Consider the following 57,671-nt stretch of genomic DNA (forward strand, 5'->3'; position numbering starts at 1 on the left):
GCCTGTGGCAGCCCGGCACCGACCGCACGAACGTCGCTGAGGTGGCGGCGGTGGTTCAGGCCGGGGAGTTGGCCGTCGCGCGGCTTGACGGGGCCGTCGTCGGGGTCGTGCGGGTGCAGCGGCTGCCCGGCGGTGAGGGCGAGTTCGGGATGCTCGTCGCCAGCCCGGAACAGCGCGGCGTCGGCATCGGGCGGGAGCTGGTGGCGTTCGCCGAAGGGTGGGCGCGGGCGGCGGGCCTGAGAGTCATGCAGCTCGAACTGCTCGTGCCGCGCGGCTGGACGCATCCGGTCAAGGAGTTCCTGCGGGAGTGGTACACCCGGCTCGGCTATCGCGAAGTCCGCCGCGACCCGTTCGAGCTGGCGTACCCGGCGCTCCAACCCCAACTGGCCACGGACTGCGACTTCGTGGTCTACCACAAACCCCTTTAAGGCCCGAGGCGGCGCACGAGCGGCAGGGTGGATGCGACGACCCGTTCGCGGTCGTAGCAGACACCGGCCTCGAAGCCGTCGGCGTGCTCGCGCGCGAACACACCGCTCGCGTAGTGGCTGCCGATGAACAGCACGGTGCGCTCGTGCACCAGCGGGTCGTCCGCCGCCAGCGGCACGCCGCGTGCCCGGCCCGCGGGCGTGGGGTCCATGCCGTGGCCGAGCAGGTACACCTCGATGCCCCTGGTCGTGATGTAGCCGTACCGCAGCCGCGCCTCGTCGTCGAGGTTCGCGGCGTCGGCCAGGTTGACCACCAGGATGGCCGCGTCGGAGGTGTGCAGTGCCTGGTTCTCGATGTGCCCCGTCATCGCCGCCAGCAGCGGCGCGGTCGTGAGGTGCACCGCGTCGGTGCGGGAGAGCATCTCGAAGGGTGTCTGCTCCGGAACCTGCCGAGGTGTCACCCGGGCCAGCTCCAACGTGGAGCGGTTCGCCACGGCCGGCAGCGGCCCGGGCCGGCCGAACAGGTAGCCCTGCGCCAGGGTCGCGCCGAGCGAACGGGCCACCTCGAGGTTGCCCTCGTCCTCGATGCCCTCGGCGAGGATCTGCGCGCCGCTCCGGGCGGCCTCGTGCAGCACCGCGTTGACCACGTGCGACACCGCCCAGGTGGACGAGTGCGCCTGCACCACGCTTCGATCGATCTTGATGATGTCGGGGTTGACGAGCGGCATCGCGGCCAGGCTCGACGGTTCGACGCCCACGTCGTCGAGCGCCACTCGGGCGGAGAGCCGCCGCGCCTGGATGACGGCGTCCATCAGGGCCGGCGGATCCTGTGTCACCGCGCGCTCGGTGATCTCGATGATCACCTGCCGCTCCCGCATCAGGTCGGCGAACACGCCGAGCAGCCGATCCCGGAACGGGCCACGCAGCGTGAGCGGGTCGAAGTTGACGAACAGCGCGAAGTCGGTGAATTCGGAGGCGAGGAAGTGCTCGCCGGCCACCCCCGCGCAGAGCCAGTTGAGGTCGGCCGAGCGGCCGAGCCGGGTCGCCACCTCGAAGAGCGCCGGCGCGGTCTCGTAGCGGCCCGCCGGTCCCCGGGCCAGCGCCTCGAATCCGACAACTGTTTGGTCGACGATCGAGACAACCGGCTGGAAAACCGGATAAATCGTGCGGTCACGCAGAATCGACTCGAACTCGTCGTCCCGTGGCTGTTCGGCAGCCATCGCGCCCAGGCCTCCCTTGCGCCGGTGAAGACCTCCGCCATGGGCGAACCTAACAAGCACCGAGCCGCCTGACCTGGTTTCCGCTAGCCCGGTGACCCGCCGCCCAGCGCCCGGGTCAACTGGGCCCGGTTGCGCACTCCGTGCCGCCGGTAGAGCCGGGTCAGCTTCGCCTCGATCGCCTTCACCGACAGGTGGGTGGTCCGGGCGATCTCCCGGTTGGTCGCGCCGGACAGCACCAGGTCGACGATCCGCCGCTCGGTCTCGGACAGCCCCGGACCCTGCCCGCCGTCGAGCCGGGACAGCTCGGCCTCCGCCGCGGCCAGCCACGGCGCCGCGCCGACCGTGGCGTATCCGGCGACCGCCTGGACCAGCGCGGACCGGGACGCGCCGCGTCGGTGCGCGCGCCGCTCCAGCGTGGCGAGGGTGTGCCAGGCCTTGGCGACCTCCAGCGGGTACGGGTGGTCGCCCGCCTCGGCCAGCGCCTCGGCGAGCTCGATCGCCGCCTCCCGAGGCTCGCCCTCGGCGGCCCGAACGAGCGCGCCGGCCCGGGACAGTCCGAGTTGGACGACGTCGCGGCCGAGCGCGGCGGCCACCGAGCGGGTCTCGGTCAGCACCTCCACCGCCTCGGCGAGCTGGCCGGTCGCGGCCAGGGCCTCGACGAAGTCGGCATGCCACAGGAAGATCGCCGGGTCGTTGCGGCCGTGGCGGCGTTCTAGCTCCTGCGCCTTGCGGAACTCGATCACCGCCGCCTCGGGCGCGCCCTGGAAGAGCAGCACCTGGCCGTACGCCGCGCGGGCCAGGCGCAGCCAGTCTTCGTCGCCGGCCGCGGAGCAGGCCTCGATCGCCTGCACGAGCAGCCCGGCCGCGACCGTGGGCGAGCCGGCCAGGGTCTCGCCGATCGCGCCGGCCACCAGCCCGTGGCCCGTGGTCGCCTCCATGTCGAGGATCAGCCGCATGCTCTCGCGCCCGGCACGCAGGGCGTCGGCGCCCCGGCCCGAACGGAAGTAGATCGACGCGGACGCGAGCAGCACGCTGGACAGGTCGCGCAGCGTGCCTGACCGCAGCACCGCGTCGCGCTGCGCCTCGATCACGCGGGTCGCCTCGGCCATGTCCCCGGCGTACGCCCGGCCGCGCGCGTAGATGGCCGCCGCGTGCACGCTCTCGGTGCTCGGCGGCAGGTCGGCGGCGAGCGACGCGACGTGGCTGAGCAGCCGGGCGCTCTCCGGGTCGTGCGCGCCGCGGATCAGGGACCGGCTGGCCAGCAACGAGACGAGCTGCTCGGTCGCGCCGGCCTCGCGGGCCTCCTCCTCGCCCCGCTTGAGCTCCGCGTCGGCGAACTCGATGTCGGCGTCGTAGTAGGCCTTCAGCGCCCGGTAGTGCCGCACCCGGCAGAGCAGCCCCGGGTCGTCGCCGGCGTCGGCGAACGCGGCGTCGAGCACCGGACCTACGGCCGACTGGTCCTGGCCGGCGAGGTCGACGATGAGCAGCCGCGCGCCGACGCGTACCGCCGGGTCGTCGGCGGCCGCGAGCGCCGCGGAGGCCAGCCGGTGCGCGTCGGCGGTGAGGCCGGCGGCGTCGGCATACCCGGCGGCCGCGTAACGGCGCGCGGCGGCGACCCCGCGCAGCGAGTCGGGCGTCCGTTCGGCGGCGCGTTCGGCGAGGTCGGCGGCGACCGCGGGGGCGCCGCGCATGCGGGCGGTGGTGGCCGCCTCGACGAGCTGCGCGGCCAGGTCCTCGTCGGCGTGCGGCCGGGCCAGCGCCAGGTGCCGGGCCCGCTCGACCGAGTCGTCGGTGCGTCCGGCGATGTGCTCGTGCGCGGCCGCCCGGGCGCTCGGGGCGGCGTCGGCGTAGACGAGCTCACGCAGCAGGGGATGGGCGAACCGGACCGTGTCGTCGGGACCGACCGTGGCCACCCCGGCCTCCACCGCGGCGTCCAGCCCGTCCTTGGCGTCGCCGTCGCCGCCGATCAGGGCGACCGTCGGCCGGGCGGCCGCAGCGGCCCGCAGCAGCACCGGCCCGCTGTGTGCGGGCAGGCTGGCCACCCGCTGGGCGAGCAGCGGGCGGAGCCGCTCTGGCACCGGGAGCGGCTGGTCGACCCCGATCGGGCCGCTCCGGGCGACCAGGGTGCGGCTCAGCTCGACGGCGAGCAGCGGGTTGCCCTGGCTGGCCTCGTGCACCCGGGCGATCGTCGACAGCGACAGCACCGGGCCGAACCGGACCCGCAGGAGGTCGGCGGTGTCGTATTCCGTCAGCGGCGGGAGCAGGAGCTCGGAGACCGGCGCTGGGCACAGGTCGGTGTGCCGTGGGCCGGCCGACTCGACCCGTTCGGCGCCGAGCAGCCGGACCCGGGCGGCGCCCAGCCGGCGGGCGACGAAACGCAGCACGCCGGCGCTGTGCGGGTCGACCCACTGGAGGTCGTCGACGAGCAGGAGCACGGTGCGGTTGGCGGCGAGCCGGCGGAGCACCTCGAGCGTGGCGAGCCGGACCGCGAGCTGGTCCTGCGCGGTGACCGGCGCGGCACCGCGCAGCAACGCGCCGTCGAACGCGGCCCGCAAATGGCGGGGCAGGCCGTCGCCGCTGATCCCGTCGAACAGGTCGACCAGGGTCAGGTAGGGCAGGCCGGACTCGACCTCGGCGGCGTTGGCGCGCAGCACGATCGGGTCGCCGGCGAGCGCCGGGTAGGCGGCGAGCACGGTGGACTTGCCGATGCCGGCGGGTCCGTGGACGACCACGCTCTCGCCGGCGGTGAGCCGGGCGTGCAGCTGGTCGAGCACGTCGGACCGGCCGACCGGCGCCGTGTCGCGGTTGACTACCACGCAAGCGAGTCTGCCTTGCGTTCTGTGTGTTGTCGGTCGCCGATCCGGCCTTTTTGCGAAAGCGAAACGCTATTTGCTAGCGACGGTCCTGGATGGTTACGCAGTTGCCCGTTTCGTATCCGCCCTCTTGGTCCTTGACCAGGAGGTCGGCGGCGTCGGAGATGCGCGCGCAGACCTTCGGATTGGTGCCGATGACATCGCGGTAGTTGCCCTGTTCGATCGAGCGCACCGACGGCTGCTTGTCCTCCAGGTAGAACCGGCCGGGCTGGTCGGACTGGAAGCCCATCCGCGCCGCCGGCGGGTTCGTGCCGTCACCACCGTAGATGTGCAGGTGGAAGCCACCGACGTTCTGCGGGGTCGCGCCGCCCCACTCGACGTCGTACTCGACGACGAACTTCGTGTTGTCGACGAAGGCCGCGGTGATGCAGACCCAACGGGCGTTGCTCTGGATGGCCTCGGTGCACTGCTCTTCCGGTGGCAGCACCACCGCGCTCGCGGCTCCCGTGTTGCCCGGCGTCGGGGTCGGGTCGGCGCCGCCGAACCCGAGGTTGTCGCGGTTGACCCAGATCGCCGCTCCGGCCAGTGCCAGGACCGCCACGACGACACCCGCGACCAGAGCGGTCCGGTTGCGGCCCGGCCTGGTCGGCGCGGGTGCGGGCGGGGCGGAGGGGTAGGCGTACTCGATCCGGTGCGGGCGGGGGTCGACAGTCGGCGCGGGTCCCGAGCCGGCGCGGCCCTGGGCGAACGCCTGGGTCCGCGGGGTGGCCTCGGCCGGTTGGGGCGTGCGCGGCCGGGTCATGCCTGACAGTGGCTGCGGTACGGGTGCGCCGGAGGTTGGCCGCGGTGCGGGGGAGATCGGCCGGGCGGGGGAGATCGGGCGAGCCGGGGAGACCGGGCGGGCCGGCATCGGAGGCGAGCTGACGGGCGCGCCGGGCATCGGGGCGCTGGGCATCGGTGGTGCGCTCACCGGGGCCGAGCCGGTGGCCCGGGTCGGTGGGTGGTGGATGACCACCGTGGCGGAGCCGCGCGCCGAGCCCGCGTCCGGTGCCTGCGTGGTGCCGCCCAACGGAGCGCCGGCCAGCCGGGCCGCGCCGAGGGCCACCGCGTGCTTGGGGTGCGCGTCGACCGCGACCGGCCGGTTGAGCTCCGCCGCCACGAGCTGGGCGACGATCGGCATCCGCGACGAGCCGCCGACCAGCAGCACCGAGTGCAGTTGCTCGGCCTCGACACCGGCCGAGCGCAGCGCCCGCCGCAACGACTCGATCGAGCCGTAGAGGGCCGGCCGGACCATGCCCTCCAGCTCGCCCCGCGTCAGCCGGACCTCGGTGGACAGGTTGGGCAGCAGCACCGGGATGGACGCGTCGGTGTCGGCGGACAGTGCCTCCTTGGCCGCCACGCACTCCTCGCGCAGCCGGGCCACCGCGGCGATCGCGGCCGGGTCGTCCTCGTCGAGCTCGGCCAGCTTGCCGCCGAGTGCCTGGGTGACGTGGTGGAAGACCGCCGCGTCGAAGTCGATGCCGCCGAGTCGCTCGATGCCCTCCGGCTGGCCGAGGATCTCGAAGCCCTGTGCGGTCTTGCGCAGCACGGCCGCGTCGAACGTCCCGCCGCCGAGGTCGTAGACCGCGACCACGGCGCCGGTGTCGATCCGCTGCTGGCTCGCGTAGAACACCGCGGCCGCCTCGGGCTCGGTGATGAACGAGACGGGCTCCTCGACGCCGGAGAGCCGCACGGCCTGGCGTAGCAGGTCCGTCTTGTACGGACCCCAGTTGGCCGGGTGCGACACGGTGATCGCCCGGGGCGCACCGCCCTCCCGGCTGGACACCTCGTCGATGGTCCAGCGCAGCAGCCGGCCCATCAGCGCCTCGGCCGAGTACGGCACGCCGCCGAGCAGGATCGGCGTGGTGTCACCGAACCGGCGCTTGAACTCCCGCGCGACCCGGTGCGGCTCGCTCAGCCCGCGCCGGTTGGCCGGCTCACCGGTCAGGAACGTCTCGTCCTCCCGCAGCAGCACCACCGACGGCACGGCGGCCGCCCGGCTGCCCAGCGAGGCGATCTCCGCGTGACCCGCACGCCAGGTCGCGGCCGCGGTGAAGGTGGTGCCGAGGTCAACGCCGAGTGCGTACATCGCGGTCGCTCCGGTGGTCGTGGGCAGTTGCTGGATCGAGTGTTCTTGATGGCAGGACGGCGGTCCGGATGCTGTCGGGAGTCCGACCCCGGCCGGGCGAGGGGGGTGCGGGAGGGGGATGTCCCCGACGCCGGGCACCGCCCGCCGCCCTAGGGTTGGGCACATGGACGCGCGACCGCTGAAGGACGTTTTCACCGACCTCGTCGGTGACCCGTCGGCGAACGCTGCGGCGCTGGCCGGAGCGGGCCACGACCTGCCGCCGGACCTGGTGGCGGAAGCGGTCGTCAGCTTCGCAGGCAGCGCACCCGCGGAGGTCGCCGAGCACCTCGCGCCGTTCGTCACCGCGCACAGCGGCGTCCCGGTGGAGTCCGAGCTCGAGGAGCCGGCCGGCTGGGCCGAGCTGCTGGCCACCGCGCCCGAGCCCGGCACCGAGCTCGACGACGACGTGCCGCTCGACGTGCCGCAGGGTGACCACCCCGGCGTCGGCGAGCTGGCCTTCGGTTCTGGCGACACCTCCGGGCAGACCCCGGACCTCGACCTCGACACGGACCCCGGCGGCGACCTGGACGACGAGCCGGTCGCCGTCGGCGGGGGTCCCTCGGAGTACCCCGACGACCTCGCCGACGACACCGAGGGCTTCACCGACCTCGACGCGGCGGACAACTCCGACGACGGGGACGACGCGGACGAGCCGGACGAGCTCGACGGCTGAGCGGCGGAGCATGGTCAGCGGGCCCGACCGTTGAGGTCGGCCAGCAGCCCCTCACAGGAGCGCACCGCCACCCGGGCGGCGACGGCCATCTCGTGTGCGGTCATCGGGTTCTCCGCGCGTCGCTGCCAGCGCACCAGTGCCTCGGCCGCCGACGAGCGGATCTGGCCCGCGGCGGCGTCCGGCGGCAGGTCGAGGCGGACGTGCGGCGCGGTGCCGGTGCCGCCGATGACCCGTTCCAGCTCGTCCACCACGGCCGGCTTGCCACCTAGCCAGCCGGCGCGCAGGGTGGCCAGCACCCGCAGCTCGTTGAACGGGTGCGCGGACGCGACGATCTCCTCCACCTCGGCCGCCACGGCCGGGCTGCCGGGTCGGGGCTTGGTGCGGGCCAGCGAGTCGAGGGCGAGCAGCGCCGAGCGGGCCTTGAGCACGTCGCGGCGCTCGAAGAACAGCGAGCCGAGCACCTCCTGCAGGTCGGTCAGCCCGCTGCGCTCGGTCAACTGGCGGGCCAGCCCGGTTGCGGTGATCTGCGCGTCCTGGCGCAGCAGCGTGCTGGCCAGCCGGACGCCGTAGAGCCCGAAACGGGCCAGCAGCGCCTCGCGCTCGATCGAGGTCAGCCCCAGTTCGGGCAGCGCGTTGACGAACCGGTCGGCGGTGAGCAGCAGCTCCTCGGCCGGCTTGACCTCGAGCGCCGCGACCGCCCGCAGGTGCCGCACCTCGGACTCGGTCAGCGTCGCCGCCGTTTCCGCGAGCAGGCCGGCCACGGGTACGACGGTCTGCACCACCCGCCGCACGTTGGCGTCGCCGGCCAGCCGGTTGGCGATCCGCCGGGCGGAGGCCATCGCGTCGAGCCGCCCGACACCGATCTCGTCAGCCCGGGACAGCACACCGATCGCGTTGACCGGGTTGGGCCGGGACACCTCGGTGTCGTGGAAGGCGTGCAGGAACTCCAGGTCGTTGGCGTGCAGGTGGCGCATCAGGTAGAGCACCGCGTCGGCCGGCGTCTCCTCGTCGTCGGGCGCGAGCAGCTCCCACGCCCGCCGGGTGACCCGCTCGGAGAGCGAGCCGATGCCGGGCGTGTCGATCAGCGTGGCCCGGCGCAGGGCCTGCGTGGGCCAGGTGATGTCGAGCGAGTGCACGTCCTCCGGCGCGGTGCCGCCCAGGTCGACCTCGATCGCGCCGTCGTCGCGAGTGAACCGGAGCTGGCGCGCGTCGCCCGTGTGCGGGTGGAGGGTGACCCGGTAGGTGTGCCCGTCGCGGTACCAGGTGACGATCCGCGTGCACTCGCCCGCGTCGGTCGGCGCGAGCCGGTCGGCCACCAGCGCGTTGAGCAAAGTGGACTTGCCGGACTTGACCCGGCCGGCGATCGCCACCCGCAGCGGTTCGTCGAGCCGCTCACGGACCTCGGCGATCCGCCCGTCGAAGCCACTGCCCCGATAGACCCCCGCGGCCCGGGTCAACGCCGCCCGCGTCCGTTCGACGAGCGTCATGCCGCACTCAGCTTGAGGGCGCGCTCGCGGAGTTGGCCCAGGCGGGTCAGTTCGGCGTCGAGGTCCTTGAGTCGCTTCTGGCGCTCGGCCTGCGAGCGCTTGGCGTTGTTGGTGGCACCGGCCACCGCGGCCGCCGTGGACCGGTTGAGCTCGTCGGCCAGCCGGGTGTAGTGGTCGCGGAGCTGGCGCTGCACGCGGCGCACGGTGTCCCGGCTGTCCTTCCCGCTCACGAAGCTGATCTCGTCGCAGTATCGGCGCATCGCGTTCTTGCCCTGGGCGCGGCGCTTCTCCAACTGCCGCTTCTTCTCGTCCTTGAGGCCGCGATGGCCCATCACCACGCCGATGCCGATGCCGATCGGCCCCAGCGCGACGCCCATCAGGCTGCCCAGCATGGTGAACATCAGGGCGCCGCCGTACGCGCTCTTGAGTGCCACCATCACCTGCTTGCCGGCGGTCATCCGGGCCAGCTCGATGCGGTGCTCGACCGCGCGCTCCTCGACCAAGGGGGTCGGGTTGTAGACCTTGAGCATGCCGATCGCTTCGCCGGACGCCTCCTGGAAGTGGCCGGCCACCACCTCGCTGAGCTCGGTGGCCCGGCGGCGCAGGTAGGTGTAGTTGCCGAGCAGGTCGTACGAGATGCGGGCGCGCAGCCACTCTTCCATCTCGGGCCACATGTCGGCCGGGTCGACCTCGTCGATCGCGTCGTCGGCCTCCGACGTGATCTTGCGGATCCGGTCGCGCAGGTCGAAGTCGACATCGGCGGTCAGGTCGGCGGTGCCGTCGTTGAGGGTCACGCTCCACCGCGCGGCGGCGGTCTTCAACTCCTCGACCCGGCGCTTGGCGGTGTTGAGGTCGTCGACGATCTGCTGCGCGTTGGCCGGGTCGGCCAGCGCGCCACGCTCCGCGGTGAACTGGCCGGTGAGCTGGTCGCAGACCGCGAGCACCTCGGCCGCCGCGTCGGCGGAACGGCGGGCCGCGGCGCCGCCGCCGACCCGCTCCTGCACGAACTTGACCAGGTCGGGGAACCCGGACTCGACGTTGAGCGGCTGGTCGTTGGCGCGCACCGCGCGGGTGCGCAGCGGCGAGGAGACCGGCAGCAACTGCAGGTCGCCGACCATCCGCAGGTGGCCCGCGTTCAGGTCGCGGATCCGTCGCCAGGCCGGGTAGAAGTCAATCTTGGTCAGTACGCAGACCACCGTCTGGCACAGCTCACGCGCCTGGCGGAGGAACTCGACCTCGCTGCGGGTGAGCTCCTGCGAGGCGTCGGTGACGAACAGGACGGCGTCGGCGACCGAGATCGCGGCCAGGCCGGCCGCCGCGTGCGCGGAACCGAGCCCGCCGACGCCCGGGGTGTCGACCAGGACCAGCCCGCCGTTGAGGATCTTGCGAGGCACGGTCACGTCGACCCGCGCCGGCCGGCGCCCCTCGTCGCCCTCGACGACGTGCCGGCGCAGGTCGGCGAAGTCGACCTGCGTGCGGCGCGGCGGGTCGCCGTCGTGCACCACGGTCGCGGTCTTCTCCTCGCCGTGCCGCACGAAGGTGGGCACCGCGGTCGCCACGTCGTCGTCGACCGGGCACACCGCGATGCCCAGCAACGCGTTGATCAGCGAGCTCTTGCCCTGCTTGAACTCGCCCGCCACCACGATGTGCACCGCCGGGTCGTCGAGCCCGGCCCGGGTCCGGCCGAGCCGCGCGGCGAGATCCTCCCGCCCGTACGCCGTGCAGGCCTTGACGCCGAGGTCAACCAGGGCGGTGGCTGGCTGGGTCATCGCTGCGATCCCTTCGGTGTACGGCGCAGCGGCCGGCCGGACCTTCCGGTCCGACCGCCCGCTGCGGTGCAGTGGTTATGGAGTTGGCTGGATCAGGCCGGGGCGTCCTCGTGGTCCTGCGCGTCGCGCAGCGACGGCTCGTCGGCCTCCTCGAGCGTCCGTACCGGCGGCAGGCTGACGTCCACGTCGAAGTCCTGGTCGAACTCGGCGTCCTGGTCGCCAGGGCCCTGCTCAGTGTTGACCACCGAGTCGTCGGCGTCGATGGTCGTGGTCTCGGTGTTGGTGGTGTCGTTGTCCTCGTTGGTGACGTCGCCGTCGCCCAGGCCGATCGCGGAGTCGTCGTTGTCGGCGATGTTGGTGCCCGAGCCGACGTTGGAGTTGTCGAGCGTCGAGTCGTTGACGTTGTTCACGTCGCCGTCGCCGAAGTTGATGACGCCGTCGTTGTCTCCGTCGACGTCCACGTCGTTGGCCTGCTGCTCGTTGTTGTTGCCGATGATCGCCCGGTCGACGTCGCCGTCGGCCACGATGCCGGTGTTGACGCCGGTCACGACGGGCGCCTCGAGGTCACCGTCGACGCTGACCGCGCCGTCGCTGTTGAACAGGTTGTCGCCCTCGATGTCGCCGTCGACGACCTGGGAGTTGGCCCCGGTCGCGGCGTTCACCTCGTCGGCCTCGCCGACGGCCACGGCGCCGGCGCCGGACGCGTTGGCGGCGTTGCTGTCGACGTCGATGTCGCCGTCGAAGTCGTCGCCGACCTCGACGTTGGTGCTCTGGTCGAGGATCTCGGTGATCACGTCGTTGTCGTTGTTGGTGACCTGCGTGACGTAGGTCAGGTGCTGCACGACCTGCTCCATCGACTGCGGCCCGGAGGTCACGTGGTGTGCGGGCGGGGAGTAGCCGCCGCCACCGCCACCGCTGCCGCCGCTGGTGTAGCTCTGCAGCGCGCCGCGGGCGTCGGCCGGGAAGCCGGGGTCGCCGCAGGCCTGCTGCACGATCGCGGGCATGTCCAGACCGGACAGGTCGTGCTCGGTGATGCCCGAGGCGACAAGCTCGCCCTCGGGGTTCTGGGCGAACTGCAGTGCCTTGCCCGGGTCGCTCGCCAGCTGCTTGACGAAGTTGACCAGGAGGTTGGTGAGCTCGACGTTCTGCATTTCCGGTTCCTCCTTCAGAGGATCTCTCGCGCTCCCGGCCTGTCTGGCGGGTATGGATACAGCGTCGCCGCCGGGCCACCCCCCGGACATCGGGAAGTCCCCCCTGGCTGGGGGGAGGGGTTAGGGGGATCGGCCGGTACACAGCAGACCGCGAAATCGACCTCTGATGACGCGGAGTGTCAGGAATCCGCCTGACCAGTGTTGAGCAGGGATTTCAAGGCGGCCACGAACTCGGCTCGGTCGGTCGCGCCAACCTTCACCCGGATCCGTGCCACGTGGTGTTCGACGGTCTTCGGCGAGATGTAGAGCTGTGCCCCGATCTCCTTGTGGGTGCGGCCATCCAGCACCAACCGAGCCACCTCTACCTCGCGTTCGGACAGCCCGGCCGTGTTGCTCTCGCCGGCCCCGGAGCGGTCTTGCTCCACACCGGACAGTTCGCGGGCCACCTCCAGCAGCCGGCGGGCGGCGGCCGGGTCGGCGGTACGGATCGCGGCGTGCCCGGCGAGCCGGGAGGCCTCCCAGGGCAGCTCGGCCGCGGCCAGCCCGTCGACGGCGGCGACCACGGCCGCGACGTCGACCGTCCCGGCCATCGAGCGTGACCACACCACCGCGGCGGCCGCCTGGGCGCGCTGGCGTTGGTGTGCGGGATCGGCGGCGGCGATCGCGTCGGCGGCCGTGGCGACCACGGCCGCGTCGTCGGCCGCGACCCCGAGCTGGAGCCGGATCCACGCGATGGCCACCGTCCAGGCCGCCGGGCTGCCCAGGCCGGTGACCGCGGCGTCGAGCGTGGCCAGCACCGGCGCGATCCGCTGGGGCCGGCGCAGCCGGGTCGCCGCCACCGCGAGCTCCTCGACCTGCTCCACCTGGAACAGGTCGACGGCCTGCCGGGCCAGCACGGGCTCGACGCTGGCCCACGCCTCGCGCAGCTTCGCGATGTCACCGGAGCGCCGGGCCAGCCCGGCGCGCAGCGAGGCCGCCAGCAGCACCTCGCGGCCCGGCAGGCCGCTGCCCAGCCGCCGCAGCTCCGCGGCCGCGGTGTCGTAGCGGCCGGTGCGCAGCCGCACCCAGGCCAGCAGCAGCCGGTGCCGCTGTGTGCCGACCGGCCCGCCGACGCCGCGTTCGAGGGCGCGGCCCAGCAGATGCTCGGCGGTGGCGGCGTCGCCGGCGGTCACCGCGACGACCGCTCCCCACGCGTGCGGCGTATCGGGCAGGACCACGGCCGGCGGGGTCCGCTCGGCCGCCTCGGCGGCCTCGATCAGCAGGGGTACGGCGGCCGCCGGATCCCCACCCGCCGCCAGCACCGCCTCAGCCAAGAGAAGCAAGGGCCCCTTGTTAACGCTTTCCGCATAGGAAGGGTCCCTTGCTAACAGCTCGCGGGCCGTGGCCGCTCGGCCCAGGGCGACCAAAGGTGGCACCGCCAGCAGCGGGCCGGGTGGTGCGGCGGCGGCCAGCACCTCGGCCGCGCGGGCCGGCCGGCCGTCGTGCGTCGCGACAGCGCCGGCCACCAGGGCAAGGCGGTGGGGGTCGCCGGCCGGGCCGGGGTCGACCGGGAGTCCGACCAGCGCCGCCGCCTCGGCCTGCCCGGCCGCGACCAGGGCCGGCTCGGCGCCCGCGTCCACCGCGTCGGCGTACCAACCGATCGCGGCGGCCGGGTCGGTGAAGCGCAGGCGGTCGCCGGCGGCGCGGAACACGTCGGCGCCGGTGCGGATCCGGGCGGCCCGCAACTGGGTCGCGGCCGCGACCGGGTCGGCGCCCGAGGCGGCCAGGGCGGCGGCCACCCGGGCGTGCACCCGGCGGCGCTCGGCCGGCGCGAGGTCGTCGAGCAGCGCGGTCGCGACGGCGGGCACCGGCCGCTCCGCGCCGGGCACCAGGAAACCCAGGTCGCGCAGCGTGCGCAGGGCGTCGGCGAGGGCGTCCGGACGTTGGCCGGTGGCTTCGGCAAGCACGTCGTCGGTCAGGTCGAGGCCGAGCGCGAGCGTCCGCGCGACCTCGGCAACGCCCGGAGACACGGTGGTGAGCCGCCGCTGCACGCGGGGGAGCAAGCCGCCGGTGGCGAGCAGGGCCGCGATCGCCGGCCAGCCCGCCGACGGGGTGTGCAGGTCGGTGCGCCCGGTCAGGGCCGCGACACCGGCGGCGTCGAGCGGACCTAGCTGCACGACGCCGTCACGTGCGGCGAGCTCGTCGAGCTCGGCCAGCGCCGGCCGGTCCAGGGTCGGGCGGCGGCCGAGCAGCACCGGCACCTGGCGGCGGGCCACATCGGACAGCGCGCGCAGGGTCGGCTCGTCGAGCCGGTGCGGATCGTCGACCACCACAGCCGCCGCGGACGGCGGGACAGCGGGCCGGTCGGGGGTCACCCAGACGGCGTCGGGCGGGGCGAGCGTGCGCAGCCGGTGCGTACGACCGGCTCCATCCACCCCGACCACGACCGTCACAAAACGTCAGCCTGCCAGAGATTCCGACATTCCCGCGCTGACGGATTCCTGACCTACGCTTGGACCGCGGCCTCGCCGGTGCGGCGCAGCTTGTGCCAGCGCAGTCGGCCGCCGGTCAGGGCGGTGACCAACGACTGGATCAGGACCAGATACATGAGCTGCCGGTACGCGAACTGTTGCAGCGGCAGCGTCCAGAGTGGCGTGAGCCGCTCCTTGTCGAGCTTGAACGCGACCACGCCGGTCACCACCTGCATGCCGAGCATCGCGAGCCAGGCCAACACGGTCTCCAGGCGGCCGGCGAACAGCACGCCGTAGACGGCCAGCAGGTCGATCACCGGTGCGAGCAGCGGCAGCGCGATGCTGAACAGCGCCAGGAACGGCAGGCCGCGCCGGCCGAACCGGCCCGACGGCCCGTCGTCGACCAGCGACCGGCGGTGCTTCCACATCGCCTGCATGGTGCCGTAGCTCCACCGGTAGCGCTGCCGCCAGAGCTGGCTCAGCGAAGCGGGTGCCTCGGTCCAGGCGCGGGCGCGGCCCTCGTACACGACCTTCCAACCGGCGCGGCAGAACGCGATCGTGACGTCGGTGTCCTCGGCGAGCGTGTCGTCGCTCATCCCGCCGATGGCCAGCAGCGCGTCCTTGCGCCAGGCGCCGATCGCTCCCGGGACCGTCGGCATGCAGCGCAGCGACTCGTACAGCCGGCGGTCGAGGTTGAAGCCGATCACGTACTCGATGTGCTGCCAGCGGGCGACCAGGGTGGCCCGGTTGCCGACCTTGACGTTGCCGGCGACCGCGCCCACCTCCGGGTCGGCGAACGGCTGCACGAGCTGGCGCACCGAGTCGCTCTCGAAGACCGTGTCCCCGTCGACCATCACGATGATGTCGGTGGTGGCCGCGGCGACGCCGGTGTTCAGCGCGCTCGACTTGCCGCCGTTCGGCTTGCGGATCACCCGTACGTTGGGCAATCCGAGCGACTCGGCGATGTCGGCGGTGTCGTCGGTCGAGCCGTCGTCGACGACGATCACGTCGATGCCGCCAGGGTGGTCGCCACTGGCCAGCGACCGGACGGCCGACTCGATGCCCTCCCGCTCGTTGTAGGCGGGCACGATCACCGTGACCCGCTCGGTCACCGGCGGACCCCACGACCAGTTGCCGCGGCGGCGCCTGGCCTGCGTTCCGGAGAGCACGAAGAGCAGCAGCGTACGGATCAGCGTCAGGGCACCGACGACCAGGAAGAGCACCGCGAAGAAGTCCAGCGACCAGTCGGCGATCCGGATCGCGGTCGCGAGGGCCAGGCCGCGCTGCTGGTCGGCGGCCGCGGCGGGCGGGTTGGGCAGCACCGTCGGCGCGGCGCCGGTCTCCGGGTCGGTCAGGGAGCGCCGCAGGCCGTCGGAGACCGTGACGAAGCTGTACCCCTGAGCCTGCATCATCGGGATGAACCGGTCGAGCGCCTGCACGGTCTGCTGGCGGTCACCACCGGCGTCGTGCAGCAGGATCACGGCGCCGGCGTCGCCCTCGGGCAGCATGCTGGCGACGATCTTGTCGACGCCCGGGCGTTCCCAGTCGCGGCTGTCCAGGTCGTTGACCACGGTGACATAGCCCATCCGGCCGGCCTTGGTGACCAGGTCCCAGGCGGAGTCGTCGATCGCGTCGGCCCGGGACGAGTACGGGAACCGCAGCAGCGAGCTGCGCACCCCGGCCGCTTCGGCCAGCGCGAGCTGGGTCTGCGAGTACTCCATCCGCCGGCGCCACTCGGGGAGCGTCGCGATGTCCGGGTGGGTGAAGGTGTGCACGCCGAGCTCGTGGCCCTTGCCGACCAGGTCCCGGGCCAGCTCGGGATAGCGGACCACCTGGGAGCCGATCACGAAGAACGTCCCGTTGGCGTGGTAGCGGTCCAGCGTGGCCATCACCTGCGGCGTCCACCGGGGGTCGGGGCCGTCGTCGAAGGTGAGCGCGATGGTCTTGGGGGGCAGCCGGTAGGAGCGCGCGTCCTCACCCGGCCGCGCGTTGATGATCGGTCCGCCGCTGAGGATCTCCTCGGGTACGACGGTGGTGTCGCCCTGCTCGGTCTGGTGGTCGGGGGTGAAGCGGGCGTTCGCGTACGCCTCGACCAGCAACAGGCTCACGAAGACGAAGACCAGGACCGCGGCGACGACCCACTTGGGCTTGGGCACGACCCGGCGGGCGGTCCGCTTGGGTGGCGGTGGATCCGCGTGTACGACCGGGGGTGCGCTGGCCGGTGGTGGCGGCGGCGCCAGCATCACGGCGGTCGACGCCTCGTCGGGTCGGGTGCGGGTGCGCTGGCTCGGCAGCACGCGGGTCGCCACGTTGAGGTTGAGCGGCCAGCGCGGGGGCGGGTTGTCGGGCACGGTGGCGCGGCCGGTCGCGGGTGGCTGGGGGATCGGGATCGGCTGCGTGTCTTCGTCCGGGTCGGGGAGCTCGTCCAGCGGCGGGTACTCCGCGCGTTGCGGGCCGATCTTGATGCCGGCCGGGACGCTGGCCTTCCCGCGGACGGGCTCGCCGGCGATGCCGGCGAGCCCGTCCGCGGGGTCACGGGTCGGTGCGCTCATGCGGCGCTGACGGTCGCGGTGGGTGCCGGCTCGGCCGTGGCGGTGACCGCCTCGGTGGTCCGGGTGGCTTCGGTGGTCCGGGTCGCCTCGGGGGCGCTGTCGCCGCCGGAGTCGGAGCCGCCGATCGGGTCGCCGGTGCCGTCGTTGCCGGTGCCGATCGCGGTGCCGGTGTCGGAGCCACCACCGTTCTCGGGGCCGCTGCCGGTGCCACCGCCAGATCCGCTGCCGGATCCGCTGCCGTTCTCGGGGGCGCTACCGGTGCCGCCACCGCCGGTGCTGCCGCCGTTGCCGGTGTCGGAGCCGTTGCTGGTGTCGGGGCCGCTGCCGGTGCCGCCGCCGGATCCGCCGCCGGTCTCAGACCCGCCGCCGTTCCCGCCGCCTCCGGAGCCGCTGCCGGCGTCGCCGCCCCCGGCACCGTTGCCGCCCGGGTCGGGCGTCGGTGGCGTGGTCGGCACCTGTGGCGTGGGATCCGACGGAGGGAGGGTGCCTTCCGGCGGACGGGTCGGCTCGCTGGTGACCGGGGGTGGTGAGACCGGCGCCGTGCCCTTGGCGGGGCTCGGCGTCGGCCGGGCGGCCACCGGGATGGTCGAGGTGCGCACGCTGCCGGGGCCGCCCGGGGCGGTCGGCGGCGGAAGCGGCGCCACGAACGGGCCGGGGTTCGGCGGCCGGAAGGCGGTGCGTAGGGAGGTTTCGGCCGGGGTCCCAGCCCGATCGGGTTGTTGCACGCGGTCGGGGAACGGCATCAACGCGTGCGGCAGCGCGGGCCCGCCGGCGATGCTGACCCCGACCAGCGCGGTGTAGCCGAGGCAGACGGCGCCGATGCCGTACGCCGCCCAGCGCACGAGGCGCCGTCGGCGGCCGGTCTCGTCGACGAAGATCGGCGGCGCGGCATCGTGCCCGAGGGCCACTCCGAGCGGGCCCGTCGGGTCAGCGGCGGTGACGATGATGTCGGTTTGGGGTTCCTGGTCCGGAATCACGCGGGGAAGCGTAAGAAGCACTCTCCGCAATGAGGAGAGGTGAGTCACTCGCCTGAGCGTCGTCGGCCCAGTCCGTAAAACTGCCCGAACCGGCCGTCACCATCACAAGTACCCCGTGCGGGGAGCGCGACCGAATGGCAAATCGCCGCCGTGACCAGGATGGACGTCCAACGTCAACGTCGGTGACGGCCCCGGTGTGCGATAGGCCCTGTCCAATACGCGACACATGTGAGTCTTGTTCGACGATGCTCGCGTCGGGAATCCGACCGCACATCTACCCCGCATCACCCGTTGTGCCAGTGATCGCCGCTCGTTAAACTCCCATGTGCGCGCCCCTATCGCCCGCTTCCCCCGTGGCAGGCGATCGGGGCGCGCCCTTTCTTTCCCCCTCCGGTCCCCCGGGGCCGGGGTGGCCGGCGGGGTCTCCGCTGGTGCCGGCGCCGTCGCGGTGTGCGGGTTCTCACGCGGTTTAACCCCAGGTGCGCGGCGACGCGGTCTAGCCGCAATGTGCGCGGCTTAGCCCAGGCGGGCGGTGGCGCGGGGTTAGCGCAGGCTGGGGCGGACCGCCCTTTCGGCCCAGGTGCGCGGCTCAGCCCAGGCCGGCGGTGGCGCGGGCTCAGTGCAGGCTGCGGCGGATGTTCCTTCAGCCGAGGTGCGCGGTGGCGGGGTCAGCCCAGGCGCGTGCTGGTGGACGTGCCGTAGCGCTCGGCGACGAGCGATTTGAGGCCCGCCGGGAATCGCTCTTTTGACCTCAGGTGGGGCTCTAGGAGGGCGCGTTGCGCGGTTGCGTCGCCGGCGAAGGCGGCTACCGATTCGGCCGGGTGTGTGTTGGCGACCGCGAGGATGGCGCCGGCCGCACCGACCGCGCCGGCCATCAGGACGAGTGCGCTTGAACCCACGTAGACCGCTCGGTCCCAGACCGCGAGTTCCTGGAGCAGGCGTTCGGCGGAGCCGGTCGAGTCCTTGAGGCCGGCGATCGGCAGGTCCGGCAGTGCCGGCACGGGCACGTCACCGCCCGCGGTGCCGGGGAAGTGGTACGCCAGCACCGGGGCGTTGCCGGCCGCCTTCGCCGCGGCTTCGTAATACGCGTGCAGGTCGCCGGGGCGGCGGGGTGGGGCTACCAGGACCGCGTCGGCACCGGCGCCGACCGCGGCCGCGATGCGGGCCGCCGCCGCGTCACGCCAGGCACCGCTCGCGCCGGTTATCACCGGCACCGAGGAGGGCAGGGCGGCGCGGACCGCTGCGGTGAGGCCCGCGAGCTCCGCGTCGGTCAGCGTGTCGGCCTCGCCGGTGCTGCCGCCGACGAGGACGGCGCGGACGCCCTCATCGGCCAGTCGGGCGGCGTGGGTCGCGGTAGCACGCTCGTCGATCGCGTTGTCGTCGTCGAACAGGGTCACCAGCGCCGCAGCGACGCCGGTCCATAGCGGATCGGTCACGACCAACAAGCTATATCCAGCGGGACCCCAGCCACATCCGTGCGGACCAGTCCGCGTACGGCATGATGTCGCCGACGAAGACCTTGAAGAAGTAGGCGAAGCAGAGCACGACCAGCACCAGGTACGCGCCTGCGATCACGCCGCCGACCAGGCGTCTGTCGGCCAGTTTGCGGGCGGCCTCCGGACTCGCCGCCACCGCCGCTCGGCCCGCTGGATACATGATCGCGCCGAGGACGTAGACCACGGCCAGGACCATGAACGGCAGCGCCGGTGCGGTGTAGAAGGAGAACATCGTGCGGCCGTTGTCGATCGCGTACCAGAACCACGGCGCGAGGCCGAAGAACACCATCAGCAGGATCGAGCCGGCCCGCCAGTCGCGGCGGGCGATGCCGAGCCAGACCAGCCCGGCCAGGGCCGGGAGGAACGACCACCACAGCACCGGCGTACCTAGCAACAACACCTCGGAGGCGCACGAGTCGGCGCCGCAGGTGCCGGTGTTGGACCAGTAGAACGCCACCGGTCGGCCGAGCAGCAGCCACTGCCAGGGCCACGACTGGTAGGTGTGCTTGGTGTCGAGGCCTTCGTGGAACTTGAAGGCTTCCGAGTGGTAGTGCCACAGGTTGTGCAGCGCGCCGATGACCGGGGGCTCGGGCCGGCCGCTGTCGGCCAGCCAGTGCCGGTAGAAGCCGTCGTCGGTGAGCAGCCAGCCGCTCCAGCTCGCCACGTAGACCAGCGCGCCGACCACGACGAACATGCCGACCCAGCCGAGCTCGTCGAGGAGCGTGTCGCGGATCGGGTGGCGGGCGCCGACGGTGCGACGGACGCCGTACTCCCACCAGAGGATGAGCAGCACGAACGCCGGCAGGAAGAACAGCGCGCTCCACTTGACCGAGACCGCGCAGCCGAACAGCACGGCCGCCGCGAACCGCCACCACGGGAACGCGAAGGGCAGGCGGCCGGCGCGACCGAGGCGGGTCGGGTCGAGGCCGGCCTCCATCGCCGTCAGCCAGCGCCGGCGGCGGCTGTCGCGGTCGGCGACCAGGGCGCCGAACGCGGCGAGGATGAACAGCAGCAGGAAGATGTCGAGGATGGCGGTGCGGGACAGCACCAGGTGGAAACCGTCCAGCGCGAGCAGCAGGCCGGCGGCGCCGCCGAGGACGGTCGAGCCGAACATCCGTCGGGCGACCCGGACCATGATCAGCACGGAGACCGTGCCGGCGACGGCGGCGGAGAATCGCCAGCCGAGCTCCGGGGCGGCGGTCCACAGGTGGCCGGCGGCGCGGACGTTGCCGTCGGCGTCCTGGTAGCCGAACAGCCACTCGCCGATCGAGATCAGCCACTTGCCGAGCGGCGGGTGGACGACGTACGAGGCGACGTTGTCCTTGTAGTTCCACTCGACGCCCTTGCTCAGCAGGCCGTAGGCGTCTTTGGCGTAGTAGGTCTCGTCGAAGATCTTGCCCGGCGGGTTCGACAGGCCGATGAACCGGACCAGCGCGGCGACGGCGACGACGAAGCCGGTGACCGCCCAGGACCACGGATCGCGACGCGCGTCGAACGGCAACAGCCGGCGTCGGACGGTGTCGGGGACCGCGCTGTTTCGCGCCGGTATGGCAGAGGGGAGCTCCGGTGCCTCGGCCTCGTCGGGCCCGGCCTCGGGGCTCGCTACGCTCGTCGCCGCCAGGGTCACCCCGCGATCGTAGGCTGCCAGGACCGAATTGGGGTGTTCGGCAGGCAGGCTTAAAGCAGGCCGGTTGCGTACGAGGGGGAATGAGATGCCGGAAGACGGCCGGAACGGTCGGTTGATCCTGGTTGGTGCGCCACTCGGCAACCCGGCCGACGCGTCCACCCGGATGCGTGACGCGCTGGCGGAAGCCGACGTCGTGGCCGCCGAGGACACCCGGCGGCTGGTCCGACTGGCCCGTGACCTGGGCATCACCGTAGCCGGCCGGATCGTCTCCTACTTCGAGGGCAACGAAGAGCGGCGTACCCCGGAGCTTGTCGAGACCCTCCGCGACGGCGCCGTCGTCGCACTGGTCACCGACGGCGGGATGCCGAGCGTCTCGGACCCCGGCTACCGGCTGGTCCGCGCCGCGCTCGACGCCGGCCTGCCGGTCACCGTCGCACCCGGTCCGAGCGCCGTGACCACGGCCCTGGCCCTCTCCGGGCTGCCCACCGACCGGTTCTGCTTCGAGGGCTTCCTGCCCCGCACGGGCGGCGCTCGCCGGACCCGGCTGGCGGCGCTCGCCGCCGAGGAGCGCACGCTGGTGCTCTTCGAAGCGCCGCACCGGCTGGCGGCGATGCTCGCGGACCTGGCCACGGCGTTCGGCGCCGACCGGCCGGCCGCGGTCTGCCGGGAGCTGACCAAGACCTACGAGGAGGTCGTCCGCCGGCCGCTGGGCGGGCTCGCCGAGTGGGCCGCCGAGGCCGGGCCGAAGGGCGAGATCACGCTGGTGGTGGCCGGTGCGCCGCCGGCGGCGGCCACCCGACCGCCGGACGAGGCGCTGCGGGCTGAGGTCGCCGAGGCGGAGGCCGCCGGTAGCTCACGGCGCGACGCGATCGCGGCCGTCGCCGAGCGCCACGGCGTCCGCCGACGCGAGGTGTACACGATCGTTCACGCGCAGTAGGGCTCAGTAGGCGGCGGCCAGGAACCCGATCGTGACCAGCAGGGGTGCGGCCATTCCGAAGGCGGCGGCCGTGCGCCGGGCCCGTCGGTCCTCGAGCCGCAGCGCTCCGGTCGCGAGCACGATGCCGAGGCCGCACAGCAGCACCAGCAGCAGGCCGAGCAGCCAGCGCAGCGTCATGACGGTGCCGTCCGTGAGGTAGGCGGTGGCGCTGCCCGCGTGCACCATCTCGGCCCGGATCTGCGTGCCGGGTGCGGTCTGCGCCCGGGTGGCACCGACCACGCGTACACCCTCGGTGGTGAACTGCCCGTCCGCCGAGGTGAACGAGCCCTTGCAGCGCTGGGTCAGGCCGGAGCCCACGCAGCCGGTGACGGTGGCCGTGCCGCTGTCGCCGCGTCCGACCGCGAGCCAGATCGGGTCGGCGGTGACCCAGGCGAAGAACGTGCCGGCCAGCGCGAGCACGACCAGCAGGGCGAGCGCGGCGCGAAGTCGGCGCGGTTTGCGCGGGCGGCGGCCGGGCCGGGCGGCGTGCCGGGTGGGCCGGGTGGCGGAGCGGGCCTTGGCGGCCAACCGCGCCGGTGACCACTCCCGGTCGACCTCCTCGGCGGTCAGCCCGTGCGCCGCCACCGGCGCCGGCGGCGTGGAGTCACGCAGCGACGCCTCGATCACCCCGCCGCTGCGGGCCCGGGCGGCGCCCTGCACGGCGGCGGCGAGGCCGTTGACCGAGGCGGGCTCGCGGGTGGGCGCCGGGATACTCGCGCGTCCGACCGCGTCCCGTGCCGGGTCAGACTCGTTGGCGGGTACGGCGATTTCCGACTCGTAGGCGAGCAGCTCAGGCTCGCCGGCGGTCTCAGGTCGTTCGGGCGTGGCGCTCACAAATCTCATTGGACAACGCCTCACGTCACCCTTCGTGCAGGTAAAGGGCGTGTCGGCGGATAAATCCGGACAATGCGGCGGTGGGTGCTCGGGCTCGCTGGCCGGGCTCCCTCGGGGCTTACTACCCTTGCGCCCATGAGTCACGTTCTCGCCGCGGTCGCCTGGCCCTACGCCAACGGCCCGCGTCACATCGGCCATGTTTCCGGCTTCGGCGTTCCCGCCGACGTGTTCAGCCGTTACATGCGCATGGCCGGGCACGACGTGCTCATGGTTTCGGGCACCGACGAACACGGCACGCCGATCCAGGTGCAGGCCGACAGCGAGGGGTTGACCCCCCGGGAGCTGGCCGACCGCTACAACCGGGTGATCGTCGAGGACCTGCACGGGCTCGGTCTCTCGTACGACCTGTTCACCCGCACCACCACCGGCAACCACTACCAGGTGGTGCAGGACCTGTTCGAGGGGCTCTACCGCAACGGCTACATCATCGCGAAGACCACCCTCGGCGCGATCTCGCCGTCGACCGGCCGCACCCTGCCCGATCGCTACATCGAGGGCACCTGCCCGATCTGCGGGTACGGCAGCGCGCGCGGCGACCAGTGCGACAACTGTGGCAACCAGCTCGACCCCGAGCAGTTGATCAACCCGAAGTCCCGGATCAACGGCGAGACGCCGGAGTTCGTGGAGACCGAGCACTTCTTCCTCGACCTGCCCGCGGTCGCCGACGCGCTCGCCGCCTGGCTGGACACGCGTGAGGGCTGGCGGCCCAACGTGCTGCGGTTCTCCCGCAACCTGCTCGACGACCTTCACCCCCGGGCGATCACCCGCGACCTCGAGTGGGGTGTGCCGATCCCGCTGGACGGCTGGCGCGACCGCTCGGACAAGCGGATCTACGTCTGGTTCGACGCCGTGATCGGCTACCTGTCGGCGTCGATCGAGTGGGCCCGTCGCACCGGCGACCCTTCGGCGTGGAAGAAGTGGTGGTCGGCCGACGGCGAGGGCAAGGACGCCGCCGCGTACTACTTCATGGGCAAGGACAACATCGTCTTCCACTCGGTGATCTGGCCGGCGATCCTGCTGGGCTACTCGGGCCAGGGTTCCCGCGGCGGATCGCCCGGCGACCTCGGCGCGCTCAACCTGCCGACCGAGGTGGTCTCCAGCGAGTTCCTCACCATGGAGGGGCGCAAGTTCTCGTCGTCGCGGCAGGTCGTCATCTACGTGCGCGACTTCCTGGAGCGCTACGACGCCGACGCGCTGCGGTACTTCATCGCGGTGGCCGGGCCGGAGAGCCAGGACACCGACTTCACCTGGGCCGAGTTCCTCCGCCGCAACAACGACGAGCTGGTCGCCGGCTGGGGCAACCTGGTCAACCGGTCGATCTCGATGGCGGCCAAGAACTTCGGCGCGATCCCGCCCGCCGTGGACCTGACCGAGGCGGACGAGGCGTTGCTGGCGGTGGCCAGGGTCGGCTTCGGCACGGTCGGTGGACTGATCGAGAAGCACAAGCAGAAGCAGGCGATCGGCGAGGCGATGCGGGTGGTCGCCGAGGCCAACAAGTACCTGTCCGACCAGGCGCCGTGGAAGCTCAAGGACGAGGCCGACAAGCCCCGGATGGGCACGATCCTGCACGTCGCGCTCCAGGTCGTCAGCGACGCGAACACGCTGCTCACGCCGTTCCTGCCGCACTCCGCGCAGAAGGTGCACGAGCTGCTCGGCGGCACCGGCACGCACGCTCCGATGCCGGCCATCGAAGAGGTTTCCGACCTCGACGGCGGCCCGGCGTACCCGGTGCTGACCGGCGACTACACGGTCGGCGCACGCTGGGAGTCGACACCGATCGAGGCCGGCCGCGCACTGGCCGCCCCGAAGCCGGTGTTCCGCAAGCTGGACCCGTCGATCGTGGACGAGGAGCTGGCGAGACTCGCCTAGATCTCGTACCGGTTGTCGACGATCTGGCGGTCGGTGACCTCGCTGAGCGGCGCCCAGGTCTCGTACACGCCGCGTTCGTAGCACTGGGCGCCCAGCCGGGCGACCGCCTCCGGGTCGGGGCGGCACAGCCGCAGCCGCAGCCACCCCGACTCCTGGCGGAGCACCAGGCAGGGTGAGTCGCGCCAGCGGCCGTACTCGTTGCGGCGGGCCAGGGTCTCCACCGGGTAGCGGGCCGCCCGGGTCATCGCCAGCACCCGGAACTCGCCCGGTGGGTCGGCGACCGCGACACACTCCTCGCCGCGGTACGTGCCGACCAGGTGCACCGCCGACTGCTGGTCGCCCAACTGCACGTACTCCTGGTCGGGTGGGATGCCCGGCAGTTCCGAGAGCAGCGGCCGCCAGCGCGGGCCGGCCATCCGCAGCCAGCCGCGCTGCTCCGGCTGGAAGGTGTAGAGCATCGCCTCGTCGCCGTCGGCGGTGTAGGCGACCAGGGTCGCGCCGGCCGGCATCGGCAGGTCGGTGAAGTTGCTGGTGACGAACTCGGGGATGACGTGGCGGCCGCTGGGCGCGAAGCCGGTGCCGAGCACGGGTGCGCCCATCCGGTCGTGGGCCGGCATGGTGACGAGGCCCGGGTAGCGGTCGTACGAGGGCAGGTCGAAGTCGGACGGGTCGACCGCCCGCCAGCGCAGCGCGAACGCGATGTCCTCGCGGTCCCGCCCGTTGTCGGCCTCGGTGCGCAGCAGCGTCAGGTCGGCCGGGGTGCGCAGGTGGGCGACGTCGTACTCGCGGTAGCAGAACCCGTGCGGCAGCCGGCCGCGCAGGTAGGCGGCCACCTGCTGGGCCGAGAGGTGCTTGACCATCCGGGTGCCGCGCCGGATGTGCGCGCTCGCCCGCAGCGACATCAGGATCGGGTCGCCGGCCGCCGCCGGGTTCTGGCTGCGGGTGTGGATCTCGCGCCAACCGACCGCCCGGCTCAGCGGAAGGGTCAACGGGTCGTCCGGCTCTTCCGGGCCGTCGTGGTGCGCCCGGTCCGGGTGGTGCGGGTCGGCCGGCCGGCCGTTGACCGCGGTGACCTCGGTGACGTGGGCGTACCGGTGGAAGGGATGACGCGCGCCGGGCCGCGTGTCGGGCTCGAAGCCCTCGCCCCGGTCGGTGCTGAACAGCTCGTACGCGGCACCCCTGGCGATCTCCACCGCCGGGTACGTGATCTCGCCGAGGGTGACTCGCAAATCGGTAGTGGAGCCCGTGCGCTCCTGGGGGGTGACCGCCACCTGGCAGACCTTAAGTGCGCCGCGTGATTCGGCCATGAACAATTCGTGAACTTCTGCCGCGCGGCGTCGCAGGTGGGGGCATGCCGTCTATGTGTGATGCTGACCGGCGATGAGCGAGCAACCGAACGAGTCGCGCCAGGAACGTGCCGCCCGCCGTGCGGGGGAGTTCCCACCGCCGCCCATTCCGCTGGCGGTGCCGGTGGCCGACAGTCACACGCACATCGATATTACGGTAAGCGAGGCCGGCGGCGGCGGACGCGACGTGTTCGGCCCGGACCCGGTCTCGGGGGCGATCGCGGCGGCGGCCAACGCCGGCGTGGACCGGCTCGTCCAGGTGGGCGTCGACGTCGAGTCGTCGCGCTGGGGACTGGCCGTGGCCCGCGAGCACTCCGCCGTGGTGGCGACGGTCGCGTTGCACCCGAACGAGGCGCCGCGGCTGGCCAACCTCGACGAGGCGCTGCGGATCATCGAGGGCCTCGCGGCCGACGAGCGGGTCCGGGGCATCGGCGAGACCGGCCTCGACACGTTCCGCACCGGCGACGAGGGCCGGCCGGCGCAGGAGGCCAGTTTCCGGGCGCACATCGCGATCGCCAAGCGGTACGGCAAGACGCTGGTGATCCACGACCGGGACGCGCACGCCGACGTGCTTCGGGTGCTCGACGACGAGGGCGCGCCCGACACCGTCGTGCTGCACTGCTTCTCCGGTGACGAACAGTTCGCCGCCGAGTGCGTGCGGCGCGGTTACCTGCTGTCCTTCGCGGGCACCGTGACCTTCGGCAGCGCGACCGCGCTGCGCGCGGCGGCCGTGGTCACCCCGGCGGAGCAGATGCTGGTGGAGACCGACGCGCCCTACCTGACGCCGATGCCGTACCGCGGCCGCCCGAACGCGTCCTATCTGATCCCGCTGACCGTGCGAGCGCTGGCCGAGGCGAAGGGTGCCGACGTCGACGAGCTCTGCACCGCGATCTCGGGTGCGACCCGGCGGGCCTTCGGGCACTGGTGACATGACGCTGACGACCCTGGACGCGCGTACCGCGCTGGTGGTGATCGACCTTCAGCAGGGGATCGTCGCGCTGCCGACCGCGCCCTACGAGGCCGGCGAGGTGCTGGTGCGATCGGCGACGCTGGCCGACGCGTTCCGCGCGCACGGGCTGCCGGTGGTCCGGGTCCGGGTGTCGTACGCCCCGGACCTCGCCGACGCCGCACCCGGCCGCACCGAGTCAGGCCGGCCCGGGCCGCTGCCGCCCGACTGGGATCGCCTGGTCGACGAGTGGCCCGGCGACCTGGTGATCACCAAACGGAACTGGTCGGCGTTGTACGGCACCGACCTCGACCTGCAACTGCGCCGCCGGGGCATCACCCAGATCGTGCTGACCGGGATCGCGACGAGCATCGGTGTCGAGTCGACCGCCCGGGCGGCGTACGAGCGGGGCTATCACGTCACCCTGGCGGTGGACGCGATGAGCGACACCGACGAGGCCGCGCACCGGCACAGCGTCGAGCGGATCTTTCCCCGGCTGGGCGAGACTGGGACCACCGCGGAGATCATCGAGCTGCTGGACTGGACCCGCCCGTAAGGCCGGAGCGTCACCGGTCGGAGAGCACCGAGAGCACGTTGCCCGCGGGGTCGGTGAACCAGGCGATGTCCGGCCCGTTGCCGCGCACGATGCCCTTCTCGTCGTGCGCCATGCCCTCGTAACGCTCGAACCTGATGCCCCGGCTGGCCAGGTCGTCGACCGCGGAGTCGATGTTGGCCACCGGGAAGTTGAGGATCGTGAACGTCGCCGGCCGGTGGTTGGCCTTCGGGTAGACCAGCACCTCGGCCCCGGCACCGATGTCGAGCATGAGCATCCCGTTGAGCTCCGAGACGGGCAGACCCAGCTTGTCGCCGTAGAACTGCTTGGCGGCGGGAATGTCGTCGACCGAGAAGCCACTGAACGGTCGGGTTGGTGTGAATGTCATGAATAGACCTTCCGCCGAGTCGTCACCCCGATCGTCACACGCTCCGCCGGGGCGCGCAGGGCTTCCTTTAGGCTCGGCGCCGTGACCGAACTGCTGGGACCGGCCGAGATCCGTGCGCTTGCCGGCCGGCTCGGGGTGGTTCCGACCAAGCGGCTCGGGCAGAACTTCGTGCACGACCCCAACACCGTGCGGCGGATCGTCGCGGCCGCCGACCTCGCGCCGGACGACGTGGTCCTCGAGGTGGGGCCGGGGCTGGGCTCGTTGACGCTCGGCCTGCTCGCGGCCGGGGCCCGGGTGCACGCCGTCGAGATCGACCCCGTGCTGGCCGGTGCGCTGGCCGAGACCGCGGCCCAGCACGGTGCGTCCGCCGGCGCCCTGACCGTGCACACGGCCGACGCGTTGCGGATCACCGCCGCGGAGCTCGACCCGGCGCCGACCGCGCTGGTGGCCAACCTGCCCTACAACGTCGCGGTGCCGGTCGTGCTGAACCTGCTGGCCGAGTTGCCCACCCTGCGGCACGGCCTGGTCATGGTGCAGAAGGAGGTCGCCGACCGGCTGATCGCCGGACCCGGTGGCAAGGTCTACGGCATCCCGTCGGTCAAGCTGGCCTGGTACGCCGCCGCCCGCTCCGCCGGTCGCGTGCCGCCGAGCGTGTTCTGGCCGGTGCCCAACGTCGACTCGGGGTTGGTCGGGTTCACCCGGCGGGAGCCGCCGCGGGCCGACGTACCCCGCGCGGATGTTTTTCGGGTCGTCGACGCGGCCTTCGCCCAGCGCCGCAAGACGCTGCGGGCCGCGCTGGCGGGCTGGGCCGGTGGCGCCGACCGCGCCGCGCAGGTGCTGGTGGCCGCCGGTGTCGATCCCGGTGCCCGCGGCGAGGCGCTGGGTGTGGGCGCGTTCGCCGACATCGCGGCAGCGGCCAACGTGACCTCAACAGCGCCCGAGTAGGCTGACGCCGTGCTGAGCCGGGACATCACTCCGTGACCGAAGCGTGGGAGCCGGAGGACGACGAACGCCCTCGGCTGGGAGCATCCGGCCCGGTCAAGGTCAGGGTCCCGGCGAAGATCAACTTGCACCTGGGTGTCGGCCCGGCGCGTGCGGACGGCTATCACGAGCTCAGCACCGTTTATCACGCGATCGCCCTGCACGACGAGCTGACCGCCCGCCGCGGTGACACGCTGACGCTGACCATGGAGGGCGTCGGCACCGGTGAGCTGGCGCTCGACGAGAGCAACCTGGCGATCCGGGCCGCCCGCGCGCTCGCCCGGCAGGCCGGCGTCCCCGCGCACGCCCGCCTCCACCTGCGCAAACAGATCCCGCTCGCGGCCGGGCTGGCCGGTGGCAGCGCCGACGCCGCCGCCGCGCTGGTCGCCTGCGACACGCTCTGGGGCACCGGGATGAGCCGCGACGACCTCGCCGCGGTCGCCGCCGAGATCGGCTCCGACGTGCCCTTCCTGGTGTACGGCGGCACCGCGCTCGGCACTGGCCGGGGCGAGACGGTCAGCCCGGTGCTGGCCCGCCCGACCACCTGGCACTGGGTGGTCGCGATCGCCGACGGCGGCCTCGCCACCCCCGCCGTCTACGCCGAGCTCGACCGGCTGCGCGCGCTGCGGGCCGCCCCGCCGCCGCTGGGCAGCACCGACGACCTGCTCGCGGCGCTCCGCCAGCGCGACCCCGAGGTGCTGGCCGGCGCGCTCGGCAACGACTTGCAGGCCGCCGCGCTCTCCCTGCGCCCGCAGCTCGCCGACGTGCTCAAGGCCGGCCGGGCCGCCGGCGCGCTCGCCGGCATCGTCTCGGGCTCGGGCCCGACCTGTGTCTTCCTGGCCTACGACGCGTCCGAGGCGAACATGATCGCCACGGCGCTGGAGCAGGCCGGCGTCTGCCGCGAAGCCCGCACCGCAACCGGCCCAGTGGCAGGAGCCCGGGTCGTCTAGGTCCTATCCGATGAGTCAGAACGGCCTGCGACGGGCCCAGCCGCCGCCTGGCGGCGTCCCGGGATCACCCGGATACGACACCGGTATCCGGGCAATCCCGGGCCACCACCAAACGACGCCTGGACTCCGTCTCGGCTCGTCCCGACCCACCGGATAGGACCCATGGCCAACATCGTCAACTTGGACCGCGTGTCCAAGGGCTACGGCGCGGCCGGGCCGCTGCTGTCCGGGGTGTCGGCCGGGATCGACGACGCCGACCGGATCGGCGTGGTCGGCCTCAACGGCGCCGGCAAGTCGACCCTGCTGCGGCTGATCACCAGGCAGGAGGAGCCGGACGACGGGCGGGTGACACTGCGCCGCGACCTACGGATCGGCTCGCTCCCGCAGACCATGAGCTTCGCGCCCGACGACACCGTGCGGGACGTCGTGCTCGGCACCGCCTGGCTCCCCGAGAGCCTGGGCGCCGAGCACGAATGGGCCGGTGACGCCGGCGTACGCGCCATCCTCGACGGTCTTGGCATGGGCCACCTCGGCCTGGACCAGCCCGTCGGCCCGATGTCCGGCGGCGAGCGGCGCCGGGTGGCGCTGGCCGCGCTGCTGGTGCGCCCGGCCGACCTGCTCGTGCTCGACGAGCCGACCAACCACCTCGACGTCGCCGGCGTGGACTGGCTGGCCCGCCACCTGCTCGGCCGCAAGGGCGCGCTAGTGGTCGTCACCCACGATCGGTGGTTCCTGGACGCGGTCTGCACCAGCACGTGGGAGGTCGCCGACCGGACCATCCGGGCGTACGAGGGCGGCTTCGCCGCGTGGACCCTGGCCCGGGCGGAGCGCGAGCGCGTCGCCGCGGCGACCGAGGCCCGCCGGCAGAACCTGCTGCGCAAGGAGATCGCCTGGCTGCGTCGCGGTCCGCCGGCCCGCACCTCGAAGCCGCAGTTCCGGATCGACGCCGCCAACGCGCTGATCGCCGACGTGCCGCCGCCGCGCGACACGCTCTCGCTGCGACGGATGTCCACCGCGCGGCTCGGCAAGCAGGTCTACGACCTGGAGAACGTCTTCCTGACCGCCGGCGACAAGCCGATCCTGGACGACCTGACCTGGCAGGTCGGCCCGGGTGACCGGGTCGCGCTGCTGGGCGCCAATGGCGCGGGCAAGACCACCCTGCTGCGCCTGCTGGCCGGCCTGTCCACGCCGCACGCGGGGCGCTTCACCCGCGGCGCCACGGTCAAGCCGGCCTTCCTCTCGCAGGAATTGGCCGAGCTGCCGGGCGACCTGCGCGTGCTGGAAGCGGTCGAGGATGTAGCGCGGCGGGTCAACCTGGGCGGCCGCGAGCTCTCCGCCTCCCAGCTCGCCGAGGTGTTCGGCTTCGTCGACCGCCCGTCCGGCGGCGGCACCCGCACGTCGAGCCTGTGGACACCGGTCAGCGACCTGTCCGGTGGCGAGCGGCGCCGGCTCCAGATGCTCCGGCTGCTGGCCGGCGAGCCGAACGTGCTGCTGTTCGACGAGCCGACCAACGACCTTGACACCGACACCCTGGCCTCGCTGGAGGACCTGCTCGACTCGTGGCCGGGCACGCTGGTCGTCGCCTCCCACGACCGTTATCTGGTCGAGCGGGTCACCGACATCGTCTACGGGATGTTCGGCGACGGCCGGCTGGTGCACCTGCCCGGCGGCGTCGACGAGTACCTGGAGCGGGTCACCGGTCCGGGCGCGGCGCCGCCCCTGACCGCGCCGGCCGGTGCCGCGCCGGAGCGGGCCGGCATGTCGGCCGCCGAGGTCCGTTCGGCCCGCAAGGACCTGGTCCGGCTCGAGCGTGCCGTCAGCCGGCTGGACCAGCGCGAGACCGCGTTGCACGACGAGATGGCCACCCACGCCAGCGACTACGCCAAGGTCGCCGAGCTCGACGCCCAGCTTCGCGATCTGCGTGCCGAACGCGAGCGGACCGAGGAGGAATGGCTGGCGTTGGCCGAGCGGGTCGACGCCGGGTAGCCCCCGATTCGCAGGTGGCCAGCCGGTTGGGCCACAATCTCTTCTACCGACGACATCGGCGCTGGAGGCAGGCGGACCATGCACAACCCCATCAACCACCCCGCGCGCTCGACCTATCGAGTGCTGGCCGGGCTGATCGGGCTCTACCTGGTCGTCTTCGGCGGCATCGGTGTCGCCACGACCGGCGGCGACGGCCTGTTCACGCAGGACGCCGAGCGGGTCCTCGGCCAGGGCAGCAACCTGGCGAACGCGCTGATCAGCCTGGTGGTCGGCGCGATCGTGCTGATCGGCGCCGTGGTCGGCCGCAACATCGACGTGGTGCTCAACCGGGTGTTCGGCTGGGTGCTGATGGCGCTGGGCCTGGCCACGCTGGCGACGCTGCGCACGGACGCCAACTACCTCGACCACACCCTGGCGAGCAGCATCGTGATGATGACGCTGGGCCAGATCCTCCTGCTGGCCGCGATGTACGGCAAGGTCGGCTCGGTGGACGAGCACCAGGCGTGGCAGCGGGCCCGTCTGGAGTTCTGAGCCCGAAGAAAGCGGCTTAGCCCCACAATTGGGGCATGGCGCACTTCCCGCTCAACCACCCGCTCCGGCCGCTCTACCGGACGCTGGCGGGGCTCACCGGCACGTACATCCTGATCTTCGGCTGTGTCAGCCTGACCAAGACGGTCGGCGAGACGCTGTTCGCGCGGGAGAGCAACTGGGCGCTGGGCATCCGTACCAACCTGGCGTTCGCGATCGCCTCGGTGGTCTGGGGCCTGATCGTGCTGGTCGCCAACCTGATCGGCGGCAACGTCGGGCACTACACGAACCTCGCCGGCGCCGTCGTCTTCATGGTCACCGGGATCTACATGGTGGCCTTCATGCAGACCGCGGGGAACTTCCTGAACTTCTCGGTCTCGACCGCGATCCTGTCGCTGGTCTTCGGCCTGGTGCTGCTCCTGGCCGGGATGTACGACAAGACCGGGAGCCCGCAGCGGGTACGGAGCGAACAGGCCTTCAAGACCGGCGGCTCGGCGCCGCGGACCGCGCCCCGGCGGTGACGCTCAGCGGTCCTTGACCACCAGGGCGGGCTTGGACTCGAGGTGGGACAGGCCGTTCCAGGCGAGGTTGACCAGGTGGCTGGCGACCACGTCCTTGCGCGGCTTGCGCACCTCCAACCACCAGCGGCCGGTCAGCGCGACCATGCCCACCAGCGCCTGTGAATAGAGCTCGGCCAGCTTCGGGTCGAAACCACGGGACTTGAACTCGGCGCCCAGGATGTGCTCGGCCTGGTGTGCCAGGTCGTTGAGCACGCTGCTGAAGTTGCCCGTCGACGACATCAACGGTGACTCGCGGACCAGCACGCGGAAGCCGTCGGTCTCCTGCTCGATGTAGTCCAGCAGGGCGAGCGCCGCCTGTTCGAGCAGCTCGCGTGGGTGTCCGGCGGTCAGCGCGTTGGTGATCCGGTCGAGCAGGGCGCGCACCTCGCGGTCGACGACGACCGCGTAGAGGCCTTCCTTGCCACCGAAGTGCTCGTAGATGACGGGCTTGGAGACCTTGGCCCGGGAGGCCACCTCTTCGATCGAGGTGGCGTCGAAGCCACGCTCCGCGAAGAGTTGACGCCCGATCGCGATCAGTTGCTCGCGACGCTGGGCCGCGGACATCCGGACACGGGACCGGCCGCCCGCCGGGTTGGTCGGGTCGGCTACCACTTGTGCATCCTGCCAGCCGCCTGGTGCGGGCCGCTGACCCGCACCAGGACGGTCATCAGATCAGGCGTTCGTCTTGACGAGCTTCGCGGCGATCCGCTCGGGCTTCGGCCAGCGCACGTCGTACGCGGCGCCCACCTTCTCGAAGAGCCAGATCGTCCGGGCCGAGATGTCGATCTGGCCGCGCAGGACACCGTGCCGGGCACAGGTCGGGTCGGCGTGGTGCAGGTTGTGCCAGCTCTCGCCGAAGGACAGGATCGCCAGCGGCCAGAAGTTGCTGGCCTTGTCGCCCTGGCGCACCTCGAACGGGCGCTCGCCGTAGACGTGGCAGACCGAGTTGATCGACCAGGTGGTGTGGTGCAGGATCGCGATCCGGACCAGGCCGGCCCAGAAGAACGCGGTCAGCGCGCCCGTCCACGACATGGTGACCAGGCCGCCGACCAGCGCCGGCGAGACCACCGAGATCACCACGAGCAGCGGGAACAGCTTGTCGACCCGGGCGATCGCCTTGTCGGCCAGCAGGTCGGGCGCGAAGCGCGCCCGGTTGCCGAGCTCGCGGGAGAACAGCCAGCCCACGTGCGCGAAGAACAGGCCCTTGGTCAGGCCCCAGACGCCGCCCCCGAAGCGCCATGGGGAGTGCGGGTCGCCCTCCAGGTCGGAGTAGGCGTGGTGCCGCCGGTGGTCCGCGACCCACTGGATCACGTTGCCCTCGATCGCGAACGAACCGGCCACCGCGAGGGTCACCCGCAGCCACCGCTTCGCCTTGAACGAGCCGTGCGTGAAGTAGCGGTGGAAGCCCACCGTGATGCCGAGTCCGGAGACGACGTAGCAGACCAGTGCGATCGCCGCGTCGGTCCACGTGAGCCAGCCACCCACGACGGCGACCGGGATGGCCGCCAGTAACGCGAGGAACGGCAGGACGACGAAGAACCAGAGGGCGATGAGCACCCCGAGCGGCTGTTTGCCCTCGGTCAGTGGCTTCGGGCCCGTTGATGTCGTCGTCTGGTCGGGAGTCGCGGTGACGGTGGTCATGGCACCTCGCAGCGGGTGGGGGAGATCAAGAAGTTACGCTTACGTCACCGTAACTTACGGGACCGTAGTTAGCACCTGGTGCAACGCATTATTTAGGTTGGGCTAACTCCCTAGAGGGAACCCGTCACCGTGTGTCTGAAAGGGCGCGACAGGCTAGGATTACCCGGCTTGATGGGACGTGGGGTAACGGCAGCCCGCCGGACTTTGAATCCGGAAGGTCCTGGTTCGAATCCAGGCGTCCCAGCTCTCTTCGGGTCGCGAGGCCGACAGCCGTTCTTTCGGGTGACCACAGATCCCCAAGCGCGTGCCCGACTAACATGAGGCCGCACGCTGACCGCCGTCCGACGGGAGCCCCCTCGTGACCGAAGCCCGCACCGTAGTCATCCTCGCCGCGGGTGAGGGAAAACGGATGAAGTCGGCTCTGTCGAAGATGCTGCATCCACTGCTCGGCCGCACCGTGGTCGGCCACGTCCTGCAGGCGGCGGCATCCGTCGGCGCCGAGCGCACGCTGGTCGTCGTCGGCCACGCCGCTGACCAGGTCGAGGCGCATCTCGCGGAGGTCGCGCCGGACGCGATCTCGGTGCTCCAGGCCGAGCAGAACGGCACCGGTCACGCGGTGCGCATCGCGCTCGACGCGGTGCCCGACGCGACCGGAACGGTCGTGGTGCTCAACGGCGACGTGCCGCTGCTGCGCGGCGCGACGGTCGAGGCGCTGGTCGCCGCGCACGAGAGCGCCGGCACCGCGGCGACTGTGCTCACCGCCGAGATCGCCGACCCGACCGGGTTGGGCCGGATCGTCCGCGACCAGGCCGGTGGCCTCGAGCGCATCGTCGAGGAGCGCGACGCGAGCCCGGCGGAGAAGGCGATCCGCGAGATCAACGCCGGCATCTACGCCTTCGACGCCCGCCTGCTGCGCGCCGCCCTGGCCAAGCTGACCAGCGACAACGACCAGGGCGAGGAATACCTGACCGACGTGCTGGGCCTGCTCGCCGCCGCCGGCGAGCCGGTCGCGGTGCACGTCGCGGCCGACGCCCAGGAGACGCTGGGCTGCAACGACCGGGTCGAGCTGGCCGGCCTGCGGGCCCGGATGCGCGACCGGGTCAACGCCGAACTGATGCGCTCGGGCGTCACCATCCTCGACCCGGCCACCACCTGGATCGACGTGACGGCCACGGTCGAGCGCGACGCGGTGATCGACCAGAACACCCAGCTCCGCGGCGCGACCCGGGTCGGCCCGGGCGCCGTCGTCGGCCCGGACACGACGCTGATCGACACGGTCGTCGAGGCGGGTGCCACCGTGCTGCGCGCCCACGCCGTGCAGGCCGAGATCGGCCCGGGCGCGAGCGTCGGCCCGTACGCGTACCTGCGCCCCGGCAGCCGGCTGGCGGAGAAGTCCAAGATCGGCACGTTCGTGGAGACCAAGAACTCCGAGATCGGCAAGGGCTCCAAGGTGCCGCACCTGTCCTACGTCGGCGACGCCACGATCGGGGAGCACAGCAACATCGGCGCGGCCTCGGTGTTCGTCAACTACGACGGCGTCAAGAAGCACCGCACGGTCATCGGCAGCCACGCCCGCACCGGTTCCGACAACATGTTCGTGGCGCCGGTCGAGGTCGGTGACGGCGCTTACACCGGGGCTGGCACGGTGGTCCGCCGTGACGTGCCTCCGGGTGCGTTGTCCGTTTCCGGCGGCCAGCAGCGGATCTTCGAAGGATGGGTCGAATCCCGACGTCCGGGCACAGCTGCGGCCGAAGCGGCCAGGCAAGCACGTGACCAACTGCACGCGACCGAAGACGGTCATGCCGCCGCCGACGCTCCGGGTGATACTTCAAGCGAGTAAACATCCGCCGAACTCACGGAGCGCCTCACCCATGGGCAGCATCGTCGCCGAAAATCGCAAGAGCCTGATGCTCTTCTCCGGCCGGGGGTTTCCCGAGCTGGTCAACGAGATCGGCGAGGTGCTCGGAGTGGCGCCCACGCCGACCGACGCCTACGAGTTCGCCAACGGCGAGATCTTCGTCCGCTACCGCGAGTCCGTCCGGGGCTCCGACGCCTTCGTCGTGCAGTCCGCCGGCGAGGGTGTCAACAAGTGGGTGATGGAAACGCTGATCATGGTCGACGCGCTCAAGCGCGGTTCGGCCAAGCGGATCACCGTCGTCCTGCCCTTCTACCCGTACGCCCGGCAGGACAAGAAGCACCGCGGTCGCGAGCCGATCTCCGCGCGGCTGGTGGCCGACCTGCTCAAGCAGGCGGGCGCCAACCGGATCCTGACCGTCGACCTGCACACCGCCCAGATCCAGGGCTTCTTCGACGGTCCGGTCGACCACCTGTTCGCGATGGACATCCTGGCGGGTTACGTCGAGCGCAAGTACGCCGGCCGCCCGATGACCGTGGTCGCGCCGGACTCCGGCCGGGTCCGGGTCGCCGAGCGCTGGACCGACCGGCTGGGCGGCTGCCCGCTGGCCTTCATCCACAAGACCCGCGACCCGCTCAAGCCCAACCAGGTGGTCGCCAACCGGGTGGTCGGCGACGTCGAGGGCCGGGTCTGCCTGATCGTCGACGACATGATCGACACCGGCAGCACGATCTGCAAGGCCGCCGAGATCCTGCACGACAGCGGCGCCGCCGACGTCGTGGTCGCGGCGACCCACGCGCTGCTCTCCGACCCCGCGACCGAGCGGCTCAAGAACAGCCGGATCAGCGAGGTCGTGGTCACCAACACGCTGCCCCTCCCCCCGGAGAAGCGCCTCGACAAGATCACTTCGCTGTCGATCGCGCCGCTCTTGGCCAGGGCCATTCGCGAGGTCTTCGACGACGGGTCCGTTACTACCCTGTTTGGTGGGCTTAGCTAACAGTCGGGTTGAGCTTGGGCTCAACCCGCCCTCGGCGGGTTGAGCTAGTTACGGCGGCCCCGGCGGTAGGGTGCGCCGCCAGTCCGGTAGAGTATTGAGGTTGCCACGGCGAGGGTGACCCAGCTGGTTCTCAATTGCAGCCACGGGCGCCGTCATCGACGCGGTGTCCGGGCCAGCCCGCGCGCCTCCTTCGCCCGGCACCGACGCCGCTTGCACGCAGCCCAGACCAAGATCCAGGAGTTCTCCCGTGTCCGAGGTAAAGATCGCCGCCGAGCCCCGCACCGAGTTCGGCAAGGGTGGTGCCCGCCGCACGCGCCGTGCCGGCCTGGTGCCCGCCGTCCTCTACGGCCACGGCGAGAAGCCCAAGCACATCGCGCTGCCCGCGCGTGAGTTCGCCGCCGCGATCCGCCACGGTGGCGCCAACCAGCTCTTCGCGTTGGAGATCAGCGACGGCACCCAGGCTCTGGCCCTGCCGAAGGCGATCCAGCGTGACCCGGTGAAGGACACCTACGAGCACATCGACCTGCTGCTCGTCCGCCGCGGCGAGAAGGTCACCGTCGACATCCCGGTGCAGCTCATCGGCGAGGCGGCGCCCGGCACGCTGGTCGTGCACGAGAGCGACACCCTGTCGGTCAGCGCCGACGCCACCCGGCTGCCGGACCACTTCGAGGTCTCCATCGAGGGCCTCGAGGCTGGTTCCAAGATCACTGCCGCGGACATCGACCTGCCGGACGGCACCGAGCTCATCGCCGACCCGGAGACCACCATCGCCGTGATCAGCGTCGCGCCGAGCGCCGAGGCGCTCGAGGGCGAGACCGCTGAGGGCGAGGAAGCCGCCGAGGGCGAGGCTGCGGCCGAGGGCGAGGCCGCGGCGAGCGAGGAGACGGCTGCCGCCGCTTCCTGAGCAAGATTTGGTCTGCGTGTGAAAGGCCCCTTCCGGCACGACCGGGAGGGGCCTTTTCGCTAACTAGCTGCTTCCTGGGGAGAATGTAGAGCGTGGAAGCGACAGCGCCCTTCCTCGTGGTCGGCCTTGGCAACCCCGGTCGGGAGTACGCCAAGAACCGGCACAACGTGGGCTTCATGGTCGCCGACCTGATCGCCGAGCGAATCGGCGCGAAGTTCGGCCGGCACCGCCGCGCGGTCGCGGACGTCGCCGAGGGGCGGCTCGGCTTCGGCGGGCCTCGCCTCGTGCTGGTCAAGCCGCTGACCTACATGAACCTCTCCGGGGGACCGGCGGTCGCGCTGGCCCAGTTCTACAAGGTGCCGCCGGAGCAGATCATCGCGGTGCACGACGAGCTCGACATCCCGTACGGGCAGATCCGGGCCAAGCTCGGCGGCGGCGAGGGTGGCCACAACGGCCTGCGCTCGATGTCGAAGTCGCTCGGCACCAAGGACTACGCCCGCGTGCGGTTCGGCATCAGCCGGCCGCCCGGCCGGCAGGACCCGGCCGACTACGTGCTCAACGACTTCTCCGCGACCGAGCGCAAGGAGCTCGAGTTCCTGGTGGACCGGGCCGCGGATGTCGCGGAGGCGGTCTCCAGCAAGGGCGTTGAATGGGCACAAAACGCTTATAACGGATCCTGATCAAGGGCCGTATCGCCTGCCCGGTTCCGCCCGTTGTGTCTTAGGCGGCACAACCGTGGGAGGCGCGGATGGAACGTGGGCGGTTCGATCCGGCGGCAGTGCGCGACCTGATGGAACGCGGCCTCGACGCCCGCGAACGAGCCACCACCCGGCCACAGCCCCCGGTCCGGACCCGACCCCAGCGCGCCCCGCGTGGTGCCGAGCTGGAACGCCGCCCCCGCAGCCTCGAGCCGCCCCGTCGGTCCCTGCGCCGGATTCCCGGCCGGCACGCCGCCCTGTCCCGCCGGGCCGCCTGGGAGTCGCGTTACCTGCGTACCCTGCTGCTCGCCGATCTCCTGGTCGGCGCCGCCGCCGGTGGGCTCGCCTTCAAGCTGCGCTTCGGCGACGGGGTCACCAGCTACAACCGTGACTACGTGGTGCTGTCGGCGCTGCTGCCGCTGGCCCTGGTCGCCTCGCTCGGCCTGGCCCGGGTGTACGAGGCGCGGTTCCTGTTCGTCGGCACCGACGAGTACCAACGGGTGATCCGGGCGGGGCTCGGGCTGATCGCCGGCGTCGCGATGGTCTCCTATGCGCTGGAGATCCCGCTCGCCCGCTCGTACGTGCTGATCGCCCTGCCCGCCGCCACCTTCGCCACCGTCGCGGTCCGGTTCGGCCTGCGCAAACGCCTGCATCGCGCGCGCAAACGGGGTGACTGCCTGCGCCGGGTGATCGTGGTCGGGCACGAGCTCGCCGTCATCCACCTCGCCCGCCAGTTGTGCCGTGAGCGCTACCACGGGCTCGAGGTGGTCGGCGCGTGCCTGCCGCCGCAGCACGACGGCGACATCGAGCTCCCGGTGCTCGGCACCTTCGACGACGTCGCGCACGCGGTCGACGCGTCCGGCGCCGACACGGTGATCGTGCTGTCCTGCCCCGAGATCGACGGGCAGACCCTGCGCCGGCTGGCCTGGCGGTTGGAGCGCGACGAGATCGACCTGATCCTGGCCAACGCGCTGATCGACGTCGCCGGTGACCGCACCACGATCCGGCCGGTCGACGGCCTGCCGATGCTGCACGTGGAGCACCCGCGGCTGGAGGGCGCGGCCCGGCTCGTGAAGGAGATCGTCGATCGGCTCGGCGCCGCGGTGCTGGTCGCGCTGCTGTCACCCGTGCTGCTGGTCGTCGCCCTCTGCATCCGGATCGAGTCCAAAGGCCCGGTACTCTTCCGTCAGGTACGGACCGGCCGCGACGGCCGGGAGTTCCTGATCTACAAGTTCCGCAGCATGTACCTCGACGCGGAGGCGCGGCTGGCGGAGCTGCGACACCTCAACGAGCACGACGGCGTCCTGTTCAAGATCCGCAACGACCCGCGGATCACCCCGGTGGGACGCCGGCTGCGCCGGTTCTCGCTCGACGAGCTACCGCAGCTGTTCAACGTGCTGCTCGGCCAGATGTCGCTGGTGGGACCGCGGCCCCCGCTGCCGCACGAGGTGGCGCTGTACGCCGACGACGTGCGACGCCGGCTCGCGGTCAAGCCCGGGATGACCGGGCTGTGGCAGGTGTCGGGCCGGTCCGACCTGTCGTGGGAGGAGGCGGTCCGCTTGGACCTGCGCTATGTGGAGAACTGGTCGCTCTCCCTCGACCTGGTGATCCTGATGCGTACCCTGGCCGCCGTCGTGCGCCCCAGCGGCGCCTACTGACAAATCGAGGAGACCCCCTCATGACTCCGCCGGTGATTGACGGCGCGTTCGCCCGCTGGCTGGCTGGGCGCGCCGGGGACCTGCTGCTGCGTACCCGGGAAGAGGTCGGCTTCGCCGATCCGCACGCCTTGAAGGCGGCCGGTGACAAGCTGTCACACGAGTTGATCCGCACCGAGCTGGCCCGCTGGCGGCCGGGGGACGCGGTGCTCTCCGAGGAGGACGGGGACTCCCGTGGCGCCGGCACCGATCGGCTCGCCGCCGAGCGGGTCTGGATCGTCGACCCGCTCGACGGGACCCGGGAGTTCAGCGAGGAGGGCCGCGACGACTGGGCGGTCCACATCGCGCTCTGGGGTCGGCGCGGCACCAGCCCGCACAAGCTGCTCGCCGGCGCGGTCGCGATCCCGGCACAGCACCGCACGCTGGCGACCGACTTTCCGCCCGCGTACCCGCCGTTGGGTCCGCACCCGCGCCTGCGGCTGGCCGCGAGCCGGAGCCGCCCGCCGGCCTTCCTGGCCGGTCTGGCCGCGGATCTGGACGCCGAGCTCGTGCCGATGGGCTCGGCCGGCGTGAAGATCGCCGCGGTGGTCGGCGGCGAGGTGGACGCCTACGTGCACGGTGGTGGGCAGTACGAGTGGGACTCCGCCGCGCCGGTCGCTGTGGCGACGGCCACTGGTCTGCACGCTTCCCGGATCGATGGATCCGCGCTGAAATACAACGAGACCGATCCCCGGCTCCCGGATCTCGTGGTCTGCCGGAAGGATCTCGCACCACGGTTGCTCGCGGCGCTGCGGCAACACCTCCCGGGGTAAGCTCGCTCGGGAAAAACCTAGTGAACTACTAGACAATCCGAAGGGGTTCCATGCCGCCGGCTTACCGGGTCTCCCACCTCGCGGCGCTCGAGGCGGAGAGCATCTTCGTCATGCGCGAGGTCGTCGCCGAGTTGGAGCGCCCCGTGCTGCTCTTCTCGGGCGGCAAGGACTCGATCGTGATGCTCCGGCTCGCCGAGAAGGCCTTCGCCCCGGCGCGCATCCCGTTCCCGGTCATGCACGTGGACACCGGCCACAACTTCCCCGAGGTGCTGACCTACCGCGACCGGCGGGTCGCCGAGCTCGGTCTGCACCTGGTGGTCGCCAGCGTGCCCGAGGCGCTCGAGTCGGGTCTCGTGGTCGAGCCGAGCGATGGCACGCGCAACCGGATCCAGACGCCGGTGCTGCTCGACGCGGTGGAGAAATACCGCTTCGACGCCCTCTTCGGCGGCGCCCGGCGCGACGAGGAGAAGGCGCGCGCCAAGGAGCGGGTGTTCAGCTTCCGCGACGAGTTCGGCCAGTGGGATCCCAAGAACCAGCGGCCCGAGCTGTGGTCGCTCTACAACGGCCGCCACCACTCGGGCGAGTCGATCCGGGTGTTCCCGCTGTCCAACTGGACCGAGCTGGACGTCTGGCACTACATCGCGCAGGAGCGGCTCGACCTGCCGTCGATCTACTACGCGCACGAGCGCACGGTGATCTCCCGCGACGGGATGCTGTACGCGGTCAACGAGTTCATCGCACCGCGCGGCGCCGAGCAGCCGTTCACCGCGAAGGTGCGCTACCGGACCGTCGGCGACGCCTCCTGCACCGCGGCGGTCGAGTCCGCCGCGGACACGGTCGAAAAGGTGATCGACGAAGTGGCCGCCACCCGGATCACCGAGCGCGGTGCGACCCGCGGCGACGACCGGGTCAGCGAAGCGGCGATGGAAGACCGCAAGCGGGAGGGCTACTTCTGATGTCGGCACCAACCATCGCTGCCAGCGAGCAGCGCGCCATGGACCTGCTCCGGTTCGCCACCGCGGGCAGCGTCGACGACGGCAAGTCGACCCTGATCGGCCGGCTGCTGTACGACACCAAGTCGCTGTTCACCGACCAGCTAGCCGCCGTCGAGGCGGTCAGCGCGGCGCGCGGCGACGAATACACCAACCTGGCGCTGCTCACCGACGGGCTAAGGGCCGAGCGCGAGCAGGGCATCACGATCGACGTCGCCTACCGCTACTTCGCGACGCCGCGGCGGAAGTTCATCATCGCCGACACGCCCGGGCACATTCAGTACACGCGCAACATGGTGACCGGAGCGTCCACCGCCGACCTGGCGCTGATCCTGGTCGACGCCCGCAAGGGGCTGGTCGAGCAGTCCCGCCGGCACGCGTTCCTCTGCTCCCTGCTGCGGGTGCCGCACCTGGTGCTCTGCGTCAACAAGATGGACCTGGTCGACTGGTCGCAGGAGGTCTTCGACCAGATCGCCGACGAGTTCACCGCGTTCGCCGCCAAGCTCGAGGCGCCCGACCTCTCGGTGATCCCGATCTCCGCGCTCAAGGGCGACAACATCGCTTCGCGCTCGGAGAAGATGCCCTGGTACGAGGGCCCGTCGCTGCTGCACCACCTGGAGCACGTGCACATCGCCTCCGACCGCAACCTGGTCGACGTGCGCTTCCCGGTGCAGTTCGTGATCCGGCCGCAGTCGACCACGGTGACCGACTACCGCGGTTACGCCGGCCAGGTCGCCTCCGGTGTGCTCAAGCCGGGCGACGAGGTGATGGTGCTGCCGTCCGGCCTCACCAGCCGGATCGCCGCGATCGACACCGCCGACGGGCCGGTCGCCGAGGCGTTCCCGCCGATGTCGGTGACCGTGCGCCTGGAAGACGAGATCGACATCTCCCGCGGCGACCTGATCTGCCGGCCCAACAACGCCCCGGCGGTCGCCCAGAACATCGAGGCGATGATCTGCTGGCTCGACGAGAGCAAGCCGCTGCGGGTCGGCGGGAAATACGCGCTCAAGCACACCACGCGGTCGGTGCGGGCGGTGGTCCGCGACCTGCACTACCGGCTCGACGTCAACTCGCTGCACCGCGACGAAGAAGCGGGCGAGTTGAAGCTCAACGAGATCGGGCGGCTCAAGCTGCGCACGACAGCGCCGTTGCTCGCCGATGAGTATCGCCGCAACCGCACCACAGGTGGATTCATTCTCATTGATGAGACCACCAACCGTACGGTCGCCGCGGGAATGATCGTCGAAGCCAACTAGGCGCGGCGGGTGGCGGCGTAGGTGAGGGCCGCGCCCAGTAACAGCGGTGGGCCGTGGATGTTGCGGGTGGCGGTCAGGGCGACCGCCACTCCTAGCGCGGCCAGCGCGACGATCCGGCCCAGCGTTCGGTTGCCGCGGCCCGTTTCGCCGCCCATGACCAGGGCGATCTGCACGGCTGCGCCACCTACGGCTCCGATGTAGAGGGCCAGCTCTGACGCCGTGCCGAGGAGGGCGACCGACCACCACGCCACCCCGGCGGGCAGCCAGAGGTGGCGCGGGCGTAGTTCCGTGCCGGTGGCGTCGGTGCGCCAGGCCGCGGATGGGCGCAGCGGACGGGCGAGCAGCGCCACCGTGAGGGCGCCGGCCAGGCCGCAGATGGCGATGGAGTTGCCGCCGCCGGTCGGTTGCCAGGCCACCGCGATCCCCTCGGCGGCCAACCCGCAGCCCAGGTAGCACGTCGCCCAGAGCCAGCGACGCACCGTGAGCTCGGCCAGCGCACCGACCAGCAGCAGGAACAACAGGTTCGAGATCGTGCCGAACCAGCCGCCGTCCTGTACGAGCAGCGACGTGACCAACCGCCACACCTGGCCGTCGCGGATGGCGGGCGTGCGCTGCAGCGAGGTCAGTACCGCCGGGAAGGCGAACTGCGACAGGCTGAACGCCGCCGTGACCGCGAAGACGGCCAAGGTGAGCGGGATCCGCCGCGCGGCGTTCACCGCACGCGTTCCGCCCCGGCACCCGGGCGGGCGGCGAACCAGACCGGCTCGATGAAGCCCCGCCCGGCGTAGGCGGTGGCGACCGCGGCGGCCACCCGTTCGGTCTCGGTGGCGTCGACCAGCGCCAGCACGCAGCCGCCGAAGCCGCCGCCGGTCATCCGGGCGCCGTACGCACCCGCGGACAGGGCCGTCGACACCGCGAGGTCGACCTCCGGCACGGTGATCTCGAAGTCGTCGCGCATCGAGGCGTGTGAGGCGGTCAGCAGCGGGCCGATCTCGCGCACCCGGCCGCTGCGCAGCAGCGCGACCGTGTCCAGCACCCGCTGGTTCTCGGTCACCACGTGCCGCACCCGGCGCCGCATCACGTCGTCGGACAGCGTCGCCAGCGCCTTGTCCAGGTCGTCCACGTCGCGCAGCGCCGGGACCCCGAGCAGCGCCGCCGCCTCCTCGCACGCGCGCCGCCGCGAGGCGTACTCGCCGCCGGCGTGCCGGTGCGGTGCGCGGGTGTCGACCACGAGCACGGCCAGCCCGGACGTGGCGACATCGAACGGGATCTGCTCGATGGCCAGCGTGCGGCAGTCGAGGAAGAGCGCGTGCCCGGCGACCGCGCGGATCGACGCGGACTGGTCCATGATCCCGCAGGGCATGCCGACGTAGTCGTTCTCCGCCCGCTGCGCGAGACCAGGGCGCTCGTCGACGGGCACCGACAGGTCGCCCAGGTCGGCGAGTGCGGTCAGCACGGCCGACTCCAGCGCCGCCGACGACGAGAGCCCGGCGCCCGCCGGCACGTCGGAGGCGACGGCCAGGTCCGCGCCCGGCACCTCGTACCCCTTGGATCGCAGGGTCCACACCACGCCGGCGACGTAACCGGCCCAGCCCTCGACACGCCCGGGATCGTCGGCCTCCGCCGCACCGAACTCGACCGTCTCACCGGTCTGCTCCGACCACACCCGCCACCGCGTGTCTGGCCGGGCCGCCGCCGCGACCACCACGCGGTGCGGAAGTGCGAAGGGAAGCACAAAACCATCGTTGTAGTCGGTGTGCTCACCGATGAGGTTGACGCGTCCGGGCGCGGCCCACAGCCCGGCCGGTTGGGCGCCGAAAGCGGATGAGAAGCCCGCGGCGGCGCGGGAGGGGACGTCGGTCATGGGCTGCATCCCATCACAAGGGTTCGGCGGTACGAGCAGGACGTGTCTACGATCGCTTCATGCAGGACCAACCCGGCACAGCCGGGCCCCGTCGGCGCGTTCCGACGGGGCGTCCCCAACGTAATCCCGGTCCGGTCGCCCGGCGTCTGGCCCGCCTCGTCGTGCGGACAGCCGACGGGCTGACCGCGGCGCTCGGCGCCGATCCGTCGGCAGGGCGTGAGCAGATCAGCGAGGCCGACCTGCGGGACCTGGTCGCCGCCAACACGCGCCTGGACCCGGTCGAGCGCCGGATCATCGACGAGGTGCTGGTGGCCCGCGACACCATGGTCCGCGAGGTGATGCGGCCACGCACCGAGGTCACCTTCCTGTCCGCGCGGCAGACGCTGGCGGAGGTCGCCGAGCGGGTCCGGGTGGAGACACACACCCGCTATCCCGTGGTCGACGGCACGCAGGACGACGTGGTCGGCTTCGTGCACCTGCGCGACCTGCTGATCCGCCCGGACGGCGACGGCCGGCTGACCATCGGCGAGCTGACCCGCGAGGTGAAGCGGATACCGGCGAGCAAGCGGGTGCTGGTCGCACTGACGGAGATGCGGCGCGAGCGGCACCACCTGGCGGTGGTGATCGATGAGTACGGCGGCACCGCCGGCATCGTCACCCTCGAGGACCTCATCGAAGAGGTGGTCGGCGAGATCCACGACGAGTACGACGTCGAGCCGGATCCGATGCCGGGCCACGCGACCGACCTGGACGGCCGGCTCAACCTCGCCGACTTCGCCGAGCGCGCGGGCTTCGACCTGCCACCCGGCCCGTACGAGACGGTCGGCGGCTATGTGATGGCCAGTCTCGGCCGGGTGCCCCAGGTCGGCGACGAGGCCCGCGTCCCGGGCCGCGATCCCGACGAGGGCTGGGTGCTGCGCGTGCTGGAGCTGGACGGCCGCCGGGTCGCCCGGGTCGGCATCCGCGCGGCCGACCCACCGCCCCCGGTCGCCGAGCCGGCCCAGGTGATCGCGACGATCCCGATGCCGGTGCTGCCCGCCCGCCGCGAACCGGCGACCGAGCGGGCCACCGCCCGCGACTAGTTGACCTGGAGCTTCTGCCAGTTGGTGCCGTCGGAGGAGAACGCGGCCCAGCTTCCGCCGAAGAGCCCGTAGACGACGTAGCCGGCGTAGGTGCGGCGGATCGAGCTCGCGGCCGGTAGCTCCGGGACGGGGCTGAAGGTCCGCCCGTCGTCCTCGCTCACCCACCACGAGCCGCGTTTGTCACCCGACACCACGGCCAACAGGCGGCCGTCGAGCAGCGGCACCAGATCCCCGGTGTACGGCGCCGCTGTGCCCTTGGCGGCCCGGAACGTCTCGGTGAAGGACTTGCCGTTGTCGGCGGAGTGGTAGATCCCCAGCAACTGGCCGCCTTGGTCGCGGGCCATCGCGTACGCCTCCGTGCCGAGCGTGCTGACCGTCACCGAGTCCGTCGGGTCGGCCGTGCTCGGCAGCGCCGTGGTCTTCCACGTGCGGCCCGAGTCGCGGCTGACCGCGACCGCGGGGCTGGTGCCGATCAGCCCGCCGGCCCACCAGGCGCCGTCGGCGGTCGGTGCCGGCGCCACCCACCGGGCGGTGAACAGCTCCGGCTGGCTCTCCAGCGGCCCGAGCCGTCCCTGGTCCCAGCTCCACACGGCCAGGTCGCCACCGGGCTGCTCGACCCTGGGCACCTCGTCCGGGCCGATCTCGGTCTGCGGCGCTGGCAGCGGTGGGTCGACGATCTTCCAGGTGGATCCGTCGGCGGACGATCGGTCGAGATCCCCGTCCACCAACCAGTGGCCGCCCGGGAAAGCGATCAGGTCGATCGGTCCGCTGCCTGTCGGTGTCACCTGGGCCGCCTGCCAGGACAGGCCGCCGTCGGTGGTCCGCGCGAGCTCAGGACAGCGCGGGACGCAGCCGGCCGCCGCGATGCCGTTGTCCCGGTCGGCGAACTCCACCTCGACGATCTGGCCGTTCAGGCCGTACACGGGCGTGGGGGAGAGGCCGATGATCTCGATGCCGCCGCCCCGGTAGACCGGCGCGATCACCGGTGGGTCCGTGGCGGTGACCTCGGGCGCGCCGTCGTGCTGCCAGGGCTGGGCGGCGAGACCGATGGCGCCGAGCACCGCGAGCGCGGTCGCGCCGGCGGCCACACTCCGCCGGCGGCGGATCCGCGTCGCGCGCCGCCGGACGACCGCCAGCGCGGGCTGCTCGATCTCGTCGAGCAGGGCCGAGCGGGACCGGGCGAGCCGCGATTCAAGATCGGGCACGTCAAGATCGGGCACGGGTCACCTCCGTCCGGTAGCCGTCCAGCTTGCCGGCCAGCGCCGTGCGCGCCCGGGACAGGCGCGACTTGACCGTGCCGGTCGGCACGCCGAGCAGCGCGGCCACCTCGTCGACCGGGAGGTCGGCGTAGTAGTGCAGCACCACCACCTCGCGGAAGCTGGGCGGCAGTGCGGCGAGCGCGTCACGCAGGTCGGCCCGCTCGGGACCGGGCGCCGGCTCCACCATCCGCACGATCGGGCGGTCGCGCAGCAGGATCGCGTCGAGCAGCTTGCGCCGCCGCCAGCGGCGACGGACCACGTTGACCGCCACCGTGCGCAACCACGCCTCCGGGTTGTCCACGTCGGCGAGACCCCGCGGCCGGGCGAGCGCCCGGGCGAATGCCTCCTGCACCACGTCCTGTGCCTCCGTCAGGTCGGTGGTGAACGCGTAGACCTGCGCGACCAGGCGGCGGTAGCAGGCGTGGTAAAGCTCCTCCATCGCCCGATCGCCCTGGTCGCGGGTCACCCGTGCACCGTCCTCGTGCGCCAATCGCCGTCCTTCCGGTTCTGGCCACACCGTACGAGTTCCGAGGGGCTGCTGGGGTTCCCCAGAGGTGCTGGCAGAATTGCCGGCATGTCCGACGCCACCCCGAACGCCGCCCGGCCCCGGGTCCTTTCCGGGATCCAGCCGACCGCCGACTCCTTCCACATGGGGAACTACCTCGGCGCGATCCGGCAGTGGGTGGCGTTGCAGGAGACGCACGACGCCTTCTACTGCGTGGTCGACCTGCACGCGATCACGGCGGGCCACGACCCGGCGGTGCTGCGGGCGCGCACCCGGGCATCGGCCGCCCAGCTCCTCGCGCTCGGGCTCGACCCGGAGCGCTGCACCCTGTTCGTACAGTCGCAGGTGCCCGAGCACCCGATGCTGGCCTGGGTGCTGAGCTGCATCACCGGCTTCGGCGAGGCCAGCCGCATGGTGCAGTTCAAGGACAAGTCGGCGAAGCAGGGCGCTGACCGCGCCAGCGTCGGCCTGTTCACGTACCCGATCCTCCAGGCCGCGGACATCCTGCTCTACCAGGCCGACGCGGTGCCGGTCGGCGAGGACCAGCGCCAGCACCTGGAGCTGACCCGCGACCTGGCCGGGCGGTTCAACACCCAGTTCGGCAAGACCTTCACGCTGCCGGCGCCGTTCATCGTGCGCGACACCGCGAAGATCACCGATCTGCAGGAGCCGACCGCGAAGATGTCGAAGTCGTCGTCCTCGCCCGCCGGCATCATCGAGCTGCTCGACGACCCCGCCAAGTCGGCGAAGAAGATCCGCTCGGCGGTCACCGACACCGGCCGCGAGGTCCTCTACGACCCGGCCAACAAGCCGGGCGTCTCCAACCTGCTCACCATGTACTCGGTGCTGGCCGGCAAGTCGATCGACGAGCTGGTCATGGCGTACGAGGGCCGGGGCTACGGCGACCTGAAGAAGGAGCTCGGCGAGGTGGTGGCCGAGTTCGTCAAGCCGATCCAGGAGCGCACCCGGGCCTACCTCGACGACCCGGCCCAGCTCGACAAGCTCCTGGCGATGGGCGCCGACAAGGCCCGCACGGTGGCCTCGGCGACGCTGGCCACGGCCTACGAGCGGGTGGGCTTCTTCCCGAGCCGCGGCGCCTGACGCCCGCCACCGCGGATCGGCTAGATCCGCAAGAATGTCCCGTGTGAACGTCTTCGCGCGGCTCGAGGCCGGTATCAACCGTGGCCTCGACCGTGCGCGGGCCCGCTCGGGCGCGTTCGACCACTTCTACCGCACCGCCGACCGGTTCGGTTACGTGCTGGGCGGCCGGCTGGCCGCGGCCATCGCGTACTACGGGTTCTTCGCGATCTTCGCCTTCGCCCTGGTCGGCTACGCGGTCTTCGGCTTCGTGCTCAACAACGGCCAGGTCAACGAGGCGGTCGTCAGCTTCCTCACCGACAACCTGCCGTTCCTCGACATCAAGAACGTCGAGGACGCGGTATCCGGCGTGCAGACCACCGGGCGCCCGATCGGCATCGTCGGCCTGGTCGGCCTGGTCTTCACCGGCATCGGCTGGGTCGAGGCGATCCGCTCCTCGCAGCGGGCGGTGCACGGCTTCCAGCAGCAGCCCGGCAACCTGGTCATTCGCCGGATCATCGACGTCGGCGTGCTGATCGTGGTGCTGGTCATGCTGATCGTCTCGGTCGGCGCCGTCGACGGACTCAAGACCCTGCTCGTCTGGGCGATCGGGGACGGCGGCACCTGGTTGATGGCGCTCACCTACTTCCTGACCGTGCTGGTCAACCTGGTGATCGCGTTCGCCCTGCTGTGCGCCATCCCGCGGATCCGGATGAGCCCGCGCCGCCTGTTGATCCCGCTGATCATGGTCGGTGGCGGCCTGACCGTGCTCAACTCGGTCGGCCGGCTCTATGTGAACTGGGTGCGCGACAACGCGGCGTACGCCCTGATCGGCCCGGTCGGCTTGTTGATCTACCTGTACCTCTACAACCAGATCCTGATCTGGGCCGCCGCAGTGGCCGCCACCGACACCCACGGCACGGTGCAGGATCTGGGTGCCAACCCGCCCGAGCCACCACCGCCACACACGGTCTCGCCGGTCGACCATGACGAAGATGACCCGGAGAACGGGCACCCAGGGGCGGCCGGCAGCGCATGATGGTCGGATGGGTGCACTGGTGACCTTGCGGCTGCCCGACGACTCGCCGCTACACGAGCTGCCATGGATCATCACGTTCGGCCCACTGGGTGACGACGAGGACTGGGAGCCGGTGGTGAGCGGGCCGTACGAGCGCCCGCACGCGCTCGCGCTCGCCCAATCGGTGGTCGCCGACGAGGAGCTGATGGCCGTCGTCGAGCCCTGCATGCCGCACATCTCGGCCGCCGAGATCCGCGGTGAGATCGAGGCGGCCCGGATCTCGGCCTTCCGCGACGACCGTCCGGCCGACGGCTCGCTGGACGACCTCGACCTGGAGGACGCCGACGACGACGGCGAGACCTTCGGCGAGGACGCCGAGGGCTACGCGGCCGTGCCGCCCACCCCGGACCAGGTGATGGCCGGCTGGGGCCGGATCGCCGCCAAGCTCACCGCTCCCAGGGCCGACAACCCGTAGAGACGGTGGTGCCCCGGCGGACCGAAGTCGACGCCGGGGCACCGTACCCACCACACCCCCACCACAGGGGCCTCGTACGTCTTGGGTTACCCCAACGGCTCCTGTTTCAACCATGCCGCCGCGTCGACCGGCAGGAAATCTCCGTCGAGGGCGGCGCTGGCCACGATCGGGGTGCCGTAGCGGCGCACGTCGACCGGCTCCGTGCCCAGGTTGACCACGCAGGTCAGCTCGCCACGGCGGAACGCGAGCACGCCGGGCTCGGCCTCGGTCCAGGTCAGCTCGCCTCCGCGCAGTGCCGGCTCGGCGCGACGCAGTCGCAGGGCCGCCCGGTAGAGCTCCAGCGTCGAGCCGGACTCGCCTTCCTGAGCGGCAACGGTGTGCGCGGTCCAGGTGGCGGGTGCCGGCAGCCAGGCACCGGCCGGGCCGAACCCGAACGGTGCCGTGTGGCCGGACCAGGGCAGCGGCACCCGGCAGCCGTCGCGGCTCTCGCCGGTGCGTCGGAACGCCGGGTCTTGGCGCAGCTCGTCGGGTAGGTCGAGGACCTCGTCCAGGCCGAGCTCCTCACCCTGGTAGAGGTAGGCGACACCGGGCAGGGCGAGCATCAGCAGCGCCGCGGCGCGGCCCCGGCGCAGGCCGAGCGCGCCGCCGCCGTACCGCGTGACGTGCCGTGGCTTGTCGTGGTTCGACAGCACCCAGGTGGTGGGCGCACCGACCAGCGTCGCCTCGGCCAGCGCGGTGTCGATCACCTTGCGGAACGAGTCGACGGACCAGGTGGCGTGCAGGAAGTCGAAGTTGAAGACCTGGTGCAGCTCGTCCGGGCCGACGTAGCGGGCCAGCCGCTCCGGGCTCGACGCCCAGGCCTCCGCGACCGCCATCCGTCCGCCGGGGTAGCTGTCCAGGATCTGCCGCCAGACGCGGTAGATCTCGTGCACGCCGTCCTGGTCGAAGTAGGGGAGCTTGGTGCCTTCGAGCAACCGGCTCTGGCGCTGGTTGCGGCCGGTCTTGCTGCTGTAGCCGACGTCGGGCAGGCCGGGCGCCTTGATGTTGCCGTGCGCCACGTCGACCCGGAAGCCGTCGACTCCCCGGTCGAGCCAGAACCGCAGGATCTCCTCGAACTCGGCCCGCACCTCGGGCAGCTCCCAGTTCAGGTCAGGCTGCTCGGGGTCGAAGATGTGCAGGTACCACTGGCCGTCGGGGAGCCGGGTCCAGGCGTCGCCGCCGAAGATGGACTCCCAGTCGTTGGGCGGCTCGGCGCCGTCCGGGCCGCGGCCGGCGCGGAAGATGTAGCGCTCCCGCTCGGGCGAGCCGGGCGGTGCCGCGACGGCCGCCTGGAACCAGCGGTGCGCGCTCGACGTGTGGTTGGGCACCACATCGATGATCACCCGCAAGCCGTACGCGTGCGCGTCGGCGAGCATCGCGTCGAAGTCGGCCAGGTCGCCGAACATCGGGTCGACCTGGCGGTAGTCGGTCACGTCGTAGCCGCCGTCGACCATCGGCGACCGGTAGAACGGCGTCAGCCAGATGGCGTCGACCCCGAGATCGCGGAGGTAGGGCAGACGGTCACGAAGGCCGGCCAGGTCGCCGATGCCGTCGCCGTCCGAGTCGGCGAAGCTGCGCACGTAGACCTGGTAGACGACCGCGTCGCGCCACCAGCCTGCGCCTGCTTCATCCGCATTGATTGCGAATTGACCCCGTTCTTTTGGCACCGAAGAAGCATGCCGGATCAAAGGCTGACTCTGCAAGGACCCGTCAAGGCTTGCGCAAGCTTCGCAAGGAGGCCGGGTCAGTCCGTTCTGGCGATCGCGGTCGACGACCGGACGACCAGCTCAGGGCGGAACAGGTACTCCGAATGGGGTGCGGCGTGCCCTTCGATCTCGTCGACCAGCGCTCGCACCGCTGCGACCGCCATCGCAGCGACCGGCTGGCGGACCGTCGTCAGCGGCGGGTCGGTGAACGCCATCAGGGGCGAGCCGTCGTAGCCGACCACGGATACGTCCTCCGGCACCCGCAGCCCGCGCCGGCGGGCACTGCGGATCGCGCCGAGCGCCATCATGTCGGAGCCGCAGACGATGCCGGTGACCCCGGCGTCGAGCAGCCGGTGGGTGGCCGCCTCGCCGCCTTCGACGCCGAACAGGGACAGCGAGATCAGCCCGTCCAGCTCCGCGTCGTCGGCACCCACCAGGGCGCGCATGGCCGCGCGATAGCCCGCGATCTTGCGGCGTACCGGCAGGAACCGGTCCGGCCCGCTGATCAGGCCGATCCGCCGGTGGCCGAGGCTGGTGAGATAGGACACCGCGAGCTCCGCGGCGGCCTGCTCGTCGGGTGAGACGAACGGGGCGGCGAGCCCGTCGACGAAGCCGTTGACCAGCACGATGGGCAGCTCGCGGGCGACCAGGCGGCGGTAGCGCTCGGGGTCGCCGGTGGCGTCGGCGTGCAGGCCGGAGACGAAGACGATGCCGCTGACCTGGCGGTCGAGCAGGATCTCGACGTACTCGTCCTCGGTCGCCCCGCCCGGGGTCTGCGTGCAGAGCACCAACGTGTAGCCGCGCTGGGCCAGCGCCGACTCGATGGTCTGCGCGAACTCCGGGAAGATCGGGTTGTTCAGCTCGGGCACCACCAGGCCGACCAGGCCCGCGCTGCGTCTGCGCAGCCGGGCGGGGCGCTCGAGACCGAGCGCGTCGAGGGCCGCGAGGACGGACTCCCGGGTGTCCGGGGAGACGCCCGGCTTGTCGTTGAGCACCCGCGAGACGGTCGCCTCGCTGACCCGCGCGCGGAGCGCGATGTCGGACAGGCGGGCACGCATGGCTGCACGATATCCGCTGGTCTTTCGCGTCTTTCGGGCCCTTGCCGCCGGGCAATGAACTCGAAACAAACTCGCCTACCGGATGAGGGCGCGTACGCCGTCCAGGTAGGCACCCCGGCCGGGGCCGCCGGCCAGAATGCGTTGCAGCGCGTAGCCCGGAACCATGCCGAACAGGACTGCGCCGACCGCCTCCACGTCGGTGTCGGGAGGCAGTTGGCCGGCGTCGCGGGCCCTGGTGGCCAGCAGCACGAAGTGGCCGCGCATCCGGCCGTAGGCGTTGGCGACGAACTCGGCCAGCGCCGGGTCATGCATCGCCTCGGCCCAGACCTGTAGGGCGATCCGCATCAGCCCGTCCGGGCCGGTCTGCCGGTCGACGAACAGGATCGCCCGGTCGACCGCTTCGGTGGGCGACAGCGGCGGCTCTTCCGTGGCGAGCTGCTCGAACATCGCGGACGCCTCGTTGATCACGGATTCGGCGATCGCGATGATCAGCTCGTTCTTGCTCTTGAAGTAGCGGTAGACCGCTCCGACCGACAGGCCGGCCTCGTCGATCACGTGCACCATCGTCGTGCCGTGGAAGCCCTGCTCGCTGAAGCAGCGCTGGGCGGCTTCGAGGATCTGCTGGCGCCGGGCGGCGAGGTGGGCTTCTGAGACGCGTGGCATGGGCCACATCCTAAAACGAACGTTCGTTCATTGACGACCTGACCCATCGATGGGATGCTCGATTCATAAAAGAACGAGCGTTCGTTTTAGGACTAGGAGATGGTCATGCCTCGCCAGGCTCGCCCGCCGCTGTTGATCGCCGTCCTGATCGGGGTCGGCATCGTGGTCGCGCAGGCTCTGCTCGTCCCGCTCTTCGCCGGACCCGCCGCCAACCTCGGCCCGCGGGACCTGCCCGTGGTGGTCGCCGGCCCGGCGCCCGCCGCAGACGCGCTCGCCGCCCACCTACCTCCGGGCGCGTTCGAGGTCACCCGCGTGCCGGACGCGGCCGCCGCCGATGCGCTCCTGCGTGACAACCAGGCGTACGCGGCGTTCGTGCTGAGCCCGTCCGGGACGGCCGTGCACACCGCCAGTGGGGCCAGCCCGACCGTGGCCCAGCTCGTCGGCCAGGCCGCCGCCGGGATGAACGCCCAGGTCACCGACGTCGTGCCCGGCTCGCCGGACGATCCGCGCGGTGCCGGCTTCGCGTCCGGGTTCCTGCCGTTCGCGCTCACCGCACTGGCCGCCGGCGCGGCGCTCGCCCTGCTCGTCCGCGACCGTTGGGCCCGGTTCACCGGCGTGCTGGTGTTCGGTGTGCTCGCCGGGCTGGTCGGCCCGCTGGTCCTCCAGCAGTGGCTCGGCGTGCTGACCGGCGACTACCTGCTCAACGCCGCTGCCATCGGGCTGTTCGCGACCGCGGTCGCGGGCTTCGTGGCCGGGCTCGGTTCGCTGCTCGGCCGACCGGGCATCGCGCTCGGTGTGCTGACCGTGTTCCTCGTCGGCAACCCGCTCTCGGCGGTCAGCGCGGCGCCCGAGCTCCTGCCGCAGCCGTGGGGTGCGATCGGCCAGTACCTGCCGATCGGCGCCGGCGGCTCGCTGCTGCGGTCGACCGCGTTCTTCGACGGCGCGGGTGCGGCCGGGCCGGCCTGGGTGCTCGGCACGTACGCGGTAGTCGGCTTGCTGCTGGCGTTGGTCGGCGGCCTGCGCACCCGGCGGACCGCTCCCGTCACGGAGCCGGCCGACCGCGTGGCGGTCGCGGCCTGAGCGACATCCGTTAACAAGGGTCCCTTCCTATGCGGAAAGCGTTAGGAAGGGGCCCTTCCTTACTGCGCGGGCGATTTCGTTCACTCGGAAGTCACGCCTGCGTAACGGCCATCCAACAGTTGATTCCGGGTTTTCGTTCCACGCGGTAGCTCGGCGTACGCTCCCGAGCAAAACGTGAACTCACCGCGTACCCCTTGCGGTGTGTAATGGGAGGGAGACCGTCTTGCGCGCTATGCGTGGGATGCGGATCGTCTCGATTCTCGCGGTGGGTGGCCTGATGGCGGGCCTGGCCGCGTGTGGTGACGCTCCGGAAAGCAGCAGTGGGACCGGCGACAGCAGCGCCGCGCCCGCCGCTGGCACCTATAAGGCCTGCATGGTCACGGACATCGGCGGCATCGACGACCGGTCGTTCAACGCGTCGGCGTGGAAGGGTCTCGAAGAGGCCAAGGCTGACAGCGACAAGCTGGCCGAGCCCAAGAACGTCTCGTCCAAGGCCGAGGCCGACTACGTGCCGAACCTGACGCAGTTCGCCCAGCAGGACTGCAACTTCACCCTGGCTGTTGGCGGCCTGATGGGCGACGCCACCAAGCAGGTCGCGGCGGCCAACGCCGACAAGCAGTTCGCGATCGTCGACGCGGCGATCCCGGGCGCGACGAACGTCTACCCGATGCAGTTCGACACCGCGCAGGCCGCGTTCCTCGCCGGCTACCTCTCGGCGGGTTACTCGAAGAGCAAGAAGGTCGCCACCTACGGCGGCCTGAAGATCCCCCCGGTGACGATCTTCATGGACGGCTTCGCTGACGGCGTCGCCTACTGGAACCAGCAGAAGAACGACAAGGTCCAGGTGCTCGGCTGGGACAAGGCCGGTCAGAAGGGCTCGTTCGCCGAGAGCTTCACCGACCAGGGCAAGGGCAAGGCGCTCTCGGACGGTTTCGTGGCGCAGGGCGCTGACGTGATCATGCCGGTCGCCGGCGGCACGGGCCTCGGCTCGGCGGCCAACGCGGGCGACAAGTACGCGGTCGTCTGGGTCGACGTCGACGGTTGCGAGAGCGCGCAGCAGTACTGCAAGTCGTTCCTGACCACCGTCGTCAAGAACATCCCCGAGGCGGTCAAGGAAGCGGCGGTCAAGGGTGCGGACAGCACCGGCATGCTGACCGGGTCCTACCTCGGCACGCTCGAGAACGAAGGCGTCTCCATCGCGCCGTACCACGAGTTCGACACCAAGGTCAGCCCCGAGCTCAAGGCCGAGGTTGACAAGCTGAAGGCCGACATCATCGCGGGCACCGTCAAGGTGACCTCTCCGGCCCAGCCGAAGTGAACTAAGTCCGGCCGAACAGCCGGTCCCACCGTGGTGGGACCGGCTGTTCCCCGGCCGGGCCCGATCGTGAACAATTCTCCGCACCACACCGTCTGAAGGAGGTCACGCTGAGACTCGAACTGCGCGGCATCACCAAGCGCTTCGGCGACCTCGTGGCCAACGACGACATATCCCTGACCGTCGAGCCCGGCGAGATCCATGCCCTGCTCGGCGAGAACGGCGCCGGCAAGTCGACGCTGATGAACGTCCTCTACGGGCTGCTCCAGCCCGACGAGGGCGAGATCCTGGTCGACGACAAGCCGGTGCGGATCCGCGGTCCGCGCGACGCGATCGCGGCCGGCATCGGCATGGTGCACCAGCACTTCATGCTCGTGCCGGTGTTCACCGTCGCCGAGAACGTGATGCTCGGCGCCGAGCAGACCACCGGCGGCCCGGTCGGCTTCCTCGACCGCAGGCGCGCCCGCAAGCTGGTCCGCGAGGTGTCTGACCGCTACCGACTCGCCGTCGACCCCGACCGCACGGTCGAGGACCTCCCGGTCGGCGTGCAGCAGCGGGTCGAGATCGTCAAGGCGCTGACCCGCGACGTCGACCTGCTGATCCTCGACGAGCCGACCGCCGTGCTTACCCCCCAGGAGACCGCGGATCTGCTCGAGATCATGCGGACCCTCAAGGCCGCCGGCAAGTCGATCGTCTTCATCACCCACAAGCTCAAAGAGGTCCAGGCGATCGCCGACCGGATCACCGTGATCCGGCGCGGCCGCACCGTGGGCACCGCGGCGCCCGACACCAGCGAAGAGGAACTCGCCTCGCTGATGGTCGGCCGCTCCGTGCTGCTCCGCGTGGAGAAGGGCGCCGCCGAGGCCGGCGCGCCCGTGCTCGAGGTCGCCGGCCTCGCTGTGAACGACGACCGGGGTCACCGGGCGGTCGACGGCG

The 57,671-nt window shown here is 71.9% G+C and carries 49 protein-coding genes and 1 tRNA gene (2 of these 50 running past the window's edge); 27 read left to right on the forward strand and 23 right to left on the reverse strand.

The annotated features are described in order from the left end of the window. Positions 1-428: the 3' portion of a GNAT family N-acetyltransferase gene (locus BLV39_RS15110; RefSeq protein ID WP_090791982.1), read on the forward strand. Its footprint begins 88 nt before the window's first position; the window shows 428 of its 516 coding nt (coding positions 89-516); the start codon falls outside the window, past its left edge; it ends in the stop codon at positions 426-428. Here the strand turns inward: BLV39_RS15110 and BLV39_RS15115 are convergent. From BLV39_RS15115 to BLV39_RS44165, 3 genes are all read right to left on the reverse strand, one after another. Further along, a complete protein-coding gene (locus BLV39_RS15115) occupies positions 425-1,645 on the reverse strand; it encodes a sensor domain-containing phosphodiesterase (RefSeq protein ID WP_090791986.1) in 1,221 nt (406 codons plus the stop codon). The genes BLV39_RS15110 and BLV39_RS15115 overlap by 4 nt on opposite strands. A gap of 83 nt (positions 1,646-1,728) precedes the next feature. Next, entirely contained in the window at positions 1,729-4,461 is a 2,733-nt protein-coding gene (locus tag BLV39_RS15120) for an AAA family ATPase (protein ID WP_090791994.1), read from the reverse strand. 76 nt (positions 4,462-4,537) lie between these two features. Then, on the reverse strand, positions 4,538-6,586 hold the full coding sequence (locus BLV39_RS44165; RefSeq protein ID WP_090791995.1) for an Hsp70 family protein: 2,049 nt from the start codon (positions 6,584-6,586) through the stop codon (positions 4,538-4,540). 163 nt (positions 6,587-6,749) lie between these two features. Between BLV39_RS44165 and BLV39_RS15130 the strand changes: the two genes are divergently transcribed. Beyond that, positions 6,750-7,298, forward strand: coding sequence for a hypothetical protein (locus BLV39_RS15130; RefSeq protein ID WP_090791998.1), 549 nt, complete (start codon positions 6,750-6,752; stop codon positions 7,296-7,298). A 14-nt stretch (positions 7,299-7,312) separates the two neighbouring features. Here the strand turns inward: BLV39_RS15130 and BLV39_RS15135 are convergent, their stop codons facing one another. The 8 genes from BLV39_RS15135 to BLV39_RS15170 all read right to left on the reverse strand — a co-directional run bounded on the left by BLV39_RS15135 (position 7,313) and on the right by BLV39_RS15170 (position 20,807). Then, entirely contained in the window at positions 7,313-8,785 is a 1,473-nt protein-coding gene (locus tag BLV39_RS15135) for a dynamin family protein (RefSeq protein ID WP_090792002.1), read from the reverse strand. Further along, positions 8,782-10,554: a dynamin family protein gene (locus BLV39_RS15140; protein WP_090792003.1), complete on the reverse strand. Its 1,773-nt coding sequence runs from the start codon at positions 10,552-10,554 to the stop codon at positions 8,782-8,784. The genes BLV39_RS15135 and BLV39_RS15140 overlap by 4 nt, the downstream gene beginning before the upstream one ends. A 92-nt stretch (positions 10,555-10,646) precedes the next feature. Further along, the gene (locus tag BLV39_RS15145; RefSeq protein WP_090792006.1) at positions 10,647-11,705 is read right to left on the reverse strand and encodes a hypothetical protein; all 1,059 of its coding nucleotides are present in this window, start codon (positions 11,703-11,705) and stop codon (positions 10,647-10,649) included. Between the two features lie 179 nt (positions 11,706-11,884). Next, positions 11,885-14,137, reverse strand: a complete 2,253-nt coding sequence (locus BLV39_RS15150; protein WP_090792008.1) for a helix-turn-helix domain-containing protein — start codon at positions 14,135-14,137, stop codon at positions 11,885-11,887. A gap of 53 nt (positions 14,138-14,190) precedes the next feature. Beyond that, positions 14,191-16,707 (reverse strand): bifunctional polysaccharide deacetylase/glycosyltransferase family 2 protein, encoded by a 2,517-nt coding sequence (locus BLV39_RS15155; protein ID WP_239083631.1) that lies wholly within the window; start codon positions 16,705-16,707, stop codon positions 14,191-14,193. After that, on the reverse strand, positions 16,704-17,684 hold the full coding sequence (locus BLV39_RS15160; protein ID WP_090792011.1) for a hypothetical protein: 981 nt from the start codon (positions 17,682-17,684) through the stop codon (positions 16,704-16,706). The genes BLV39_RS15155 and BLV39_RS15160 overlap by 4 nt, the downstream gene beginning before the upstream one ends. A 668-nt stretch (positions 17,685-18,352) precedes the next feature. Then, positions 18,353-19,120: a dihydrodipicolinate synthase family protein gene (locus BLV39_RS15165; RefSeq protein WP_176984931.1), complete on the reverse strand. Its 768-nt coding sequence runs from the start codon at positions 19,118-19,120 to the stop codon at positions 18,353-18,355. 10 nt (positions 19,121-19,130) lie between these two features. Next, positions 19,131-20,807: a dolichyl-phosphate-mannose--protein mannosyltransferase gene (locus BLV39_RS15170; RefSeq protein ID WP_090792016.1), complete on the reverse strand. Its 1,677-nt coding sequence runs from the start codon at positions 20,805-20,807 to the stop codon at positions 19,131-19,133. 85 nt (positions 20,808-20,892) lie between these two features. Here BLV39_RS15170 and rsmI point away from each other — a divergent pair, with 85 nt between their 5' ends. Beyond that, the gene (rsmI, locus tag BLV39_RS15175; protein ID WP_090792019.1) at positions 20,893-21,744 is read left to right on the forward strand and encodes a 16S rRNA (cytidine(1402)-2'-O)-methyltransferase; all 852 of its coding nucleotides are present in this window, start codon (positions 20,893-20,895) and stop codon (positions 21,742-21,744) included. A gap of 3 nt (positions 21,745-21,747) precedes the next feature. Here rsmI and BLV39_RS15180 read toward each other — a convergent pair whose 3' ends face one another. Then, positions 21,748-22,617, reverse strand: a complete 870-nt coding sequence (locus BLV39_RS15180; RefSeq protein WP_090792022.1) for a hypothetical protein — start codon at positions 22,615-22,617, stop codon at positions 21,748-21,750. Between the two features lie 135 nt (positions 22,618-22,752). Between BLV39_RS15180 and metG the strand changes: the two genes are divergently transcribed. Next, positions 22,753-24,546, forward strand: coding sequence for a methionine--tRNA ligase (gene metG, locus BLV39_RS15185; protein ID WP_090792025.1), 1,794 nt, complete (start codon positions 22,753-22,755; stop codon positions 24,544-24,546). Here metG and BLV39_RS15190 read toward each other — a convergent pair. Next, positions 24,543-25,817 carry a hypothetical protein gene (locus tag BLV39_RS15190; protein ID WP_090792028.1) on the reverse strand — a complete coding sequence of 425 codons (1,275 nt, stop codon included), beginning with the start codon at positions 25,815-25,817 and terminating at the stop codon, positions 24,543-24,545. The two genes, metG and BLV39_RS15190, sit on opposite strands and share 4 nt — an antisense overlap. 109 nt (positions 25,818-25,926) lie before the next feature. Between BLV39_RS15190 and BLV39_RS15195 the strand changes: the two genes are divergently transcribed. Together BLV39_RS15195 and BLV39_RS15200 are read left to right on the forward strand one after the other, a co-directional pair. Continuing rightward, entirely contained in the window at positions 25,927-26,820 is an 894-nt protein-coding gene (locus tag BLV39_RS15195; RefSeq protein ID WP_090792030.1) for a TatD family hydrolase, read from the forward strand. Between the two features lies 1 nt (position 26,821). After that, on the forward strand, positions 26,822-27,394 hold the full coding sequence (locus BLV39_RS15200; protein ID WP_090792033.1) for an isochorismatase family protein: 573 nt from the start codon (positions 26,822-26,824) through the stop codon (positions 27,392-27,394). Between the two features lie 10 nt (positions 27,395-27,404). On the opposite strand, the gene BLV39_RS15205 is transcribed toward BLV39_RS15200, so the two are convergent. Continuing rightward, positions 27,405-27,779: a VOC family protein gene (locus BLV39_RS15205; protein WP_090792036.1), complete on the reverse strand. Its 375-nt coding sequence runs from the start codon at positions 27,777-27,779 to the stop codon at positions 27,405-27,407. A gap of 81 nt (positions 27,780-27,860) precedes the next feature. On the opposite strand from BLV39_RS15205, the gene rsmA reads away from it, so the two are divergent. From rsmA to BLV39_RS15230, 5 genes are all read left to right on the forward strand, one after another. Further along, entirely contained in the window at positions 27,861-28,724 is an 864-nt protein-coding gene (rsmA, locus tag BLV39_RS15210; protein ID WP_090792039.1) for a 16S rRNA (adenine(1518)-N(6)/adenine(1519)-N(6))-dimethyltransferase RsmA, read from the forward strand. A 32-nt stretch (positions 28,725-28,756) separates the two neighbouring features. Next, positions 28,757-29,710: a 4-(cytidine 5'-diphospho)-2-C-methyl-D-erythritol kinase gene (locus BLV39_RS15215; RefSeq protein WP_090792041.1), complete on the forward strand. Its 954-nt coding sequence runs from the start codon at positions 28,757-28,759 to the stop codon at positions 29,708-29,710. Positions 29,711-29,872: 162 nt separating this feature from the next. Next, a complete protein-coding gene (locus BLV39_RS15220; protein WP_090792044.1) occupies positions 29,873-31,696 on the forward strand; it encodes an ABC-F family ATP-binding cassette domain-containing protein in 1,824 nt (607 codons plus the stop codon). 78 nt (positions 31,697-31,774) lie between these two features. Then, the gene (locus tag BLV39_RS15225) at positions 31,775-32,227 is read left to right on the forward strand and encodes a DUF4383 domain-containing protein (protein WP_090792046.1); all 453 of its coding nucleotides are present in this window, start codon (positions 31,775-31,777) and stop codon (positions 32,225-32,227) included. A 35-nt stretch (positions 32,228-32,262) separates the two neighbouring features. Then, positions 32,263-32,745, forward strand: a complete 483-nt coding sequence (locus BLV39_RS15230; RefSeq protein ID WP_090792049.1) for a DUF4383 domain-containing protein — start codon at positions 32,263-32,265, stop codon at positions 32,743-32,745. 3 nt (positions 32,746-32,748) lie between these two features. On the opposite strand, the gene BLV39_RS15235 is transcribed toward BLV39_RS15230, so the two are convergent. Together BLV39_RS15235 and BLV39_RS15240 are read right to left on the reverse strand one after the other, a co-directional pair. Continuing rightward, positions 32,749-33,348, reverse strand: coding sequence for a TetR/AcrR family transcriptional regulator (locus tag BLV39_RS15235; protein WP_090792052.1), 600 nt, complete (start codon positions 33,346-33,348; stop codon positions 32,749-32,751). Between the two features lie 108 nt (positions 33,349-33,456). Then, positions 33,457-34,425, reverse strand: a complete 969-nt coding sequence (locus tag BLV39_RS15240) for an acyl-CoA desaturase (protein ID WP_090792055.1) — start codon at positions 34,423-34,425, stop codon at positions 33,457-33,459. 172 nt (positions 34,426-34,597) lie between these two features. On the opposite strand from BLV39_RS15240, the gene BLV39_RS15245 reads away from it, so the two are divergent. The 9 genes from BLV39_RS15245 (at position 34,598) to cysN (ending at position 43,594) form a co-directional block, all read left to right on the forward strand. Further along, positions 34,598-34,669: transfer RNA gene (locus tag BLV39_RS15245), tRNA-Gln, on the forward strand. A gap of 165 nt (positions 34,670-34,834) precedes the next feature. After that, positions 34,835-36,265: a bifunctional UDP-N-acetylglucosamine diphosphorylase/glucosamine-1-phosphate N-acetyltransferase GlmU gene (gene glmU, locus BLV39_RS15250; protein ID WP_090792058.1), complete on the forward strand. Its 1,431-nt coding sequence runs from the start codon at positions 34,835-34,837 to the stop codon at positions 36,263-36,265. Positions 36,266-36,296: 31 nt separating this feature from the next. Continuing rightward, positions 36,297-37,277 carry a ribose-phosphate diphosphokinase gene (locus BLV39_RS15255; protein WP_089247354.1) on the forward strand — a complete coding sequence of 327 codons (981 nt, stop codon included), beginning with the start codon at positions 36,297-36,299 and terminating at the stop codon, positions 37,275-37,277. Between the two features lie 247 nt (positions 37,278-37,524). After that, entirely contained in the window at positions 37,525-38,181 is a 657-nt protein-coding gene (locus BLV39_RS15260) for a 50S ribosomal protein L25/general stress protein Ctc (protein WP_090792061.1), read from the forward strand. A gap of 92 nt (positions 38,182-38,273) precedes the next feature. After that, positions 38,274-38,861, forward strand: coding sequence for an aminoacyl-tRNA hydrolase (gene pth, locus BLV39_RS15265; protein WP_090792063.1), 588 nt, complete (start codon positions 38,274-38,276; stop codon positions 38,859-38,861). A gap of 68 nt (positions 38,862-38,929) precedes the next feature. After that, positions 38,930-40,537 (forward strand): sugar transferase, encoded by a 1,608-nt coding sequence (locus BLV39_RS15270; protein WP_239083630.1) that lies wholly within the window; start codon positions 38,930-38,932, stop codon positions 40,535-40,537. A 20-nt stretch (positions 40,538-40,557) separates the two neighbouring features. Then, the gene (locus BLV39_RS15275; RefSeq protein ID WP_090792066.1) at positions 40,558-41,346 is read left to right on the forward strand and encodes an inositol monophosphatase family protein; all 789 of its coding nucleotides are present in this window, start codon (positions 40,558-40,560) and stop codon (positions 41,344-41,346) included. 50 nt (positions 41,347-41,396) lie between these two features. Next, complete coding sequence (gene cysD / locus BLV39_RS15280; RefSeq protein WP_090792069.1) at positions 41,397-42,302, forward strand: sulfate adenylyltransferase subunit CysD; 906 nt, start codon at positions 41,397-41,399, stop codon at positions 42,300-42,302. After that, positions 42,302-43,594 carry a sulfate adenylyltransferase subunit CysN gene (gene cysN / locus BLV39_RS15285; protein WP_090792072.1) on the forward strand — a complete coding sequence of 431 codons (1,293 nt, stop codon included), beginning with the start codon at positions 42,302-42,304 and terminating at the stop codon, positions 43,592-43,594. Before cysD ends, cysN begins: the two co-directional genes overlap by 1 nt. Here cysN and BLV39_RS15290 read toward each other — a convergent pair. Beyond that, a complete protein-coding gene (locus tag BLV39_RS15290) occupies positions 43,591-44,310 on the reverse strand; it encodes a rhomboid family intramembrane serine protease (protein WP_176984932.1) in 720 nt (239 codons plus the stop codon). The genes cysN and BLV39_RS15290 overlap by 4 nt on opposite strands. Then, positions 44,307-45,458, reverse strand: coding sequence for a galactokinase (galK, locus tag BLV39_RS15295; RefSeq protein WP_090792075.1), 1,152 nt, complete (start codon positions 45,456-45,458; stop codon positions 44,307-44,309). Before galK ends, BLV39_RS15290 begins: the two co-directional genes overlap by 4 nt. 59 nt (positions 45,459-45,517) lie before the next feature. Here galK and BLV39_RS15300 point away from each other — a divergent pair, with 59 nt between their 5' ends. Further along, positions 45,518-46,540: a hemolysin family protein gene (locus BLV39_RS15300; RefSeq protein WP_090792077.1), complete on the forward strand. Its 1,023-nt coding sequence runs from the start codon at positions 45,518-45,520 to the stop codon at positions 46,538-46,540. Here BLV39_RS15300 and BLV39_RS15305 read toward each other — a convergent pair. Beyond that, complete coding sequence (locus BLV39_RS15305) at positions 46,537-47,760, reverse strand: sialidase family protein (protein WP_143049771.1); 1,224 nt, start codon at positions 47,758-47,760, stop codon at positions 46,537-46,539. The two genes, BLV39_RS15300 and BLV39_RS15305, sit on opposite strands and share 4 nt — an antisense overlap. Continuing rightward, positions 47,747-48,265 carry an RNA polymerase sigma factor gene (locus BLV39_RS15310; protein ID WP_239083629.1) on the reverse strand — a complete coding sequence of 173 codons (519 nt, stop codon included), beginning with the start codon at positions 48,263-48,265 and terminating at the stop codon, positions 47,747-47,749. The genes BLV39_RS15305 and BLV39_RS15310 overlap by 14 nt, the downstream gene beginning before the upstream one ends. A 108-nt stretch (positions 48,266-48,373) precedes the next feature. Between BLV39_RS15310 and trpS the strand changes: the two genes are divergently transcribed. From trpS to BLV39_RS15325, 3 genes are read left to right on the forward strand one after another with little or no spacing between them, the layout of a single operon-like run. After that, positions 48,374-49,405, forward strand: coding sequence for a tryptophan--tRNA ligase (gene trpS, locus BLV39_RS15315; protein ID WP_090792083.1), 1,032 nt, complete (start codon positions 48,374-48,376; stop codon positions 49,403-49,405). 43 nt (positions 49,406-49,448) lie between these two features. Next, complete coding sequence (locus BLV39_RS15320; RefSeq protein ID WP_090792086.1) at positions 49,449-50,420, forward strand: YihY/virulence factor BrkB family protein; 972 nt, start codon at positions 49,449-49,451, stop codon at positions 50,418-50,420. A 7-nt stretch (positions 50,421-50,427) separates the two neighbouring features. Beyond that, the gene (locus BLV39_RS15325; RefSeq protein ID WP_090792090.1) at positions 50,428-50,874 is read left to right on the forward strand and encodes a hypothetical protein; all 447 of its coding nucleotides are present in this window, start codon (positions 50,428-50,430) and stop codon (positions 50,872-50,874) included. An 86-nt stretch (positions 50,875-50,960) separates the two neighbouring features. Here BLV39_RS15325 and BLV39_RS15330 read toward each other — a convergent pair whose 3' ends face one another. From BLV39_RS15330 to BLV39_RS15340, 3 genes are all read right to left on the reverse strand, one after another. Further along, the gene (locus BLV39_RS15330) at positions 50,961-52,553 is read right to left on the reverse strand and encodes a glycoside hydrolase family 13 protein (RefSeq protein ID WP_090797339.1); all 1,593 of its coding nucleotides are present in this window, start codon (positions 52,551-52,553) and stop codon (positions 50,961-50,963) included. Positions 52,554-52,657: 104 nt separating this feature from the next. Next, entirely contained in the window at positions 52,658-53,677 is a 1,020-nt protein-coding gene (locus tag BLV39_RS15335; RefSeq protein WP_090792093.1) for a LacI family DNA-binding transcriptional regulator, read from the reverse strand. Between the two features lie 75 nt (positions 53,678-53,752). Continuing rightward, on the reverse strand, positions 53,753-54,340 hold the full coding sequence (locus BLV39_RS15340; RefSeq protein ID WP_090792096.1) for a TetR/AcrR family transcriptional regulator: 588 nt from the start codon (positions 54,338-54,340) through the stop codon (positions 53,753-53,755). A 105-nt stretch (positions 54,341-54,445) separates the two neighbouring features. Here BLV39_RS15340 and BLV39_RS15345 point away from each other — a divergent pair, with 105 nt between their 5' ends. The 3 genes from BLV39_RS15345 to BLV39_RS15355 form a co-directional block, all read left to right on the forward strand. Next, entirely contained in the window at positions 54,446-55,420 is a 975-nt protein-coding gene (locus BLV39_RS15345) for a hypothetical protein (RefSeq protein WP_090797343.1), read from the forward strand. 241 nt (positions 55,421-55,661) lie between these two features. Beyond that, a complete protein-coding gene (locus BLV39_RS15350) occupies positions 55,662-56,738 on the forward strand; it encodes a BMP family lipoprotein (protein WP_176985031.1) in 1,077 nt (358 codons plus the stop codon). A gap of 152 nt (positions 56,739-56,890) precedes the next feature. Continuing rightward, positions 56,891-57,671, forward strand: the 5' portion of a protein-coding gene (locus BLV39_RS15355; RefSeq protein WP_308442679.1) for an ABC transporter ATP-binding protein. 722 nt of this gene lie beyond the right edge of the window; only the first 781 of its 1,503 coding nucleotides appear in the window; it begins with the start codon at positions 56,891-56,893; the stop codon falls past the right edge of the window.

It is taken from the genome of Asanoa ishikariensis (genome assembly GCF_900107455.1).
GTDB classification, from domain to species: Bacteria; Actinomycetota; Actinomycetes; order Mycobacteriales; family Micromonosporaceae; genus Asanoa; species Asanoa ishikariensis.

Bases quoted from the DNA above. Each gene is read 5' to 3' on its own strand.
- BLV39_RS15115 (WP_090791986.1), bottom strand. From the start codon at position 1,645: ATGGCTGCCGAACAGCCACGGGACGACGAGTTCGAGTCGATTCTGCGT.
- BLV39_RS44165 (WP_090791995.1), bottom strand. From the start codon at position 6,586: ATGTACGCACTCGGCGTTGACCTCGGCACCACCTTCACCGCGGCCGCG.
- BLV39_RS15130 (WP_090791998.1), top strand. From the start codon at position 6,750: ATGGACGCGCGACCGCTGAAGGACGTTTTCACCGACCTCGTCGGTGAC.
- BLV39_RS15135 (WP_090792002.1), bottom strand. From the start codon at position 8,785: ATGACGCTCGTCGAACGGACGCGGGCGGCGTTGACCCGGGCCGCGGGG.
- BLV39_RS15140 (WP_090792003.1), bottom strand. From the start codon at position 10,554: ATGACCCAGCCAGCCACCGCCCTGGTTGACCTCGGCGTCAAGGCCTGC.
- BLV39_RS15145 (WP_090792006.1), bottom strand. From the start codon at position 11,705: ATGCAGAACGTCGAGCTCACCAACCTCCTGGTCAACTTCGTCAAGCAG.
- BLV39_RS15155 (WP_239083631.1), bottom strand. From the start codon at position 16,707: ATGAGCGCACCGACCCGTGACCCCGCGGACGGGCTCGCCGGCATCGCC.
- rsmI (WP_090792019.1), top strand. From the start codon at position 20,893: ATGCCGGAAGACGGCCGGAACGGTCGGTTGATCCTGGTTGGTGCGCCA.
- metG (WP_090792025.1), top strand. From the start codon at position 22,753: ATGAGTCACGTTCTCGCCGCGGTCGCCTGGCCCTACGCCAACGGCCCG.
- BLV39_RS15195 (WP_090792030.1), top strand. From the start codon at position 25,927: ATGAGCGAGCAACCGAACGAGTCGCGCCAGGAACGTGCCGCCCGCCGT.
- BLV39_RS15200 (WP_090792033.1), top strand. From the start codon at position 26,822: ATGACGCTGACGACCCTGGACGCGCGTACCGCGCTGGTGGTGATCGAC.
- BLV39_RS15205 (WP_090792036.1), bottom strand. From the start codon at position 27,779: ATGACATTCACACCAACCCGACCGTTCAGTGGCTTCTCGGTCGACGAC.
- BLV39_RS15220 (WP_090792044.1), top strand. From the start codon at position 29,873: ATGGCCAACATCGTCAACTTGGACCGCGTGTCCAAGGGCTACGGCGCG.
- BLV39_RS15225 (WP_090792046.1), top strand. From the start codon at position 31,775: ATGCACAACCCCATCAACCACCCCGCGCGCTCGACCTATCGAGTGCTG.
- BLV39_RS15230 (WP_090792049.1), top strand. From the start codon at position 32,263: ATGGCGCACTTCCCGCTCAACCACCCGCTCCGGCCGCTCTACCGGACG.
- BLV39_RS15235 (WP_090792052.1), bottom strand. From the start codon at position 33,348: ATGTCCGCGGCCCAGCGTCGCGAGCAACTGATCGCGATCGGGCGTCAA.
- BLV39_RS15240 (WP_090792055.1), bottom strand. From the start codon at position 34,425: ATGACCACCGTCACCGCGACTCCCGACCAGACGACGACATCAACGGGC.
- glmU (WP_090792058.1), top strand. From the start codon at position 34,835: ATGAAGTCGGCTCTGTCGAAGATGCTGCATCCACTGCTCGGCCGCACC.
- BLV39_RS15255 (WP_089247354.1), top strand. From the start codon at position 36,297: ATGGGCAGCATCGTCGCCGAAAATCGCAAGAGCCTGATGCTCTTCTCC.
- BLV39_RS15270 (WP_239083630.1), top strand. From the start codon at position 38,930: ATGGAACGTGGGCGGTTCGATCCGGCGGCAGTGCGCGACCTGATGGAA.
- BLV39_RS15275 (WP_090792066.1), top strand. From the start codon at position 40,558: ATGACTCCGCCGGTGATTGACGGCGCGTTCGCCCGCTGGCTGGCTGGG.
- cysD (WP_090792069.1), top strand. From the start codon at position 41,397: ATGCCGCCGGCTTACCGGGTCTCCCACCTCGCGGCGCTCGAGGCGGAG.
- cysN (WP_090792072.1), top strand. From the start codon at position 42,302: ATGTCGGCACCAACCATCGCTGCCAGCGAGCAGCGCGCCATGGACCTG.
- galK (WP_090792075.1), bottom strand. From the start codon at position 45,458: ATGACCGACGTCCCCTCCCGCGCCGCCGCGGGCTTCTCATCCGCTTTC.
- BLV39_RS15300 (WP_090792077.1), top strand. From the start codon at position 45,518: ATGCAGGACCAACCCGGCACAGCCGGGCCCCGTCGGCGCGTTCCGACG.
- trpS (WP_090792083.1), top strand. From the start codon at position 48,374: ATGTCCGACGCCACCCCGAACGCCGCCCGGCCCCGGGTCCTTTCCGGG.
- BLV39_RS15325 (WP_090792090.1), top strand. From the start codon at position 50,428: ATGGGTGCACTGGTGACCTTGCGGCTGCCCGACGACTCGCCGCTACAC.
- BLV39_RS15335 (WP_090792093.1), bottom strand. From the start codon at position 53,677: ATGCGTGCCCGCCTGTCCGACATCGCGCTCCGCGCGCGGGTCAGCGAG.
- BLV39_RS15340 (WP_090792096.1), bottom strand. From the start codon at position 54,340: ATGCCACGCGTCTCAGAAGCCCACCTCGCCGCCCGGCGCCAGCAGATC.
- BLV39_RS15345 (WP_090797343.1), top strand. From the start codon at position 54,446: ATGCCTCGCCAGGCTCGCCCGCCGCTGTTGATCGCCGTCCTGATCGGG.
- BLV39_RS15350 (WP_176985031.1), top strand. From the start codon at position 55,662: ATGCGGATCGTCTCGATTCTCGCGGTGGGTGGCCTGATGGCGGGCCTG.